The 57,421-nt window shown below is 41.5% G+C and carries 58 protein-coding genes, 1 tRNA gene, 1 other RNA gene and 2 pseudogenes (2 of these 62 only partly in view); 25 read left to right on the forward strand and 37 right to left on the reverse strand.

Features of this window, described 5'->3' with window-relative positions:
• Positions 1–1,518, forward strand: the 3' portion of a protein-coding gene (locus PGR74_RS00680; RefSeq protein WP_235375085.1) for an IS1182 family transposase. 102 nt of this gene lie to the left of the window's left edge; 1,518 of the gene's 1,620 nt are visible here — the last part of the coding sequence; its start codon lies off the left edge, out of view; its stop codon occupies positions 1,516–1,518.
• Between the two features lie 95 nt (positions 1,519–1,613).
• On the opposite strand, the gene PGR74_RS00685 is transcribed toward PGR74_RS00680, so the two are convergent.
• The 3 genes from PGR74_RS00685 to PGR74_RS00695 all read right to left on the reverse strand — a co-directional run bounded on the left by PGR74_RS00685 (position 1,614) and on the right by PGR74_RS00695 (position 3,931).
• The gene (locus PGR74_RS00685; protein ID WP_041503900.1) at positions 1,614–2,102 is read right to left on the reverse strand and encodes a D-glycero-alpha-D-manno-heptose-1,7-bisphosphate 7-phosphatase; all 489 of its coding nucleotides are present in this window, start codon (positions 2,100–2,102) and stop codon (positions 1,614–1,616) included.
• A gap of 19 nt (positions 2,103–2,121) precedes the next feature.
• Entirely contained in the window at positions 2,122–3,132 is a 1,011-nt protein-coding gene (holA, locus tag PGR74_RS00690) for a DNA polymerase III subunit delta (RefSeq protein ID WP_041503899.1), read from the reverse strand.
• Between the two features lie 217 nt (positions 3,133–3,349).
• The gene (locus PGR74_RS00695) at positions 3,350–3,931 is read right to left on the reverse strand and encodes a DUF4294 domain-containing protein (RefSeq protein ID WP_041503898.1); all 582 of its coding nucleotides are present in this window, start codon (positions 3,929–3,931) and stop codon (positions 3,350–3,352) included.
• Positions 3,932–4,002: 71 nt separating this feature from the next.
• On the opposite strand from PGR74_RS00695, the gene PGR74_RS00700 reads away from it, so the two are divergent.
• From PGR74_RS00700 to PGR74_RS00720, 5 genes are all read left to right on the forward strand, one after another.
• Positions 4,003–4,593 carry a YqgE/AlgH family protein gene (locus tag PGR74_RS00700; protein WP_041503897.1) on the forward strand — a complete coding sequence of 197 codons (591 nt, stop codon included), beginning with the start codon at positions 4,003–4,005 and terminating at the stop codon, positions 4,591–4,593.
• A 48-nt stretch (positions 4,594–4,641) separates the two neighbouring features.
• Positions 4,642–4,988: RNase P RNA component class A (gene rnpB, locus PGR74_RS00705), an RNA gene on the forward strand.
• A gap of 103 nt (positions 4,989–5,091) precedes the next feature.
• Entirely contained in the window at positions 5,092–6,300 is a 1,209-nt protein-coding gene (locus tag PGR74_RS00710; RefSeq protein ID WP_041503896.1) for an L-serine ammonia-lyase, read from the forward strand.
• An 86-nt stretch (positions 6,301–6,386) separates the two neighbouring features.
• Positions 6,387–6,974 (forward strand): bifunctional nuclease family protein, encoded by a 588-nt coding sequence (locus tag PGR74_RS00715; RefSeq protein WP_041503895.1) that lies wholly within the window; start codon positions 6,387–6,389, stop codon positions 6,972–6,974.
• Between the two features lie 15 nt (positions 6,975–6,989).
• Positions 6,990–8,276, forward strand: a complete 1,287-nt coding sequence (locus PGR74_RS00720; protein WP_041503894.1) for a glucose-6-phosphate isomerase — start codon at positions 6,990–6,992, stop codon at positions 8,274–8,276.
• A 141-nt stretch (positions 8,277–8,417) separates the two neighbouring features.
• Here PGR74_RS00720 and hcp read toward each other — a convergent pair whose 3' ends face one another.
• The gene (gene hcp / locus PGR74_RS00725; RefSeq protein ID WP_041503893.1) at positions 8,418–10,070 is read right to left on the reverse strand and encodes a hydroxylamine reductase; all 1,653 of its coding nucleotides are present in this window, start codon (positions 10,068–10,070) and stop codon (positions 8,418–8,420) included.
• Between the two features lie 30 nt (positions 10,071–10,100).
• Positions 10,101–10,937, reverse strand: a complete 837-nt coding sequence (locus tag PGR74_RS00730) for an ATP-binding protein (protein WP_041503892.1) — start codon at positions 10,935–10,937, stop codon at positions 10,101–10,103.
• Between the two features lie 135 nt (positions 10,938–11,072).
• Here PGR74_RS00730 and PGR74_RS00735 point away from each other — a divergent pair, with 135 nt between their 5' ends.
• Positions 11,073–11,714 carry a Crp/Fnr family transcriptional regulator gene (locus tag PGR74_RS00735; RefSeq protein WP_041503891.1) on the forward strand — a complete coding sequence of 214 codons (642 nt, stop codon included), beginning with the start codon at positions 11,073–11,075 and terminating at the stop codon, positions 11,712–11,714.
• A gap of 15 nt (positions 11,715–11,729) precedes the next feature.
• Here the strand turns inward: PGR74_RS00735 and PGR74_RS00740 are convergent, their stop codons facing one another.
• Both PGR74_RS00740 and PGR74_RS00745 read right to left on the reverse strand, forming a co-directional pair.
• Positions 11,730–12,437, reverse strand: a complete 708-nt coding sequence (locus PGR74_RS00740; protein ID WP_041503890.1) for a HesA/MoeB/ThiF family protein — start codon at positions 12,435–12,437, stop codon at positions 11,730–11,732.
• A 90-nt stretch (positions 12,438–12,527) separates the two neighbouring features.
• Entirely contained in the window at positions 12,528–13,133 is a 606-nt protein-coding gene (locus PGR74_RS00745; RefSeq protein ID WP_041503889.1) for a recombinase family protein, read from the reverse strand.
• Between the two features lie 242 nt (positions 13,134–13,375).
• On the opposite strand from PGR74_RS00745, the gene PGR74_RS00750 reads away from it, so the two are divergent.
• The 6 genes from PGR74_RS00750 to PGR74_RS00775 all read left to right on the forward strand — a co-directional run bounded on the left by PGR74_RS00750 (position 13,376) and on the right by PGR74_RS00775 (position 16,906).
• Complete coding sequence (locus PGR74_RS00750; protein WP_438829496.1) at positions 13,376–14,233, forward strand: bifunctional methionine sulfoxide reductase B/A protein; 858 nt, start codon at positions 13,376–13,378, stop codon at positions 14,231–14,233.
• A gap of 151 nt (positions 14,234–14,384) precedes the next feature.
• Complete coding sequence (locus PGR74_RS00755; RefSeq protein WP_041503888.1) at positions 14,385–14,690, forward strand: GNAT family N-acetyltransferase; 306 nt, start codon at positions 14,385–14,387, stop codon at positions 14,688–14,690.
• A gap of 121 nt (positions 14,691–14,811) precedes the next feature.
• The gene (locus PGR74_RS00760; RefSeq protein ID WP_070807456.1) at positions 14,812–15,426 is read left to right on the forward strand and encodes a DUF134 domain-containing protein; all 615 of its coding nucleotides are present in this window, start codon (positions 14,812–14,814) and stop codon (positions 15,424–15,426) included.
• The gene (locus PGR74_RS00765) at positions 15,386–15,754 is read left to right on the forward strand and encodes a NifB/NifX family molybdenum-iron cluster-binding protein (RefSeq protein ID WP_041503887.1); all 369 of its coding nucleotides are present in this window, start codon (positions 15,386–15,388) and stop codon (positions 15,752–15,754) included. Before PGR74_RS00760 ends, PGR74_RS00765 begins: the two co-directional genes overlap by 41 nt.
• Positions 15,755–15,922: 168 nt before the next feature.
• On the forward strand, positions 15,923–16,285 hold the full coding sequence (locus PGR74_RS00770; protein WP_152616176.1) for a hypothetical protein: 363 nt from the start codon (positions 15,923–15,925) through the stop codon (positions 16,283–16,285).
• Between the two features lie 90 nt (positions 16,286–16,375).
• A complete protein-coding gene (locus tag PGR74_RS00775; protein WP_041503885.1) occupies positions 16,376–16,906 on the forward strand; it encodes a hypothetical protein in 531 nt (176 codons plus the stop codon).
• A 54-nt stretch (positions 16,907–16,960) separates the two neighbouring features.
• Here the strand turns inward: PGR74_RS00775 and PGR74_RS00780 are convergent, their stop codons facing one another.
• The 4 genes from PGR74_RS00780 to PGR74_RS00795 all read right to left on the reverse strand — a co-directional run bounded on the left by PGR74_RS00780 (position 16,961) and on the right by PGR74_RS00795 (position 22,368).
• Entirely contained in the window at positions 16,961–18,244 is a 1,284-nt protein-coding gene (locus PGR74_RS00780) for a hemolysin family protein (RefSeq protein ID WP_110688370.1), read from the reverse strand.
• Positions 18,245–18,339: 95 nt separating this feature from the next.
• Positions 18,340–21,282, reverse strand: a complete 2,943-nt coding sequence (locus tag PGR74_RS00785; protein ID WP_041503883.1) for a calcium-translocating P-type ATPase, PMCA-type — start codon at positions 21,280–21,282, stop codon at positions 18,340–18,342.
• A 5-nt stretch (positions 21,283–21,287) separates the two neighbouring features.
• The gene (locus PGR74_RS00790) at positions 21,288–21,911 is read right to left on the reverse strand and encodes a DedA family protein (protein WP_270516585.1); all 624 of its coding nucleotides are present in this window, start codon (positions 21,909–21,911) and stop codon (positions 21,288–21,290) included.
• A gap of 61 nt (positions 21,912–21,972) precedes the next feature.
• Positions 21,973–22,368, reverse strand: coding sequence for a hypothetical protein (locus PGR74_RS00795; RefSeq protein ID WP_041503881.1), 396 nt, complete (start codon positions 22,366–22,368; stop codon positions 21,973–21,975).
• A 254-nt stretch (positions 22,369–22,622) separates the two neighbouring features.
• On the opposite strand from PGR74_RS00795, the gene PGR74_RS00800 reads away from it, so the two are divergent.
• The 4 genes and pseudogenes from PGR74_RS00800 to PGR74_RS00815 form a co-directional block, all read left to right on the forward strand.
• On the forward strand, positions 22,623–23,231 hold the full coding sequence (locus PGR74_RS00800; RefSeq protein WP_041503880.1) for a MarC family protein: 609 nt from the start codon (positions 22,623–22,625) through the stop codon (positions 23,229–23,231).
• A gap of 589 nt (positions 23,232–23,820) precedes the next feature.
• Entirely contained in the window at positions 23,821–24,723 is a 903-nt protein-coding gene (locus tag PGR74_RS00805; protein WP_041504088.1) for a hypothetical protein, read from the forward strand.
• Between the two features lie 506 nt (positions 24,724–25,229).
• Positions 25,230–26,081 carry a class I SAM-dependent methyltransferase gene (locus tag PGR74_RS00810; protein WP_082027487.1) on the forward strand — a complete coding sequence of 284 codons (852 nt, stop codon included), beginning with the start codon at positions 25,230–25,232 and terminating at the stop codon, positions 26,079–26,081.
• Positions 26,078–26,243 (forward strand): annotated as a pseudogene (locus tag PGR74_RS00815) (ribosome small subunit-dependent GTPase A); the annotation flags it as partial. The gene PGR74_RS00810 and the pseudogene PGR74_RS00815, both read left to right, overlap by 4 nt.
• Positions 26,244–26,518: 275 nt before the next feature.
• Here PGR74_RS00815 and PGR74_RS00820 read toward each other — a convergent pair.
• Positions 26,519–26,592: transfer RNA gene (locus PGR74_RS00820), tRNA-Asp, on the reverse strand.
• A 138-nt stretch (positions 26,593–26,730) separates the two neighbouring features.
• Positions 26,731–27,003 (reverse strand): zinc ribbon domain-containing protein, encoded by a 273-nt coding sequence (locus PGR74_RS00825; protein ID WP_270516586.1) that lies wholly within the window; start codon positions 27,001–27,003, stop codon positions 26,731–26,733.
• A gap of 108 nt (positions 27,004–27,111) precedes the next feature.
• Here PGR74_RS00825 and PGR74_RS00830 point away from each other — a divergent pair, with 108 nt between their 5' ends.
• Entirely contained in the window at positions 27,112–27,891 is a 780-nt protein-coding gene (locus tag PGR74_RS00830; protein ID WP_270516587.1) for an alpha/beta fold hydrolase, read from the forward strand.
• 127 nt (positions 27,892–28,018) lie between these two features.
• Here PGR74_RS00830 and ung read toward each other — a convergent pair whose 3' ends face one another.
• Entirely contained in the window at positions 28,019–28,681 is a 663-nt protein-coding gene (gene ung / locus PGR74_RS00835; RefSeq protein WP_041503875.1) for a uracil-DNA glycosylase, read from the reverse strand.
• Positions 28,682–28,967: 286 nt separating this feature from the next.
• On the opposite strand from ung, the gene PGR74_RS00840 reads away from it, so the two are divergent.
• The gene (locus tag PGR74_RS00840) at positions 28,968–29,228 is read left to right on the forward strand and encodes a hypothetical protein (protein ID WP_146216405.1); all 261 of its coding nucleotides are present in this window, start codon (positions 28,968–28,970) and stop codon (positions 29,226–29,228) included.
• A gap of 127 nt (positions 29,229–29,355) precedes the next feature.
• Here PGR74_RS00840 and PGR74_RS00845 read toward each other — a convergent pair whose 3' ends face one another.
• Positions 29,356–29,883 (reverse strand): DJ-1/PfpI family protein, encoded by a 528-nt coding sequence (locus tag PGR74_RS00845; RefSeq protein WP_041503873.1) that lies wholly within the window; start codon positions 29,881–29,883, stop codon positions 29,356–29,358.
• Positions 29,884–30,034: 151 nt separating this feature from the next.
• Between PGR74_RS00845 and PGR74_RS00850 the strand changes: the two genes are divergently transcribed.
• Complete coding sequence (locus PGR74_RS00850) at positions 30,035–30,391, forward strand: winged helix-turn-helix transcriptional regulator (protein ID WP_041503872.1); 357 nt, start codon at positions 30,035–30,037, stop codon at positions 30,389–30,391.
• 111 nt (positions 30,392–30,502) lie between these two features.
• Here PGR74_RS00850 and PGR74_RS00855 read toward each other — a convergent pair whose 3' ends face one another.
• Entirely contained in the window at positions 30,503–31,360 is an 858-nt protein-coding gene (locus PGR74_RS00855; protein ID WP_041504086.1) for an AraC family transcriptional regulator, read from the reverse strand.
• A 156-nt stretch (positions 31,361–31,516) separates the two neighbouring features.
• Between PGR74_RS00855 and PGR74_RS00860 the strand changes: the two genes are divergently transcribed.
• Positions 31,517–32,305, forward strand: a complete 789-nt coding sequence (locus tag PGR74_RS00860) for an NYN domain-containing protein (RefSeq protein ID WP_041504085.1) — start codon at positions 31,517–31,519, stop codon at positions 32,303–32,305.
• A 97-nt stretch (positions 32,306–32,402) separates the two neighbouring features.
• Here the strand turns inward: PGR74_RS00860 and PGR74_RS00865 are convergent, their stop codons facing one another.
• A complete protein-coding gene (locus PGR74_RS00865; protein WP_041504969.1) occupies positions 32,403–33,491 on the reverse strand; it encodes a zinc ribbon domain-containing protein in 1,089 nt (362 codons plus the stop codon).
• Between the two features lie 75 nt (positions 33,492–33,566).
• On the opposite strand from PGR74_RS00865, the gene PGR74_RS00870 reads away from it, so the two are divergent.
• A complete protein-coding gene (locus tag PGR74_RS00870) occupies positions 33,567–33,878 on the forward strand; it encodes a hypothetical protein (protein ID WP_235375094.1) in 312 nt (103 codons plus the stop codon).
• A gap of 14 nt (positions 33,879–33,892) precedes the next feature.
• On the opposite strand, the pseudogene PGR74_RS00875 reads toward PGR74_RS00870, so the two are convergent.
• From PGR74_RS00875 to PGR74_RS00935, 13 genes and pseudogenes are all read right to left on the reverse strand, one after another.
• Positions 33,893–33,958, reverse strand: a pseudogene (locus tag PGR74_RS00875) (zinc-ribbon domain-containing protein); the annotation flags it as partial.
• Between the two features lie 33 nt (positions 33,959–33,991).
• Positions 33,992–34,468, reverse strand: a complete 477-nt coding sequence (locus PGR74_RS00880; protein WP_200889853.1) for a zinc ribbon domain-containing protein — start codon at positions 34,466–34,468, stop codon at positions 33,992–33,994.
• Positions 34,469–34,712: 244 nt separating this feature from the next.
• Positions 34,713–35,474, reverse strand: a complete 762-nt coding sequence (locus PGR74_RS00885) for a hypothetical protein (protein WP_041503869.1) — start codon at positions 35,472–35,474, stop codon at positions 34,713–34,715.
• 39 nt (positions 35,475–35,513) lie between these two features.
• Positions 35,514–36,149, reverse strand: a complete 636-nt coding sequence (locus PGR74_RS00890) for a zinc-ribbon domain-containing protein (RefSeq protein ID WP_237143266.1) — start codon at positions 36,147–36,149, stop codon at positions 35,514–35,516.
• 160 nt (positions 36,150–36,309) lie between these two features.
• Positions 36,310–37,587 (reverse strand): OmpA family protein, encoded by a 1,278-nt coding sequence (locus tag PGR74_RS00895; protein WP_110688372.1) that lies wholly within the window; start codon positions 37,585–37,587, stop codon positions 36,310–36,312.
• A gap of 6 nt (positions 37,588–37,593) precedes the next feature.
• Complete coding sequence (locus tag PGR74_RS00900) at positions 37,594–38,076, reverse strand: hypothetical protein (protein WP_041504968.1); 483 nt, start codon at positions 38,074–38,076, stop codon at positions 37,594–37,596.
• Between the two features lie 12 nt (positions 38,077–38,088).
• Entirely contained in the window at positions 38,089–39,372 is a 1,284-nt protein-coding gene (locus PGR74_RS00905; protein WP_041503866.1) for a hypothetical protein, read from the reverse strand.
• A gap of 148 nt (positions 39,373–39,520) precedes the next feature.
• Positions 39,521–39,739, reverse strand: a complete 219-nt coding sequence (locus tag PGR74_RS00910) for a hypothetical protein (RefSeq protein ID WP_110688373.1) — start codon at positions 39,737–39,739, stop codon at positions 39,521–39,523.
• A gap of 242 nt (positions 39,740–39,981) precedes the next feature.
• Positions 39,982–42,903 (reverse strand): hybrid sensor histidine kinase/response regulator transcription factor, encoded by a 2,922-nt coding sequence (locus PGR74_RS00915; protein ID WP_181416476.1) that lies wholly within the window; start codon positions 42,901–42,903, stop codon positions 39,982–39,984.
• Between the two features lie 213 nt (positions 42,904–43,116).
• Positions 43,117–44,124, reverse strand: a complete 1,008-nt coding sequence (locus tag PGR74_RS00920) for a HipA domain-containing protein (protein ID WP_270516588.1) — start codon at positions 44,122–44,124, stop codon at positions 43,117–43,119.
• A 2-nt stretch (positions 44,125–44,126) separates the two neighbouring features.
• Positions 44,127–44,456, reverse strand: a complete 330-nt coding sequence (locus PGR74_RS00925; RefSeq protein WP_041503862.1) for a HipA N-terminal domain-containing protein — start codon at positions 44,454–44,456, stop codon at positions 44,127–44,129.
• A gap of 2 nt (positions 44,457–44,458) precedes the next feature.
• The gene (locus tag PGR74_RS00930) at positions 44,459–44,659 is read right to left on the reverse strand and encodes a helix-turn-helix domain-containing protein (RefSeq protein WP_041503861.1); all 201 of its coding nucleotides are present in this window, start codon (positions 44,657–44,659) and stop codon (positions 44,459–44,461) included.
• 116 nt (positions 44,660–44,775) lie between these two features.
• Positions 44,776–46,851, reverse strand: coding sequence for a HelD family protein (locus PGR74_RS00935; protein WP_270516589.1), 2,076 nt, complete (start codon positions 46,849–46,851; stop codon positions 44,776–44,778).
• Positions 46,852–46,986: 135 nt separating this feature from the next.
• Here PGR74_RS00935 and PGR74_RS00940 point away from each other — a divergent pair, with 135 nt between their 5' ends.
• Complete coding sequence (locus tag PGR74_RS00940; RefSeq protein ID WP_270516590.1) at positions 46,987–47,571, forward strand: phosphoglycerate mutase family protein; 585 nt, start codon at positions 46,987–46,989, stop codon at positions 47,569–47,571.
• A gap of 30 nt (positions 47,572–47,601) precedes the next feature.
• On the opposite strand, the gene PGR74_RS00945 is transcribed toward PGR74_RS00940, so the two are convergent.
• On the reverse strand, positions 47,602–48,399 hold the full coding sequence (locus tag PGR74_RS00945; protein WP_110688375.1) for a LuxR C-terminal-related transcriptional regulator: 798 nt from the start codon (positions 48,397–48,399) through the stop codon (positions 47,602–47,604).
• Between the two features lie 283 nt (positions 48,400–48,682).
• On the opposite strand from PGR74_RS00945, the gene PGR74_RS00950 reads away from it, so the two are divergent.
• Positions 48,683–49,090: a pyridoxamine 5'-phosphate oxidase family protein gene (locus tag PGR74_RS00950; RefSeq protein WP_041503858.1), complete on the forward strand. Its 408-nt coding sequence runs from the start codon at positions 48,683–48,685 to the stop codon at positions 49,088–49,090.
• Positions 49,091–49,108: 18 nt separating this feature from the next.
• Positions 49,109–49,459, forward strand: a complete 351-nt coding sequence (locus PGR74_RS00955) for a DUF3795 domain-containing protein (protein ID WP_041504080.1) — start codon at positions 49,109–49,111, stop codon at positions 49,457–49,459.
• Between the two features lie 440 nt (positions 49,460–49,899).
• On the opposite strand, the gene PGR74_RS00960 is transcribed toward PGR74_RS00955, so the two are convergent.
• The 6 genes from PGR74_RS00960 to PGR74_RS00985 all read right to left on the reverse strand — a co-directional run.
• Positions 49,900–51,108, reverse strand: coding sequence for an ATP-binding protein (locus PGR74_RS00960; RefSeq protein ID WP_270516591.1), 1,209 nt, complete (start codon positions 51,106–51,108; stop codon positions 49,900–49,902).
• Positions 51,109–51,209: 101 nt separating this feature from the next.
• Entirely contained in the window at positions 51,210–51,827 is a 618-nt protein-coding gene (locus tag PGR74_RS00965; RefSeq protein ID WP_270516592.1) for a type IV toxin-antitoxin system AbiEi family antitoxin domain-containing protein, read from the reverse strand.
• Between the two features lie 236 nt (positions 51,828–52,063).
• Positions 52,064–54,172, reverse strand: a complete 2,109-nt coding sequence (locus tag PGR74_RS00970) for an ATP-binding protein (protein WP_270516593.1) — start codon at positions 54,170–54,172, stop codon at positions 52,064–52,066.
• An 11-nt stretch (positions 54,173–54,183) separates the two neighbouring features.
• Complete coding sequence (locus PGR74_RS00975; protein ID WP_270516594.1) at positions 54,184–55,461, reverse strand: SIR2 family protein; 1,278 nt, start codon at positions 55,459–55,461, stop codon at positions 54,184–54,186.
• A gap of 108 nt (positions 55,462–55,569) precedes the next feature.
• Positions 55,570–56,511 (reverse strand): hypothetical protein, encoded by a 942-nt coding sequence (locus tag PGR74_RS00980; RefSeq protein WP_270516595.1) that lies wholly within the window; start codon positions 56,509–56,511, stop codon positions 55,570–55,572.
• Positions 56,508–57,421, reverse strand: partial view of a hypothetical protein gene (locus PGR74_RS00985; RefSeq protein ID WP_270516596.1) — the end only. 2,344 nt of this gene lie beyond the right edge of the window; 914 of the gene's 3,258 nt are visible here — the last part of the coding sequence; its start codon lies beyond the right edge, outside the window; its stop codon occupies positions 56,508–56,510. Before PGR74_RS00985 ends, PGR74_RS00980 begins: the two co-directional genes overlap by 4 nt.

Genomic DNA, 57,421 nt, shown 5'->3' on the forward strand with positions numbered 1-57,421 from the left:
AACGACGTGATCGACCGTCTGGACCTGGTCGGCATCAAGGAAAGCTATAAGGGTGGAGGAAATAGTTGTTATAGTCCCAAGATGATGCTCAAGATACTGGTCTATGCCTATCTGAACAATGTTTACTCCTCCCGCAAGATAGAGCAACAAATATGTGAAAACATCAACTATATGTGGCTCTGCGGGATGTCCAGACCTGATTTCAGGACCATAAACTATTTTAGGGGAAAGCGGTTGAAAGACAAATTCGAATCTATTTTCATCCAGGTGGTCGAGTTGCTTCACGGTGAGGGCTTCTTAACGCTTGATGTCCAATACATCGATGGAACCAAGATCGAGTCTGCTGCCAACAAATATACTTTTGTATGGAGAAAATCAATAGAGAAATATGACGCGCGTCTCAAGGCCAAGACAACCGCGATATTGGATCAGATCGAACAATCCAACGGCTTGGAAAACGAAGAAGATCCGGTCAAGGCATCCGTCACCGAGGAGCAGTTCAGGGAAAGAGTCGATAACATTCGCCAGAGGATAGACCGTGACAAGCTTTCCAAAGCGGATGAAAAAGCATTGAAGGAGATAGAGGAGGAGAAAATACCAAAGATGGATAAATATGCGGCAGCTCTGTTGATAATGGAAGATCGCAATTCGTATTCAAAGACCGATCATGAGGCCACCTTCATGTGCATGAAAGAGGACGCGATGCTCAACGGCCAACTCAAGCCGGGCTATAACGTGCAAATATCAACAGAGAATCAATTCATAACAAACTATGCCATTTATCAACGTCCAGCCGACACGCTAACCTTTATACCCTACCTGGATACTTTCAAAAGTAAGTATGGAAAACAAAGTGCGGTCATCGTGGCGGACTCGGGCTATGGGAGTGAACAAAATTACGAGTACCTGTTCGGTCAGGGCATCACGCCCTATGTGAAATACAATATGTTCCACAAAGAGCAGAAACGTAAATACAAGACCGATCCATTTTTACCGGTAAATATGTATTATAATCCTGTTCAGGATTACTATGTGTGTCCGATGGGGCAACATCTGAAGTTCATCAGAAAAGAAAAGAGAATTTCATATTCCGGGTATGAGTCGCGGATAAGCGTCTATCGGGCCAACCGGTGCTCGGGATGCCCCTTGAGGGGAGGATGCCATAAATCGAAGGGAAGCCGTCAGATCGAGGTAAACCATAACCTCAACTCTCTCAAGCAAGCCGCTCGTGAGCTTTTGATGAGTGAAGAGGGATTGGGACATAGAAGTAAAAGGCCGATAGAACCTGAGGCTGTCTTCGGACATATAAAGGAGTGTGGCGGGTTCCGCAGGTTCAGGCTCAGGGGGATGGCAGGAGTCAGCTTGGAGTTTGGATTGAAAGCTCTTGCCCATAATCTGAGAAAACTTGCACTCTTAGCTTTGGCAAAGCTGTTTTTTCGCCTGTTTTTTGCACCAAAAGGGCAGTTTACAGTCAAAATGGACATCGTATACCCACTGGTTCCAACAAAAGTGGCTTAATCGTATTTTTACAGGCCATGCGGGAATGAGTTTATAAAAAAAGAGACCATCTAACTTTTCGTTGTTAGACAGCCTCATTTTGAAGTTATGTTATTTTAGTTTAAAATGGCATCTATAACGGGAGTGATATCGCTATTCTTAGGTATTTTAATACCCCGGATTCCGGCAGCCTCGGCTGCTTCAATATCCCTTGTTCCGTCCCCGATCAAAAGCGAGATCGATTTATCGATATCAAATTCTTCTATGGCCTTTTCAATCATATAAGGCGAGGGTTTCCGGCATTTGCATTTCGAAACGCTGTCGTGATGCGGGCAATAGTAAATTTTGTCTATGCGGGCTCCTGCTTTTGCCAATTCCGAGCACATGTATTCGTGCAAAAGCTCGACCTCTTTTTCGGTGTATTCTCCTTTGGCTACTCCTCCCTGATTGGTCACTACAATCACCAGGTAACCGGCCTCGTTCAGGCGTTTGATTCCTTCAATAACTCCCGGGTTAAAGATGAAATCTTCTTTTTTGTATATGTAGTAGTGCCCTTCATCCGAATTGATGGTTCCATCCCGATCTAAAAAGACTGCCTTATTCATGTTATCCGAAATTTTATGATCAATGCATGATTTTGAAAATCAGCTCTTTTAGTAATTCTCCGTCTGAAATATTACTGTTTCCTACTCCTTTGGATTTCATATCGTATTTTCGTAGCCATGAAATGATGTTAGCGCATTTTATGGCGTTATATTTTTTACTCCCCTCCGTGTAATCCTTTATAAAGTAAGGGTTAATGCCGAGCAGTCGAGCCATTTCCTGCTGGTTCGGGGTCGTTTTTTTCTGGTAATGAAAGGTCAATAGATCCCTGAAGTATTTAAATAATGTCGCTATGGTCAATACCAACGGGTTGTTTTTGGGATTTGCCTCAAAATAATTGACAATACGATTCGCTTTTAAATGATCCTGCCGAATGATGGCGTTGATTAACTCGAAGGTATTATATTCTTTACTGATTCCGGTATGTTCTTCTATCAGATTTTCTTTAATTTCTCCTCCTCCGGGTAGTAACAGCATGAGTTTATCCAGTTCGTTGGCGACTTTACTCAAGTCGTTTCCCAAACTTTCGGCTAAAATTCCTGCTGCCTTCATGGTGATCATACATTTTTTTTCTTTACAATAGTCGATGATCCAATCCGGAATCTTATTTTCATACAGTCTGGCAGATTCAAAATAGACGCAGTTTTTAGAACTTCCTAATTTTTTAAAAACGCCTTTTCGTTTATCCGGTTTTTTGTTCTTATATAAGAATACAAGTATGGTCGTTGTCTGGAAATGATCGATATAAGGGAGTAGATTATCGAAATCCCGTATATTCTGGGCTTCTTTTACGATGACAACCTGACGTGACGACATCATGGGAAAACGACGGGCCGTATCGGTGACCGTGGTCATGGAGACGTCATTTCCGTAAAAGACGACCTGATTAAATGCTTTTTCGTCTTCCGAAAGAACGTGTTCTTCCATCCATTCACTGATTTTATCCAAAAAATAGGGCTCCTCACCCGTTAGAAAATAGATGGGAGCGTAATTTTCCTTTTTTAAATCCGCTATGATGTCTTCGTATTTCATGTCACAAAAGTAATAAATTTATATTACCGATAGGAACCTGGCTAAAGTAAATAGGCAAACTCTTTTTCTGTTTTTCTCAAACCATTATGAGATTTACGATTTAAAGATGGCAAGATTAGAATAACCCACGGGGACGGGTACAATGTGCTATTTTAATTGATAGAGGTTATAGATCAAAAATTAGTTGATGTTTTACAATGTGTTAGTTGTCGGCTATTTATAGTTTTCCTTTTTCAATTTGGGTGACAATCTCTTCGATCTCCCGGTCTCTGCCGTTGGGCTCGTAATCCGCCTTCAGATTATGGCCGAACAGTAAAGCGATGGATTGCCAGAAATAAGCGTTTACACTACCTCTGTACTCTTTTATATGGTGGAATGAGGTATTTTGAGTTTCCCGGTAAATTAGGCGTATCAGGATTCTACCTTGTGTGACGGTAAGTTTCATCAAGGGTTGTTTAAAGGTTTTCATTAACTGTTTGTACTCTTCTTTTACTACTCTTTTTTTCTCTTTTTCGGAGTGGATGGTTTTTAGCTTTTGTTCTATTTCATTGATTTTCAGAGCAGCTATCTTGGCGTACGGGAGCGCTTTCTGAACATTGTAGACCGTCCGATTGTGTTTTTGATGTTGCCTTTCGTAGTAATTGTGATTTCTTTTTCTGACGATTACCGATACTTCGGGCAGTTGTATATGAGGCAGTGTGTCGTTTTGGATGATGATAACCGGTAATACCTTGCTTTGTCCGGAAGTAAGGCTGTTCATAAATAAAGATAGCAGCAATATGAAGAATATTTTGTACATTGTATTATCTTTGCATAGATACATAGGTATACAAATTTAATGGTTATATTTGATTAATTAAAGCGAATATCGTGGAAGAACAATTTCAAGATCTGTTTAGGATACGACACAATAGTGATCGGGTGGAGATCGGAAAGGTTTTAATTGCAGAGCCTTTTTTGCAGGGAAACTATTTTAATCGTTCCGTGGTCTATATCGTTGAACACGATGAAACGGGAAGCGTTGGCTTTGTGTTGAACAAACCGTTACCGTATACCACTTCCCAATTGGTAAAAGGTTTGGAAGGGATTGAGTTACCGGTGTACTTAGGTGGACCCGTGGAGCGAAATCAATTGTATTATATTCACCGGAAAAGCGGTTTGTCCGGAGCTTTGATGATAAGAGAGGGAGTCTATTGGGGAGGAAATTTTCGACTGCTCACCGAGTGGTTGAAATCGGGGAAAATGACGTCGGGTGACGTGCGTTTTTTTGCCGGTTATAGCGGCTGGAACGGAAAACAACTGCAAGGGGAGTTGGAAGAAAACTCCTGGATGGTCGGGGACATAGAAACGGAGATTTTGTTTCAGTTGCCGAACCCTCAATTGTGGGAACAATCCATGGGAAGTTTGGGAGGGAGGTATAAGATTTGGGCTAATTTTCCGGAAGATCCTATTATGAACTGAACGTCGGGTGATAAAGCGAAATCGTCCGATGAATAAATAGAAATGATAAAAGCAGGCCGTTCTATCGCTGTCCTGAAAAGGAGAGAGGAAAGTCCGGGCAACATAGGGCATCGTGCTTCCTAACGGGAAGATATCCGAAAGGATATAGTAATGTAACAGAAAAAAACCGTTCCCTCCGTGGAATAAGGGTGAAAAGGCGGGGTAAGAGCCCACCGGTATTCCGGGTAACCGGAGTAGCCGTACATCTCACGAGTTGCAAGACCATGTACACTAACGCTTAGGCCGGCCCGGCTGATGTTAGGGGGTAGGTCGCTTGAGCTGTGGAGAGATCTGCAGACTAGATAAATGATAGAAACCGCAAGGTACGGAACCCGGCTTACAGGCCTGCTTTTTTTTATTGTAGATTGAGAAAGGATTACAGGAAACATTCGGAGAATCGTATCGATAGAAAGCATTGTAATCTGAAATTTAGAATCATAAATCTAAAATGGGTATAAGGTGAAATCAATTCGAGAAATATTCAGGATAGGGTATGGTCCCTCTTCCAGTCACACGATGGGGCCGGGACGTGCTGCCTTGTATTTTAAAGAGAAAAATCCGGAAGCGGATTTATACAGGGTAACTTTATATGGTAGCTTGGCTCTTACCGGACGCGGACATGGAACGGACAGTGCCATTCAACGAATGATCGATGATCCGGAAAAAACCGAGATTATTTGGGAGCCGGAGAAAACGCTTCCCCATCATCCGAACGGAATGCTGTTCGAGGCTTTCGTGTGTGGAGGGCTTACTGATTCATGGGAAGTGTATAGTGTGGGAGGGGGAGCCTTGTGGGATGAAAAGGGGACTTTTAAAGAAGAAGAGGTTTATCCGGATACTAAAATGACGGATATTTTGAACTGGTGTAAAGCGGAAGGTCGTTCTTTCGTGGAGTACGTGGAACTGCATGAGGGACCTGAAATATTCGATTATTTAGCGGAAGTGTGGGAGGTGATGATTGGGGCGATTCACAATGGGTTGGAGAATGAAGGTGTGTTGCCGGGAAATCTGCGGTTGGCGCGGAAAGCTTGTTCTTATCATATTCGGGCACAGCAATCGGCGGGAACTTTACGGCACATGGGGATGGTTTTTGCCTCTGCATTGGCTGTTGCGGAGGAGAATGCCGGCGGCGGGCGTATCGTGACGGCACCCACTTGCGGATCTGCCGGAGTCGTTCCTGCGGTTCTTTACTTTTTAAAGCATGATCAGAATATTAGTGACCGTCGGATCATTAAAGGGTTGGCGACGGCCGGATTAATCGGTAATATCGTAAAAACAAACGGTTCGATCTCGGGAGCGGAAGTCGGCTGCCAGGGCGAGTTGGGTACGGCTTGTGCCATGGCTGCGGGGGCGGCCGCACAAATATTGGGCGGAACACCCATGCAAGTAGAGTATGCTGCAGAGATGGGATTTGAACATAACTTGGGATTGACTTGTGATCCGGTAGGGGGATACGTGCAGATTCCTTGTATAGAGCGGAATGCTTTTATTTCTCAAAAAGCCAGGGAGTGTGCTATTTACGCTTTGTTTTCCGACGGCCGTCATAAGGTCTCCTTCGACGATGTCGTGGAAACCATGATGCAAACCGGATGTGATATGCAAGCTAAATACCGGGAAACGAGTTTGGGAGGATTGGCTCGTATCTATCGGGCTCCCATACGGAAGTAAGTTTATTCGTTAAATTTGAAACTAAATCGGGTAATAGACGTTAGTTTGTCAGATACTATTGCGAAGTTTGAAATAATTTAGGCGATATGGATAGAGTAAGATTAAAAATATTAGGATTATCATATAGCATGTCTCAGTCAGGGGCTTACGCGTTAGTCCTTTCCGATCTAAATGATACGTATCGGATTCCGATCATCATTGGGATTTCCGAAGCTCAATCTATAGCGATACAATTGGAACATCTCCAGACGCAACGCCCGCTTACTCATGATTTGGTTAAACGGTTAACGGATGGGTTGAACGTAAGTTTGGAAGAGGTTTTTATTTATCGTTGGGAAGCCGGAATATTCTATTCGGAGTTACTTTTCAGACAAGAGGAAAAAGAGCTGCGTATTGACGCGCGTACTTCGGATGCCGTGGCCTTGGCTTTAAGATACGGTTGTCCGATATACACGACTCCCGAAGTGGTGGAAAAGACCTCTATCTCTGTTCCGGAGAAGGAGATGCAGGAGCAGGAGGTTAAAGCAAACGACCTGGAACCTGCGATCACAGAATCTAACCAGGAGCTGTCGGTTGAGGAGTTGACCCGTTTGATGGAAGAGGCTGTAAAAAATGAAGATTACGAAAATGCCTCCCGTTTCAGGGATATGCTAAAAGCGAAAAATTCAGATTAATTTAATATGCTTACTATGAATCGCATCGAATTTGATTACGCTAAAGTTTTGAATTTTGTAACGGAAAAGGAGATTGATGTTCAACGCCAGAAAGCAGTTTTATCCTTGGAAGGAGTGATGAAAGGTACTTGTAAAGGAAACGATTTTTTAGGCTGGCTTACTCTTCCGTCACAAATTTCAGATGACGAACTGAGAAAGATAAACGATTGTGTCCGAAATCTGAAATCACGTGCAGAAGTCATAGTCGTAATCGGAATAGGAGGATCTTATCTTGGTGCAAAGGCCGTTATCGAGGCTATGTCCGGGAGTTTTGACTGTTGCAAGCAGGTGGTTTTTGCCGGTCATAACTTGAGTGAAGATTATCTGTATGAACTTCAACGGTATTTGGCTGATAAGAGTTTTGGACTTTGTGTAATATCGAAGTCGGGAACGACGACGGAACCTGCTATTGCATTCCGTTTATTGAAAGAAATGTTGGAAAAACAGGTAGGACAGGAGGAAGCCCGTAAACGGGTCGTGGCGATTACGGATGAGAAAAAAGGTGCATTGAGAGCATTGGCAGATCGGGAAGGGTATGCTACTTTTGTTATTCCGGACAACGTGGGAGGCCGTTTTTCGGTACTTACACCGGTAGGTTTGTTGCCGATCGCTATGGCTGGATTTGATATCGAGGCTTTGGTTAAAGGAGCTGGCGATATGCAAAACTTCGCCTTGGGCGAGGGGCGTAAGATCGCGATGGATTACGCTTCCGTGAGGAATGCTCTCTACGAGAAGGGGTATACGACGGAGATAACGGTAAATTATAATCCTAAACTGCATTTCGTGGGAGAGTGGTGGAAGCAATTGTTCGGCGAGAGCGAGGGGAAGGAGCATAAAGGTATTTTTCCAACCAGCGTGGATTTTTCTACGGATCTTCACTCTATGGGACAATATATACAGGACGGAAGGCGTAATTTGTTTGAAACCGTACTTTCCATTGAGAAAACGAAATACGAGGTACCAATACCCCGTGATGCGTCGGATTTGGATAAATTGAATTATTTGGCCGGTAAACGGGTGGATGAAGTGAATAAGATGGCCGAATTGGGAACCCGTTTGGCCCATGTCGACGGGGGGGTTCCTAATATGCAGATCAGGATTCCCGAGTTGACGGAATACTATTTGGGACAACTGTTTTATTTTTATGAACTGGCATGCGGTATATCTGGCGGGATTCTGGGAGTAAACACCTTCGATCAACCGGGGGTGGAAGCCTATAAGAATAATATGTTTGCTCTTTTGGGAAAACCGGGATACAAGTAGAATCTGTTTTTAAAAGATAGGAAACGAGATTCGTTTACGAATCTCGTTTTTATGTAATAGGATGATCCTGTCGGAAGGACTTGTTTCACCCGAATCTTGTGTTCGATTGGGGCTCGGAATAACCTTATGACCGGATCTGAATCAACTATATATCATATTCTCGATATCCTTATCTACCGTGGTAATCGAACCGATACCGAACGTATCGGTTAATGCCCGGGTAATCCGGGGGGATAGAAAGGCGGGCAGGGTGGGGCCTATATGGATCTTTTTTACCCCTAAACTAAGCAGGGCGAGTAAGACGATAACCGCTTTTTGTTCATACCAGGCGATGTTATAGACGATGGGTAATTCATTGATATCTTGAAGTTTGAAAATTTCTTTTAATTTTAAGGCGATAATCGCCAAAGAATAGCTGTCGTTACATTGTCCGGCATCGAGAACACGGGGAATACCGTTGATCTCTCCTAACTGTAATTTATTATAGCGGTATTTGGCGCATCCTGCCGTGAGGATGATCGTGTCTTTCGGTAAGGCTTGTGCAAATTCGGCGTAATAATTACGGTTCGACATCCTGCCGTCACAACCGGCCATAACGACAAATTTGCGGATGGAACCGTTTTTTACCGCTTCCACGATCTTGTCGGCTACCTGTAATACCTGATGATGCGCGAATCCTCCGGTGATAGTACCCTTTTCGATTTCCAGTGGTGCGGAACATGCCCGGGCTTTCCGTATAATTTCGGAAAACTCTTTATGACCGTTCTCGTCGGTTTCGATGTGATTGCAGCCCGGATATCCTGATGCGTTCGTGGTAAACATCCTCTCTTTGTAGGAGGCGGAAGCCAAAGGTGGCACGATGCAGTTGGTCGTGAAAAGGATAGGGCCGCGAAACGATTCAAACTCTTCTCGTTGACGCCACCAAGCGTTACCGTAATTTCCCGCGAAATGTTTGTATTTTTTAAATGCCGGATAATAATGTGCCGGTAGCATCTCTCCGTGGGTATAAATGTCTATTCCGCTTCCTTCTGTTTGTTCCAATAACTCTTCCATGTCTTTCAGGTCGTGTCCGCTGATTAAAATACCGGGATTTTTACGGACACCGAGATTCACTTCTGTTATTTCGGGATGGCCGAAACGTTCGGTGTTTGCCTTATCCAAAAGAGCCATTCCTTTTACCCCGAATTCTCCTGTTTGAATGACGAGAGCGGTTAGCATTTCTACGGATAGTTTCCGGACAGTTATATCCGCGAGGGTTTCTTGAATGAAACGATGGATGGATTCATCATCGAATCCCAAACGTATGGTATGTGCTAAATAGGCGGCCATTCCTTTTATGCCGTAAATGATAAGTTCTTTCAAAGAACGGATATCCTCGTTTTTTTCATTCAGTATGCCGGCCTCTTTTTCCTTTGGGAAAAAAGTATCGGTAGTTCCTTCCCAGTAAACCTCTTCTATTTCGGGAAGATCGACTCTTTTTTCTATGGATAGCGATATTAACCGTCTTTTTATTTGTAGTCCCTTTTCGATTCGGTTGATGAGGCTTTGTCGATCGAAGTTGGCGTTGGTAATGGTAGAGAAAAGGGCGTCGATGACAAATTTATTTACCTGTTGATCTCCTTTTGTTAGGTGTTTTCGTAGTTCGTTATGTACGATCGATATGCCTTTTACGACAAACAGCAGTAAATCCATCGTATTGGCGGTTTCACTATCTTTACCGCAAATTCCGCGAAGGGTACAACCCGTTCCGTGAGCCGTTTCCTGACATTGAAAACAAAACATTGAATTTTCCATAGTTTTAAGGTTTTATCATGTAATTATAAATTATAACCATCGGGTTTCTCGTATCTCTCCGTGAATACCGACCCTGATAAGTTTTGAAGGAATTTTCCTTTCGGCTTTCTCTCTTGCTGCTTCGCATACGCGTAGTAATCCGCTACAGCAAGGAACCTCCATGATCATGACGGTTAAGGTGCTGATACCTCCCTGGTCTATGATGGCTTTGATTTTATCTGTGTAAATTCCGTTTTTTTCGTCTAATTTGGGACAGGCGATGGCTAACCGTTTTTCTTTTAGGAATAGGTTGTGGAAGTTGCCTAAGGCGTAAGCGGTACAATCTGCGGCGACCAATAGGTCCGCATCCTGGAAAAAGGGTGCGGCCGGCGGTAATAGATGCAACTGTATCGGCCATTGTCGCAGTTCTCCCTTCTCGACCTCCTTCTCTGCGACAATCGAGGAGGTTCCGGGTACAAAACTTCGAGTTTTTGACCCGGGACAGGAAAAGGTGGGAGAGGAAGAGACGGGACGAATAGGAATATCGTGAATACCTTGTTGGCGGAGTTCCTCGTGAGCTTCCCGTAAAAATTCGACTTGTTTGTGATCGGAAAGATGCTGCAAGTGAGCTTTGATTACCTCTTCCCCTTTGGGAATCAGTCTTTTTATAACAACTTTCTCGTCGTATTTTTCAGCTTCCCGTTCTTCTTGGGTAATGGCTCCTCGAGGACAATCTCCGATGCAAGCACCCAATCCGTCACAATACAGTTCGCTGATAAGGGTGGCTTTCCCGTCGATCAGCCGCAGGGCTCCTTCGTGACAACCTTTTACACATAGACCGCATCCGTTGCAGAGAGCTTCATTGATTTTGATAATAGTACGTTTCATCCTTTTTGTTTTTATGTTACAAAGATCGTTTCTTGCAAGAAGGATAATTGTCACATTTGTTACAAAAGAGAATTTTCAGGTCGATTTTTCTTTTTTATCTGTCGGAAATTCTAAATTTGCATAAATGAAGAGTTAATGGAGATAGAGAAATTACTGACCAGTCCTGTTTTCCGGAATTTTCCAGAAGAACGTTTGACGGAGTTCTTGCGTTCTGCTCCTGCTGTTTTACGCGTTTATTCCCCGAATGATTTTGTTGCTTTGCAAAACTCTTTGTGTCATTCGCTTTATTTATTGTACGAGGGAAAGGTACGTACTCATATGGTAAACGGGGAAGGCAAACAGGTGACGATAGAGGATATAGAGGCTCCCCGTCTGTTGGCCCCGGCTTTTATTTTCGCCACGGATAACAGGTTTCCCGTGAATATTTTAACCGTTACTCCTTGTGAAGTATTGATTATTAATAAGGAGGAGTTTGTCGGCTTAATGCAGAAAGAACCTGTTGTTATGCAAAATTTTTTACGGATTATCTCCGATCGTAGTATATTTCTGAGTCGGAAGTTGAATTCATTTGCCTTGCGGAATTTGAAGGGACGTTTGGCTGCTTATTTATTAGAACGGGAGGGACAACACAGTCAACAGGAGATTGCAGACGTGTTAGGGGTGGCTCGCCCTTCTTTGGCTCGTGTGCTTGCCGAATTGATCGAAGAGGGTGGGATTAAAATGGATAAGCGAACCATCAGGATCGTCGATCGCGAATTGTTGACCCGATACAGGTAAAAAACGAATTTGGCTCTAAAGATTCAGTTTTGTAAAGTTCATGTTCAGTAAATCAATCAAAAGAAGCTTGCCGGATAGGACCTCCGGTTTGCCCAGGATGATTTTTATGACCTCATTGGCTTGGAGGGTTCCGATGACTCCCGGAAGAGTTCCCAATACCCCAAGAGGTTGGGTGAAGTGTTGAATGTTGTTGTGGTAAGGGTATAGTTTCCGGTAAGAGGGACCGTCTTGATAGTGAAAAACAGAGAGCTGTCCGGAAAATTCGCATATGCTTCCGTAAACCATGGGCTTCTTTTGTATATTGCATACCTCGTCGATAAGATAACGGGTCGCCAGGTTATCTGTTGCGTCTACGACTATATCGTAATGGGAAATGATCTCGGAAGCATTTTCAGCAACAAGACGTGCTTCGTAAAGCGTGAAACGACAGAAAGGATTCAATTTCTCCAATTTTTGTTCGGCAATAGCTGCTTTAGGCATGTCGACGCATGTCGAATCGTAAAGAATCTGTCGCTGCAGGTTCGACTCGGATACCAGATCGTTATCGATGATTCCGATATGTCCTATACCGGCAGCGGTGAGATAAAGAAGAACGGGGGAGCCCAGTCCTCCGGCTCCCACGACCAGGACGTTGGCTTGCTTCATCTTTTCTTGTCCTTCCACCCCTATTTCAGATAGGATAACTTGGCGATTGTACCGCTCTTTTTCTTGCTCTGTTAACATAATAGCTCTAAATATATGATGCGAAAATAGAAAAATTAGGAAATATAATCAAAAGATCGTCCGGTTCGTTTTTTGAAGTGAATACCACGTCTATTTATCCGCGTTGACGTGGTATTTCACAAATCGATTGACAGTACACACGGATACTTTGTATTGTTTGGCTATCTTCTTATAAGATATGCTATTGTCCATCATTTCAATGATTTTAGCTTTGTTTTCGATCAATAATTTTAATTGCGGGCTACTTCCTATCGGACGTCCTAATTTTTTGCCTTCCGCTTTGCGAACGGCGAGAGCTTCTTTGGTTCGAATGGAAATTAGGTTACGCTCAATTTCAGCCACTAAACCGAATGCAAACCCTAATATTTTACTGTTCAGGTTATTTTCGAATGTATACCCTTCTTTCGTACTGTGTAAGATGATTTTACGTTGTATGCACGTGTTGATGATATTCATAATATCGATTAGCGTCCTGCTTAGTCTGGAGACTTCGGTGACGATCAGGCAATCTCCTTCCTGCAGAGAGCTGAGAATATCTCCTAATTTCCGATCACTGCTGTTTACTTTACCGCTAATGATGTCATTGTACCATTTGTTTATGGTCAATCCTCGGTTATGCGCAAATCGCTTGATTTCCTCTTGTTGATTCTCAAGATGTTGTCTGTTTGTACTTACTCGTAAATATGCAACTACCATAATTGAATTGATAAAATTTGGATTATTAAAAGAGCAAACGTACGAAAAAGGAAAGGAATATGAGCATATTGTGTGGGCATAAGCAAGAAAAGAACTGTTTATTTTGCTGAAATAAATTGAAATGGTAAACTGGTTTATTTTATTTGAGGGTAAATTGAACTAAATTTGTAATATAACGTAATGAAGAAATAGCAATGATGAAGAGAAGAATTGTGATTCTTGTATTGATATTGGCAAACTATATGGTTATGGCACAAAAAAGAGAATTGACCGAAGCGGAAAAACAGGTAATAATTCATAAAGGAACGGAATTACCTTTCACGGGCAAATATTATGATTTTAAAGGAAAAGGAACCTATGTGTGCAAACAATGCGGGGCTTCATTGTATCGTTCGGAAGATAAATTTGATTCCCGGTGCGGATGGCCCAGTTTCGATGACGAAATTAAAGGAGCGGTAAAAAGGGTTACGGATGCGGACGGAAGACGGACAGAGATTCTGTGTGCCGGATGTGGTGCGCATTTGGGACATGTATTTGTGGGGGAAGGTTTCACTTCTAAGAATACCCGGCACTGTGTAAATTCGATCTCTATGGAGTTTATTCCTGATCGGGAGCTGAAAACCGATACGGCCATTTTTGCAGGAGGATGTTTCTGGGGGGTGGAATATTTTATGCAGAAGGCACCCGGAGTTTTGACCGTAGAATCAGGGTATATAGGAGGTGAAACGGATCATCCTACTTATGAAGATGTTTGCCGGAAAAACACGGGACATGCAGAGGCTGTCAGAGTGGTTTTCGATGCTTCCCAAACGACCTATGAGGCGTTAGCGAAACTTTTTTTCGAAATCCATGATCCTACCCAGTTGAATCGTCAAGGGCCCGATAGGGGAGAACAATATCGTTCCGAAATATTTTATGCGAATCCTCAACAAAAAGAGGTTGCCGATAAATTGATCGAACGGTTGAAAACGAAAGGTTATCCGGTCGTAACACTGGTTTCGCCCGCCACGACTTTTTGGCCAGCCGAGGATTATCATCAAAATTACTATAACCGGAAAGGTTCTCTTCCTTATTGTCATGGGTATACCAAGCGATTTTAGATAGGAGAAGCTCTTTCAATGCTTGCAAAATCCGCGGGAGGGAAGCTTAACCGTTTAATTGTGGAATCGTTTTAATTCCAAATTCTACGATTTGTGATCATTGATTGTCAGTCGTCGTTATATTTGCCATGTAATTTTAATCGTTTATGTTATGGAAATAATACATGATACGGAGAATCGTACGGTTAAGACGGTTGTAAACGGCCGTGTGGCTTATGTCACCTATGTGATAGAAAACGGGGAGTTGGATGTCAGACATACGATGGTTCCTTCGGAAATCGGGGGAAGGGGTATAGCCGCGGCTTTGGTTAAATATATTTATGATTATGCCGCGGAGCATGATTTGCGGCCGGTTGCGACCTGTTCTTACGCGGTAGTCTGGTTGCGAAGACATCCGGAATATAACGGTAAAATAGGAAGAGACTACGCCGGAGCCGGTAGTTGCCCCGTCAATTGACAAAAGAAGCGAAATCCTTTTCTATTCGCACGACTTAAAAATGGAAAAATAATCTGTATTAATTGGCGTTTTTATGAACATATGTTCATAAAAAGAATTATCTTTGTTCCAAAATAGAGTTATGTCAAGACCGAAACGTAGCCGAGTGATAAAGAATCCTCCTTTGATGGAAGGTTTCAAGCCTTTTGGATTGCCCATGACGGACCTGGATCCGGAAGTTTTGCTGTTTGAGGAATATGAGGCTCTCCGGTTGAGTGATTATGAACTTTTACCTCAGGAAAAGGCGGCATTGCAAATGGGTGTATCCCGGCCTACTTATACACGTATATACGAGAAAGCCCGGCGTACAATAGCAACTGCCCTGGTGGAGGGAAAAGTTATTTTTATAGAGGGTGGGGATTATCACATCGATTATTATTGGTATCGATGTGATACTTGTCGGAAGATTATGGTAGAAAAAGAGCCTGTAACCTGTTGTCGTTTTTGCCAGTCGAGTAAGTTGCGGGCATTAAATAAGCCGGAGGCTTCTTTATGTAGCGATGCCTATTGTATTTGTGTGCACTGCGGAACAAGGCTCCCTCATGTTAAGGGACAGCCTTGTCGGGAGACAAAGTGCCCTTCTTGTAGCGGTAAAATGATACGGGAAAACGGGCCTCATCATAAACTTATTTTAAAAACAGAAGAAGAAAAAAATCATGAAAATTGCAATTCCGACGAGAGCCAATGTGGTGGATGACCATTTTGGACATTGTGAGTATTACACCATTTTTACGGTGAATGAAGAAAAGAATATTATGAAAACGGAGACGCTTGCAGCTCCGCAAGGATGCGGTTGTAAATCGAATATTGCCTCCGTGTTAAGAGAGAAAGGAGTAACCGTGATGTTGGCAGGCAACATGGGGGACGGAGCTTTAAATGTACTGAATAATCAAGGTATTAAAGTTTTCCGCGGTTGTAAGGGAGATGTCCGTGTTTTAGCCGACTCTTATTTGAAAGGTTTTGTTCTCGATTCTGGAATAGGGTGTCATCACCACGAGGGAGGGGAACATAAATGCGGTCTGTGATTGGATGTTTCTGCGATTGGGTGATTCGATCTTTTCTCCTAATCGCAGCATCTCTTGTTTTTTCGTTTTTTTTGATCGATGACTTATGGTATATGCTTATTTTATAGATTATATTTAGGAAAACAATGGAATTTTTTTTAATTTTGAATGCCTAATCTCGGTCCGATTGTGTGCATGAAACAAGGTTGGATTTATAGTTTGTTCTCTCTCTTTTTTTGCTTACTTCTTTTAGAAGAAGGTGTAAGCGGGTACGATTATGACCTAAAGATCGGAACGGAAAAAACAGTATGCTATGAAGAGACGGGGGCGATGGGGATTCATACGATTTCGGGCATATTGCAGGGAATGCATATAAATGGTGCAGAGTCAGGGGAACAGTATGATTCAAATCCTTCTTTTTTTAGAAACGGGGTAGTTGCCAATACGGGAAGACAGACAAAAAAATCCTTCGCTACCAAATTTCTTCTTTATCTTTCGATACGCGGTCGACAACGCGGTTATCTGCTTTTTTTACAGAAATTGATTATTTAGTTAATGCTGATGGCGTGATTATTTTGGATAAAACAAAAATAATGTGCGGTGATGTTTGTTGTGATACTAAATAATTAAAATGTAAAAAGAATGGAAGAATATAAATTCATAAAAGATCAAATTATATCTCTTACGCAAGGAAAGGTCGTAAAGAAAAATGAGGGCTATATGATACCTCTCTTATTAATCGTAATCGGGATTATAGCGCTGGTTGCCATTCATTATTTGTCTCAAAGAATGCAGCGTTCTCCTTTTTTGATGTTTGCTTCCGTACTCTCTTTTAGTGTGGTATGCGGAGGAGTATTTATTTTCGTACAAAACAAGGCAAAATATGTTTATACCGTATCTAAGGGAGTGTTTTTAATAAAGAAAGTAGTACTTGTTCGGGAAGGGATGGAACAGTATTTCCAATGGTTGAAGGAGAGAAGTTTTCATAAATTTTTGAAGTATGAGGCAAAGGAAAATAGTGATGTTTTTTTAGAGGTTTGGGTAGATCAGGCTTTGAACATTGCTTTTGTGCAATTGATGGTTGAACGTAACCGCATACCCTTTCCGGTATCTGAAGTATACCAACTTTCTAAAACGGAGGTGGCTGAGAATTGTGAGTTGTTTTACAAATGACGGGTTCAACAAGTAAATCAAGGCAAGTTTCGATTTACTCGTTGAACGATAGGGTTATTCGGATAAAAGAGGAGTGTTCAATTTCACTAATATTTTATCTATCCTGGCCCCGTCCATATCCACGATTTCCAAATCGAAACATAGCCAGGATAACTGTTCCCCTGTTTTAGGTACATGTTCCAAAATTTTTAAAATCAGCCCGCTTACCGTGTTGTAATAATGGTTGGGATATAAATCTTCCATGTCGAAATAAGCCAGGAAATCGTAGAAAGAACATTGGCCGTCTATCAGGTATGAGCCGTCGTTCCTACGGATGATATCCGGCTCTTCTCCTATTTCGGGTACGTCCCCGATAAGAGCCGTCAGAATGTCTTTCAAGGTGAAAATCCCCTCTATGCTTCCGAATTCATCCGTGACCAGTCCGTATTTCAGGTGTTCGGTTTTCAGATGTTCCAAAGCATTGTAAACACTTTGATTTTTAGGGAAATACTGAGCCGGCCGGATGATTTTTTCTAAATTGAAATCCGGTAAATCAATCTTTCCGAACAGGTCTTTCAAATAGACGACACCGATGATGTTGTCTAATTTTGAATCGGCTACGGGGTAAATATTATAAAGATGCTTATTTACGATTTTCCGGATCTGATCGTTGGATTCGGTAATATCTAACCAGACCAAATCACTGCGGTGGGTCATGATGGAACCGATGTTCCGGTCTCCGAGGTTGAAAACCCGTTCCACGATGTCTTGCTCTACTTCCTGAACCTCCCCGTCGTCCTTTCCTTCTTTAATAATAGCCTTTATCTCTTCTTCCGTTACTTTCCCGTCCTTGGATTCTTTTAGTCCCAGGATTTTCGTTACCAGTATTGTGCTGGCGGATAGTAACCACACGAAAGGAGAGGCTATTTTAGAGAGAAAAGTCATGACGGGAGCCACGATCTTGGCTACTTTTTCTGCAGCATTCATACCGATGCGTTTAGGAACCAGCTCTCCTAAAATTAAGGTAAGATAAGTCACTATGACCACGATGATTCCTTTGGAAACAGCCAGGGCGTGGGCATCGAGGGGTGTTATCCGGGAGAGGAGTAAAGCAAAATCGTTGGCTAACGTCTCCCCGGAGTAAAGACCGGTAAGGATTCCTATTAAGGTGATACCTATTTGGATCGTGGATAGGAAACGATCCGGTTCCTGAGCTAATTTTAAGGCTGTTTTTGCCGATTTATTTCCTCGTTTCGCTTCTGTCTCCAAACGGGTTTTACGTGCGGATACCATCGCAATTTCGGACATTGACAGTATACCGTTCAATAATATCAAGGCTAATATGATGATGATTTCCATTTTAATTGTAATATTAAAAAATAGATTTTAATCTTGTTGCAGAGATGTTATTCCGTATTTGATATAACAACTGTTTATGTATTATGAGATTCATTTTAATGTAATGTTTTTTCTTTTATTCGTTTTAAAGCTCTGAATAGTTCGCCGGTCCATAGAACGAAAGAGGTTGAGAGAGTAATCCATATCCATTCGTTCCAGCTTAGGGGAACGGTTCTAAACACGCTTCCACCCCAGTTGACAACTAATATTTGTCCGATAACGATAGCCAATCCCACAATAAGAAAACCCTCGCTTTTAAGTAATCCTTTAAAGGCGGAGTTGTTTGTTCCAAAGGTTTTGGCGTTAAACATGTTCCAGAACTGAAGCATTACGAATACCGTAAAGAATAGGGTTAGATTTCGTAGACCTTCCGGAGTATCGGCGTCTATGCCTCCGGCGTAGTTTGACAGGTAGTACAAAAGTCCCAATAGGATGATAACAAATATAAAGCCTGTTCCTAAAATCAACGTTCTCATTTGAGGAACGATGATGAAGGCGTTCGAATCTCTCGGTTTTCTTTTCATTACTTCCGGATTGGGAGGAAGTGAGGCCAAAGCTCCTGCGGCAAAAGTGTCCATGATCAAGTTTACCCATAACATTTGAGTGACGGTAAGTGGTAATTCGGAACCCAATAGAGATCCGAGCAACACGATGATTAAAGCTGCCACGTTAATGGTTAACTGAAAAAGGATGAAACGTTGTATGTTTTGATACACGGAACGTCCCCACATAACGGCTGTCGCGATACTGCTGAACGAGTCATCCAACAGCGTAATGTCGCTGGCCTCTTTAGCAACGGAAGTACCGCTACCCATGGAGAGGCCCACGTGAGCGTGGTTCAAGGCGGGAGCATCATTCGTTCCGTCTCCGGTGACGGCCACGACGGCCCCTTTTTGCTGTAACAACTGTACCAAACGTTGCTTATCTGTCGGACGGGCGCGGGACATGATTTTTAAGTCCAGAATGCGTTCCAATGCCTCTTTATCGGATAATTGAGCAAATTCGCTGCCGGTAATGTGATTCCGTTCGGTATCTTGCTTTGTCCATAGACCGATTTGTGAACCGATCTCTTTTGCTGTACCGGGAGTGTCACCCGTAACCATTTTGACTTTGATGCCGGCCTCGGAACATCGTTTTACAGCCTCGGGAACCTCTTTCCGTATGGGATCCGATATGGCGACGATGCCTAAAAAAGTTAATTCCGTATGGTACAGACGTCCTTCATGGAAATGAGAGTCGTTATCGTCAATAATCTGGTAAGCGAAACCTAAAGTACGCATCGCCTGTTTTTGATATTCGGATAATTGCGTATTTACCGTCGTTTGGAAATCTGCCGTTGATTTCAGACCACCGGCTGTTTGTACGTTTTTGCAATGAGAGTAAACAATTTCCGGAGCTCCTTTTACATACAATACACGTTTCCCGATCAGGGAGGATTCCACGAGTGTTGCCATGTATTTACGTTCTGTCGAAAAGGTCAATTGATCGATAATGCGGACGTTTTCTCTTAGTGCGGAATAGTCGGTGTGTTGTCGGTTTAGCCAAAGTAAAAGAGCCGCTTCGGTAGGATTTCCCAGTGTTTTTATTTTTCCCGGTTCGGATAAATCGAGAAAAGCCGTTGTGTTGGCGGCAATACCCTCGAATATAAGCCGGGTTATTTCGTTATCGCCGGTCTTCTGTTCTTCCAAACCGTAAAAATTAGTTTGGTAAACAGTCATTTGATTTTGGGTCAAAGTACCTGTTTTATCCGTGCAAATAACCGTGGTAGCACCCATGGTTTCGCAGGCATGCATTTTTCTTACCAAATTGTTTGATTTTAACATTTTACGCATACTTAATGCCAAGCTGAGGGTAACGCTCATCGGCAGGCCTTCGGGAACAGTTACGACAATCAGCGTGACGGAAGCCATAAAGGCCGAGAGTATCTTTTTACCTACGCTCAGAGATACCCATGCATGTGGATCCCAAGGTTTTACCCCGAATAATAATCCGACACCCAACAGGATAACCAAAGCGGTCAAAGCATACAGTATCCATCGTCCCCAGCTTCCTTTTTCAACGGATGCGGGCATCTCTTTTTTTATTCCCCGTAATTCGTACACATCGTATATGACAGGTATCCATACTTTAGCCAACATGATGACAGCCGTAATAATGACAGCTCCGATCAGTCCCAGTTGTCCTAAAGAAGGGGTAGGAAACGCCGGGTTGAAAAAAAGCCCTTTTATGAAAAGAATCGTAAAGGTCACGATTGCACCGCAGAAACCGACGATACCGATAAATTTTGCCAGTACCTCTAATTGTTTGTCCAAAGGAGTCTGTTCTTCGCTTTTTTCTGTAGATTTTTCGGCGACTTTACCGAACTCTGTCTGGTCTCCCACGGCAGTCACTTCCATGACGCCATGTCCGTCGGCTACCGTTGTGCCGCGCATAACATGATCGGTAGGGTAGGTAGCTTCCCGGTCGAATTCTTCTTCTATTACACTTTTGGCAGTCATGGGCTCACCCGTAAGACTGGATTCATTTACTTGTAAGGAAACAGCCTCCAGTAAGATTCCGTCCGCGGGGATTTCTTCTCCTTGTTCCAGAATAACGATATCTCCCACTACGATCTCTTTTTTAGGAACCTCCCGAACATTTTTATTCCGGAAGACTTTGACTAACGTATCGTCGTTTATCTGATTCAAAACATCGAATTTTTTGTTGGCATCCCAAACAAACCAGGTCGCAACTCCCGTTGCCAGTAATACGGCTGCTGCAATACCGATAGTTTCTGCGATTTCGATGACATCTTCCGATAGGTACATGGCGATGGCAATGCCTCCGGACAGAAAAACGGCTATCAATAAAATACGGATGACAGGGTCTTTAAAATTATCGATGAATATTTGCCACAGGGATTCCCTTTTGGGAGGTGTCAATATGTTTGCCCCGTGTTTTCGGCGACTTTCTATCACCTGTGCGTCGGTTAAACCTGTATAATGTTTTTTTGATTCCATGCTGCTTATTTATTTTTTTTGTTACGAATACTGCGTATGATTAAAAATCCCCAAAAGACTATTCCTATGATTAAGGTTATTATACTTAATTCGATAAAATAGTGTTGCAATAACTCCTGTTGTGAATATAAAAAATAACCCGCCAAAGCGAGGAGAGTGTTCCAGACACAGCTTCCGAGGAAGGTGTAGATAATGAAACTTTTTAAAGGCATTCTTACAAGACCTGCCGGAATGGAAATAAAACTTCTGACTCCGGGAGTCAACCGCCCTATAAATGTAGAACTGTTGCCATATTTGAGAAAGTATTGTTCTGATTGTTCTATTTTTTCTTTTGAAATCATGCACCATTTACCGAATTTGGTAGAGGCAAAGGTATAAATAAAATTTCGACCTAATGTGTAGGCAAGAAGGTAATTCAACAGAGCTCCTAAAACGGCCCCTACGCTTCCTGTCAAAATGATGCCGATCAGGTTCAATTCTCCGTTTGCGGCTTTCCATGCTGCAGGAGGGATGATCAATTCGGCTGGAAACGGGAGTATGGAACTTTCAATAGTCATACACATAATGATGCTCCAATAGTTTATATTTTGAAGATACCAATCGAGAATGGTCTGAAGTCCATCTGTCATAAATCATTTATTTCGCTTATTACTTATGTTCAACATCGCTCGTAAAAAGAGGGAACCCTTGTCATACGATGAGTTTTTTCAGCGAATAAATATAAAATCCGTTTATATGACGAGATGCGAGCACATGGATATAATTTTCTCTTTTGAAAGACAGACGTTCGAGAAAAGAGAAAACTTTGGATTGAATGATAGTTTCCCGGTTTATTGATTTAAATTGAGAAGTTTTATACCAACCGATTCTTCGGTTGGTGGAACTCTTTAGACCTGCTTTTGACGTGATCCCGTGTTGTTCTGAATAGGGATGTATGGAAATGGATTCGGAGTCTAACGAGGAGAGTTGTTCTAAGTCGAACAATTCGTCCATTTTATTTTTTGAACCCTCAAAAGAGTCCGAAAAAATATCGGTCACTGAAAAAGATAGAATAATAATCAGGTATAAAAATACAAACTTTCCCATTGCTTTCGTAAAATTCCGATCTCAAAAGTAATATATTATTTCGGATTGCTGCATAGCTTTTTATTTTATCAAATGAACTTTATGTTAATTTTAATTTTATTTGTTTATTAATAGGGGTTGGGAAGGAGGAGAACTGCAAGTGTAAAACAGGGTGGGCTTAAATGATTTTTGAACATAAGTATAGGGAATGGGTAATTTATCCCTACCTTTGCAAAAGGCAAACGTAATTGTCATTCGCGTAAATAAGGATTATTATGACAGTAAAATTGATATTGAGTTGTATTGTCGCTCTTTTGGCTTTGGTCAATCCCGTCCAAAAAGTTTTGATCGTTACGACCTTGCAAGAGCGGTTTTCTCCTAAAGAATTACGATATATCTCCATCAAGTCAACGATTACGGCAGCCATGATCTTGATTTTTTTCCTGTTTTTGGGAGAGATAACGTTTAGTTATGTATTTCGGGTAGAGCTGTACTCTTTTCAGATTACCTGCGGTGCCGTGTTGATGTATAACGGTTTATCCGGTCTGCTGAAGGGATTTTTCCTGAAAGTCGATGAAAATATAAAAATTGCCGACCTGACAACGGTCCCGATCGCGATTCCCATGATTGCTGGTCCGGCTACGATTACGGCTGCTGTAACCTTTCCCGTACAATACGGTAGGGAGATTACCATTATTGCCATCCTTCTTGCTTTGGGAGTAAATCTGTTTTTTATGCTGGAAGCTCGACGGATCGGGAATTTTTTGATAAAATATAATTTTATGAATCCCTTGATCCGGATTATCGGCTTAATTGTGGCAACCATCGGTCTACAGATGATTTTTGATGGTATTACTCTTTTTATCAAAGGATTGTCCTCTTGATATACTTTTTAAGAACAGAGATAAGTAGCGTCATCGTTCCGCGTAACTCATTCACCGTTCTCGGAATGACTTTTTTACATACATCTTCGAACGATTCAATGTGGTGGAATACCAATGAACTGATTACAACATCAATGCTATCGTGGGAAAAATCTACACCTGAAGCATACGTAGCTCTATAACTATTTTCGAGAGGAAAAAGAATGAAGTCATATAAGGCATATTTCTTTTTTAAAAGAAATATGCCTTGTTTTTATATCAAAATAGATACATGCTGATTGTTATTATTCCAAAATAATATAAATATTGGCTTAATTATTTGCAATCAAATTATTGATTACGTATTTTTACATTCATTGATGTGATAAGTTTATCTTGTTTGTCATTTATTCTATATTTGGAAATTTAGTTTTTATGATATTGATAATAAATTTGTTATGTTGTTTTGAGATGAATTGTTTTCTGTTTCGACTGATGTGTCTTTCCTATCGAGGCGGAAGGAATATAGGTCCGAGTGGATCGGGATTGCTTTTCTCGAAAAGAAAAAGTTATGAATAGAAGTAAATGTATAATTAAAAATAAAGCTGTTATGAGCAAGCAAATCGTTATGGTGTTGGTGAATAAAAATTGGGAAATAGAACCGGTATTGAGTGCATTGACAAACCCTAAGTTACGTCCTATTACTCTTCCTTTTCCGGAGTATATCGATACCCCCAAGGATGGCGATAATAAGATGGATACGCCTCGGGCTATTTTTCGTTTATCACCCGATAAGCGGAATTGCACTGAAATTTCCATTTGGTGTATCGAGGATCTGATGTCTCCGGAAGTAAATAGTTCCAGTTCCGAGGAAAAATATCGGATTTTACCGTCCGTTATTGCCAAATGCAATCCCCAACTGGTTATTAGCGTGAGTACAGCCAATTATCCGGTAGAGGAAGGATCGAGGTTTTCGGCAAACGGATCGGTATATTTGGGAACGAACTTTTTTATTCATAACGGTCATCCGGATAATCCCGAAAGTAACTTGCAGACCCCTTACGATGGACAATTACTTACCGGGCACATAAGCTCCGCTTTACTCGATACCATTAATCGGGAATGCGGACCTGCTGCCGTAAAAAAGTTCATCACGCCTTCCAATGCTCCGGCAACCTGGGGATTTACCTGTGAAATATTACCCGGCTTCTCTGCTGTAAGTTCTATTAATATTACGGATTACCGGGAATACGATAATCAAGATAAGATAGCTAAGCAACATTTCGAGTCGATCGCTCCATTGGGTTACGAGTTGAAGTCTATCGAGACTACCCATGGTATAGTCAGGGTTTCTACGGAGTGTCCGGTCATTTTTCTTTCACCGATAACCGATCGCTTGGGACATTTCGATGAAGATGTGAGCGATATCCAGAACTATGCGGTTGCTTTTAATGGCGGTTTGGCTTTGGGTGAAATTTTTTGCGTATTGAATCGTTTCAATGGATTGTTGTGATATGTTGATAGAAGCGGAAACTCAATAGTCTCGGTAGAGAGGGTCTAATCTCGTTTTTGTATAAGGCCGCAAAGCATACTAACCCAAGTATGGGTTTATACCTCAGGCTGCTCGCTCGGGTTATTCGGCTACATGTTTATAATGTCGTTGGTAGCCAGGGGTCTTCCGGCTTTTGCCACCACTATGTCATTCGGCCTTCCATGCTTGTTAGAGCACGATTTTGAGGTATAATCCATAATCAGGGTAATATTTAGCCGTGATTTTTTGTTTGTGATATATTTTTAGTCAAACAAAATATTTCTTACCTTTACGACATGGTAAAAATTTTACATAAATCGGATTTGGTGTCGTAAACAATCTGCACTTACCGTACAGATTGTCCTTTCGTTGCTCTCGGATAACCTTTTCGAGGGTCATTTCCATTATATATAATTTCAGTTTTTAATTTGCGTACAATGATGAAAGCATAGTTATGTTTTTGCTGGTATGCTACATACATACAGATAATGAGTAATGAAAATAAAACAATTGGAAACAACTCCGGCGACCTCATGTCCGGCCAGACGAACGCACTTGCTTCCTCCTCGTTTAATGAGTCTATTTACGAATTCGACTATAATTTGATCTGTGATTATTTTTCAAATACAGAACGTCAAGGACCCGGAAGTCCTGAAATAACTCTTAAAGCATTGAGTTTTATAGATAACCTTACCGATAAATCCCTTATTGCGGACATCGGTTGCGGTACGGGAGGGCAGACAATGACACTTGCCGGGTCAGTTCAGGGGCAAATTACCGGGTTGGATTTGTGTCCAGATTTCATCCGTATCTTCAATCGGAATGCCGAGAGATTGGGGTTGCAAAATCGAGTGAGAGGGAGGGTCGGCTCCATGGATAATCTTCCTTTCGGAAAGGAAGAATTGGACCTGATCTGGTCGGAAGGAGCGATTTATCATATCGGCTTTGAGCGTGGATTGAACGAATGGCGAGAGTTTCTTAAACCGGGAGGATATGTTGCCGTTTCGGAAGTATCATGGTTCACCGAGAAACGTCCGGCAGAAATCAGTGATTTTTGGATGGAGGCTTATCCGGAGGTAGATACGATACCCCGTAAAATAGCCCAGATTCAGAAAGCCGGTTATATTCCTGTTGCCAGCTTTGTCCTGCCGGAAAATTGCTGGACGGAACATTATTACATTCCGCAGATTTCTGTTCGGGAATTATTCTTAAAAAAATATGCCGGCAATAAGGCCGCCGAAGGATTTGTTGCTTTTGAACGTTATGAGGAGGGGTTGTACTACCGGTATAAGGAGTTTTACGGTTATGTATTTTACATTGCAAAAAAGATCGGATTATGACTGATTTAAATACGTGTGGTTGGAACGATGAGTTAAACCGGCTGAAACAAGAATCCACGCGTAGAGCTCTTACTCTTGCTCGTGTGACCGTCGTGCACCGCACTTGTTACGAGATTATTTCCGAAAAATGGGCTGTTTCGATGCGAACTGACGGGAAGCATGGCGCTTCTCTGTTTCGAAGCATGAAAAGCGTAAAAAGGATAAATCATTTTTAAAACTCGTGGATGAAGTGAAGAAACGGAAAGGGAATTTCTGATTTCGATTTTATGGCGGAGGTATTCTTCTCGAATACCTCCGCCATTATATTTGCGTGAACGATCAAATGATTATCTATTATACGGAAAAAACACGATGACAAGTAAACGGATGATTTCGCAAGCGTATCTTATTATAAAAAAACTCTAAGTCGTTACTTTAACTAACTTAGAGTTTTTTTGCGGTGCGGACGGGACTCGAACCCGCGACCCCATGCGTGACAGGCATGTATTCTAACCAGCTGAACTACCACACCAAAATTTTAAAGAGCAATTTTGTATTGTGGGTGCAAATATAATGCTTGTTTTTGATTCTACCAAAATGGAGTCTCTTTTTTCTTGTTTGTATAGAGAAACTCACGAACGGTATGACTTGAAAATAATTATTCCGCTAATTATTTTTGCCAGCGCTTAAGATTCGGAAAGTATTTTTTCATCTCCTGAATAGCTTCTTCCCGGGTATAATTTAGTCTGCTTCCGGCATTGAATTCATCCACGTAGTCGGCACACTCTTCGATCATTTGTTCCATCGTGACATTTTTGGTAAAACGACCTTCTTGAAAACAGTAGCAGCAATATTCTCTGTTTTTACTCTCGTCCTGATTGGTTCCGTAATCACTATCCGCGTTCATGGGCATCCCGCAGCTTTGGCATATTTGCATTGTCATTGTTCCTTCATTTTTAATCGGTTCTCTCTACAAATATAGAATTATTTTTAAAATAGTGGGATGCTGTTTTGTGAAAGTTTATATTTGTTGGGAATAATACAGAAACTGATGGTTAGGAAATACGGTCGAGAGCCTTATCGGGTAGTCGTTGTCCACGGGGGACCTGGAGCATTGGGAGATGTCGCCGCGATAGCCCGTAATTTATCGTCGAGTGTGGGCGTGCTTGAACCTATTCAATCTAAATATACCGTTGACGGGTTGATAAAAGAATTAAAAGAACAGGTCGAGACCTATACCAACGAACCTCTTTTTTTTGTGGGGCATTCATGGGGAGCATGGCTTGCTTTGTTATTTGCCGTTCGCTATCCGGGAAAGGTTAAACAATTGATACTGGTCGGGTGTGCCCCTTTCGAGGAGGAGTATGTCTCATTGATATCCGAACGACGGAAAAAAAAACTTTCAGAAGAGGAGGGTGCTTATTGGGATTTGCTTGTCGGTAAGTTGGAACGAGGATACAACCGGGACGACGTTCTGATGGAGTTGGAGAGATTGGTTGTAAAAAGCGATCATTACCGGTTTCGGGAAACTGAAGAGGACAAACGTGATATTCTGCCGGTCGATGGTAAGATGTATTCTTCCGTTTGGAGGGAGGCGGAGAAAATACGAAAAGACGGAAGGTGGAAGAATTTATTGTCTCGTGTTCGATGTCCGGTATATGTGATTCATGGGGAGATGGATCCGCATCCGTTGGAAGGCGTAATCGAACCTTTGTTCCGGGCAAATATAAAATTTCGGAAAATCGTATTACCTCGATGCGGTCATTCGCCTTTTAAGGAAGAAGAGGTATGCGAATCTTTTTATGACTTATTGAAGTCTATTGTATTATAATACTGAATGTTACGTTGCAATATCAACTAAAAAGGCAAATGCAAAGAGTAGACGTTTTAAAGGTGTATCGTTGCGGAATGAAAACATGGTTTGGGGATAAGGAATGGATTATCGGTCTCCGGGCGGGTTACCATTCGATCTCCGGTAAATGGTGACTTTTGAAGTAACGGTTGGCCTTACTGAAATGCTTGCACCCGAAAAAGCCCCTGTCTGCGGATAGCGGCGAGGGATGTGGGGCCGTGAGTACACAATGCCGGTTCCTGTCGATAAAGGCTCCTTTTTTTTGAGCATAGGCCCCCCATAGCATAAAAACGACATGTTCCTTTTCGTCGTTGATATGCCTGATTACGGCATCGGTAAATTCTTCCCATCCTCTTCCCCGATGTGAACCTGCCTGATGGGCCCTGACCGTGAGTATGGCATTGATCAGTAATACTCCTTGTTCGGTCCATCTTTCCAATCTTCCGGAAGTGGGCATCGGTTTACCCAGATCGTTTTCAATCTCTTTGAAAATATTAATCAGAGAGGGAGGGTAGGGGACACCATCGAGGACAGAGAAACATAATCCGTAGTACTGTCCCGGTTCATGGTAAGGATCTTGCCCGATGATGACGACCTTCACTTTGTCGAACGGACAGGTATTGAAGGCGTGGAAAATATATTTTCCCGGCGGGAAGATCGTGTATTTGGCATACTCCTCTTTTACGAAGCGGGTTAACTTCTCGAAATAGGGCTTCTCGAATTCTGTCTGTAGGCGTTGACGCCAGCTCTCTTCTATCTTTACGTTCATAACGGATCGTTTGTCATGTTCTCTCCTGAAGCTTCGGGAGAATTAACTGTTAGCAAAGATAAATAACAAATCATAATAAAGAAAAGATTATGGAAAAGAACAGATGCCAGATTTGTTTTCAATAGAATTGGAGCCGATTTTCTGAAAACAGAGTGAAAAAGTTATGATTATCCTTTTTTTTTGTTTACTTTGTAAAAGTGCGGTTAGGTAAATGAAAGGTCGCTTGGACAGGTTCAAGTTATTGTTTTATAAAGTCAGTTGGTTGTAATTTTTAATGGAGACAGTTATGGATACCTATAAAGAAAAAATGGCACATCTGATTTCATTGATCGTACGGATCAAACGTTATTCGTTTGAGGAATTGGAAATAATGCTTGAGATCAGTCAGGTACAGAAAATATTGAACATGCCGGAAGTAAAAAATCGGGATTGGGAAAATGAATCTTTCGAGAATCGGGAAGTATTTATAACTTTTTTGGATACCTATATTGATATTTACCAAAGGGCCCTTGAAACTCTAAAAAAGAAAAGCGGCATGGATATTTGAGCTTTGTATGCTCTTTCGTTTAAATGCTCTCGGTGGGTAGGGTTTGTAATAGAGTGTTACTACTGAAACGACAGAAGAATTTGCCGTATTGAAATTATGCAGGGAAGTAGGGGTTCCCCTTACTTCTCTATTTTAAGACGGAAACCAACAACGCTATCAGGCTGCTTAATGTGTTCTCCGTTTGGGCCGTGTATAATTTACCATCTATGGCATAAGGCTCATTCGTGGCTTTGCCTCCTTTTATCGCTGATTGAACGAAAGGATGTGCTGCAACCGTGCGTCCCTTTGTTATTCCGGCGATATCAAACAGTAAACCGCCTACGCAATGACCTGCGATTAATTTTCCGGCTTCGCCGAACTCTTTGATAACGGCAAGCATATCCTGATTGTAGTTTTTAGAAATATTCTCAGCGAATGTGGGCATGGCATCACCACAGGAAAAAACCAATGCTTCATAATCTCCGGAATGTCCTTTCAGATCGGCAATTACGCCGTCTGTTACCAAGGTAAGGCCTGAATTTGTTTTGATTGTTTTCGATTCTGCCACGGCATAAACCGTGAAGGGGATTTTGTTTTCAAAAAATGCTTCCAGGTATTGAAATAATCCGTAACCGTTTACCGGATTTACTGCCATGACGGCGACTCTCTTTTCCATGATTTTAATTTTTTAAACGAGATAATAGTTATTATTCGTAAGTTTATTACTTTTGTAAAGCAAAAGTAGGTATGTAATTTGAAATAAACAAGAACGAACGTTTTTGTAATGTACTTACCTGTAAGTAACTAATATTCATTATTACGTTTTTATGGACGAAAAAAAATTAAAAAATTTTCATTCTACGGGGAATTGTCCGGTCAGGGATATCCTTTGTCGTTTTGGGGATAAATGGTCCGTATTGGTGTTGATAACTTTGCAGGCTAACGGTACGATGCGCTTCAACGAGATTCAAAAGACGATAGACGATATCTCTCAACGAATGTTGTCCGTTACCTTGCGGACCCTTGAACAAGACGGGCTGATTCGAAGAAAGGTTTACGCGGAGGTACCTCCGCGCGTCGAATATAGTCTGACCCCGATGGGAGTCAGCCTTATACCTCATATCAATGCTTTGGTGGATTGGGCCATGCAAAATATGTCCCGGATATTGGAAAAAAGAAAATAAAAAGAGACTTATTGATTCAATAATTAAAAGATTCTGTGATTATTTTCTGAATCACAGAATTTCATCATTATCTAATCTTCTAATTTACAATCTATAGTTTAGAATTGTCAATCATTCCACGGGAATATAGATTTCCGTTAATAGGTCTTCCGGTGCGGTGCGGGAAGGATCGTTCAAGTAACGTTCGGCACTCGCTTCCTCTCGGAGTGTACATTCCATTTCCGGCAAATATTTTCCGTAAATCGTATCGTACACGGCTTGCAGATTACTATATGGGCCTTTGTAAAGAAAGGTCGCGTATCGTCCCGCGGGAAGCTGTTTAGAACCGATATCTCCTTTTGGGATAGCGGCAACGGGTAATACCATACAAACATCCGTCCGTAATTTTTCTACCGGGGTAACTTTCGGGTCGTCGTGATAAATACAGAGTGGGGAGGGATCGTTTGCCCGTAAGTTGTGTTCTTCGGCGAATTGGAACAAACGGAGCCAGGTACCGCAATAATCGTTTAGTTTATAGTCTCCGAACAGGCGAATATAGATTACATTTCGAGCGGGAAGCTCTCTGATCTCTTTTTGCAGTTCCAAGTCCGGTCTGATCATGGCTGGTTTCATAATGACAAAATTTTTATTGTTTCGATATTCAATAGGTGAAATACCGTAAAATTGTTTGAATACTTTAGATAAAGAAGAGGGCGTGGAATACCCGATGCGATAGGCTATATCGGCTACCGGTAAATCGGAGTACCGTAATAAGCGAGCGGCTGCTTCGGTTCGTGTCCGGACGATGAACGTTCCGATGGGTTCGCCCAAAAAAGCTGTCATGATGCGGTGAAAATAGAAAGAGGAGAAATGTGAAATTTTGGCCAATGATTTCACATCGATCTCTTCGCCGAGATGCAAATTGATATAATCTATAACGGTATTCACGCATTTTTGATACTCTTCCCGTGTCGTTTTCTTTTGTTTCATCATTTAATCGTATTTCACGTTACAAATATATGTTACTCCCCTTCATCCCACTTGTCCGTTCTTGCTAAAATGTTTTTTCTCGGAAAGAAAATAGGTGAATGGTTAGGGTTATTAACATAAATATTGTAAGTTTGAAAGTATAAAATGTTCATGAATATGAAGAATCAAAGATTTAATATTGCCGTTCTAATCGATGGAGATAACGCACAGGCAAAGTTGATTAAGGAGGTGTTGCAGGAGGTATCTAAGTATGGCAAGGCTACCATACGGAGGATATACGGGGATTGGACTCAACCTCAGATGAATAGTTGGAAAGATATTGTCAATGAATATTCGATTAATCCTGTTCAGAAATTTTCGTATACAACGGGTAAAAATTCAACGGACAGTTCGTTGATCATCGATGCTATGGATATCCTTCATGCCAAAAATTGCGATGGGTTTTGTATCGTATCGAGTGATAGCGATTATACCGGTTTAGCTAAAAGAATCCGGGAGGAAGGGCTTTTTGTTATGGGTATCGGAGAAAGGAAAACTCCCGTGGCCTTTGTTCAATCTTGTGAAATATTTACTTTCTCTGAAAACTTGATTAAGCAAGAGGTAAAAATGGCGGAGGCGGAACAAAAACCCAAAGCGACTAAAAGAAATACTCCTAAAAGTTCGGTACAGGAGGAGCCGCCCGCTAAGGAAAAGAATACGAGGGAGAGCTTGCCCAGGGATATTATTGATAAGGCTTTTGAAATTTCGACCAATGAGGACGAGGAGGCCTATATCGCGAATGTCGGAATGAATTTACGAAAAATTGATCCGAGTTTTGACCCCAGGACATACGGTTTTTCAAATCTGACGAAACTGATGGAAAGTATTAAAAAATACAAGGTGATAAAGAATATCGTCAACGGACTGAATCATCCGTTGGTAAGATTAAAGGATAATTCGAAATAAGCTTTTGCGGCAATAATGTCCGCGAAAAGGCATGTTCTGCCGCATGGTATAAAAGTGATATACAGTTAACAGAACAAACATACTGAATCGACCCGCTTTATCCCGGCGATATGCCGATCCGTGTCCCGCAATTCCCGCAAAATGTTTTGCCTTCGGTCAGCGGATTGCCGCATGAAGGGCAGAAACGGCGAGCGTCCTTCGGGGGAATGGGAGTGTCGGCAGCCGGAACAACCTGCGTTGTTTCTGTTGTTGTAGCGGGTTGTCCGGTGTCGCTCTTCGGTTGAGGGTAACTTTCGCTGCTTCTGCGGAACAACTCCTTGAATTTGCCGGAGAATCCGCTCAGTTTTCCGTACAAATCGAATGTGATGACCGTTGTGGGGGCGACCTGCATATAACTACTCATCATCTTCACTAAAATCCAGCTGTCTATGAAGGCGTACTTTACCGACCAGGCAAATAAGATCGATAGAACGAACGCCACGAAACCGCTCCAGCCGAACAGATGGAATAGGCCCCCAAAAATGATGAACGCTGCGAGAGTCACTACCGTGAGAGAAAGAATGACTACTCCGGTTGTTTTAGTCGAATCCTTTAGTAGCGTTTTCCAGTTTTGGGCATAAATGACTACGCCGTCGGCAGCACTTTTATACGGGTTTTGTTTATCCTGATAGAAGGTATAGCCTAAGCAACATTCGTCGATATACCCTAAAGAGATGTCCAGAAAAAGATTGGTTAAACTCTTTACGCTGTCCATGCCGGGAATAGCACCGAAGAGGCTGTCTGTCAATCGCCCTAAAGTACGTTGCAATTGCTTTACCGATCCTGCCACTAACTTATCCAGGGCAAAGTATACGTTACTGGTCCCGAAACGTTTTTTTACCATCTCTTTGCCCACGGTCACGGGATTGTTCGGTATTGTCCCCTGTTTGAAAGCATTGGAGATGACGGCTACGTGGCCCGCTTTCACTAAATAACCTATATAATGGTTCAATACGAAATTGATCATGCCGACGAGGGCAAGCCAGATAAAAAACAGGATAGCTACACTCCCCTTGCTCTCGAAGAGTACGGAGATACCCATCAACAGGGCAAACAGCAGGAGGGCGATCCCGATATTCAGTATCCCCAATCCCAATTTTATCCAGCCGAAGACGAGGGTTTTCAGGTAAATTTCTTTAATTGTCATCGTATTTTTTCGTTATTTGTTTATCGCGTGGAGATTCCTTCCAATTGAGTGCTTAATTCTTTTAATTCGTTGAACATGTCGCCGAACAGTAAACTGCCTGCCAGCACGAGCAGAACGGTCAGGGCGGTGACGATCAGTATCAATACTAACATGGCGCGGGCGAGGTTGCGCTTGTTCACCTTTTTGCATCCGCCGCATGCCCAGATGAGGAGGCAAATCAGGTTGACTATCGGTACGATCATCAACAGGAAAATGCCGATATATTCGCCCGTCGAGATGGGTTCTTCCTGCCGGCCCGTTACCGGAACAGCGTACACGGGTTGTTGTGGTACGGGTGCCGCTTGCGGGGGAGCCGTCTGTGCCGGTGGTGGTGTCGGTGGTATGTAGGATGCCATGGGAGTCCCGCACGAGGTGCAGAATTTCACTCCGTCCGCTACTTGTTTTCCGCAATTTGTACAAAATGCCATAATTCGTTTCCTCCATGATTAATACGTTGATACTTATTCCGAGACTTTTACTCCGCACGCTCCGCAAAAACGATTGCCTTCCGCTATTTCCGTACCGCAATCGGTACAGAAGCGTTTGGTTGCCGTTACAGGCTGTCTGATGCCGCATTCCTGACAAAACTTGGTTCCTTTCGGGTTTGCCGCTCCGCAGGCGGGACAGATGAGTATTGTCTCTTCTTTCTCTTTTTTCTCTGCTCGCTCGCGAGCGGTTTTTTCATCACGGGCTTCCTGCAAACGGCGTTCGGCTTTCTGGCGGTTGACGGTTAACAGTTCCAGTTCGGTCTTCGTCTCGGGGAAGGTTTCGCTTCCGTCCGATTCATACACCTGTCGTCCCAACCGGGCATACGCTTTTTCCATTTTTTCAGTCAGTTCTCTGATTTCGGTTTGCGCATTGAAGATCTTCACGTCGGGGGCGTTCTGTGGTACGAAACCGGACGACCCTTTTGCTATACCTGTTAATTTATCTCCCATAATTTTTCTTGGTTTCGATGGTGTTTTTCGATGGTTTGATAGCCCTTAGTCTGTTTCTCTTTTTTACTTTTGCCGTATATTCGGGGAATCGCCTCCTTTCGTTATCCGATCGATGTTATTCGTTTTCATTCGTTGTACGGGGCATTTCCGGGCGAAGGAAACGCCCCTTTCGTCCGCGGCATTGACGCTACCGTTTTTGGCTTTTGACTTTCAATGGGCATGACGGGCTTTCACCGGATTTTTGTTACTCTTTTATCGGGCGGACAAATAGGTAATCTTTATACAGAGAATTCGGTTCCCTGGCCATATAACCATGTTCGTGACAATTGAAGTTTAACCCCATAAAAATGCACATGGCTTTTAGCATGGGCCTTGAATTGGAGTTAATAATACTCGATGTCATATAGAAACCGTAATCTTGGAGCGTATTACTCCATCCGTAAGGTTCGGAATAGAAATTGGTAGCCGGCAGGAACACGCATCCGTTAAAATTATTTTTGTCGGCTTTTTTACAGGTCTCTTCATCCATACCGATCCAAAGTCCGTTCTTGCCTCCCGGATTCTTTCCAAGATCCTGTTTAATGTGGATGGTGTATTCGCTCAATAATTTCTTTATTTCCTCGAAAGTCGGCAGGCGATATCCTGCTCTGCAGGGAACCGTTGCATACCGCCACGTGGGATAATATTTTCCCGCCGGATTGCTGTTATCCCCTTCTAAGTTGTATTTTGCCCAACGATTCAGAAAGTTTTGTCTTTTTGTCTTTTCGTCCGTCGACTTCTCGAAAGGAACGATAATGATGCTACCTCCGGCTGTAGCAATAATCCTTGGTGCTCTTAGGAGTACGGATTTTTTCTTGAGGAAGTCACTTTTGTCTAATTGTTTAATTTGTTTGATTTCTTTTTTCACTTGCGTCTTTTGTGCTTTTTTCACTTGTGCCATACCTGCTGACGACACGATAAGTAATCCCACGAGGATTAGCATACCTTTAAAAATGTTTGTTTTCATAGTTTTGTAATTTAATAAGGGTTAAACATCGTAAGGCTATTATTTCAATAACCTGTATTTTCCGATCAGGGGCAATTCTTTTGCCCGCCCGTTTACCGCGTTGATGATGCCGATAATAGCCAGTACTAAAAATACGATTCCTACCAAGCCGATAAGGCTCACCACGAGGTAGAGCCGCCACGATATGGCGAGGATGATCGTGGTCAGAATACTGTATGCCACGCCGTACACGATGGCAGCGATGCATAGTACCAACCCCTGATTGGCGTGGAAGCGGGCGAAAGGCGAGTCTTTCGCTCCGAAAATGGGAATCAGTACCAGGATACCGAGGTAGGCCAACACGCCCATTCCCTTGTTTTGCTCGATGTCTTTCGGATCGAACTCTGCCGTGTTATCCGCCGCGTTGTTCATGGCGGCGGCAAATTTGTTTTCGGAATGCCCCTGCTGTCCTGCTTGTCGTGACTGCTGTTCGGACTGTTGTTGTCGGTTTTCTTGGGCTGCGGTCGCTCCTGCCGGATTTCCGCACGAGGGGCAGAATTTTGCCCCTTCGGCGAGTTGTGTTCCGCAATTGTTGCAATAAGCCATATTTTTAGGTTTAAGATTGTTATTTATCTGAGTTTTTTCGGTTGTTCTCATGTATTCCTTGCCGTCGCTCTTCTTTTGGGTTATCGTCATACTACTTGTCTATTACTTTTTCAATGCCCTTTCGTTTCGATTTTTTTTAATTCTGTATTTGTGCAGCGGCGGGTGCCACTATTCAGCATACCGCCCCACAAAGCATGATAATCCGTCTTTTTCCGTAAGCCTGCTATTTGTTTATGCAAGTTAGTATACCTTATATATCTTCTTTTTTGATGAACTCTACCCTTCGGTTTCGGGCTCGTCCTTCATCGGTGGCGTTATCGGCAATAGGGGAAGTCTGCCCTTTGCCGATCGGGGTAAGACGGTCGGCGGCGATACCCATTTCCACTAATTTGTCGACAATGGCTTTCGAACGGGCCTCGCTGAGCGTCTGGTTCGAGGTGGCATTACCCGTGTTATCGGTATGTCCCTCGACGGAGAATTTCAGGTCGGGATTCTCGGTCATCAACTGCACGATGCGGCTGATCTCGCCCATGGATTCGGGTTTGATGGTCGCTTTGCCCACGTCGAAGGTGATGCCGTAGGTGATGAATTTCCCGTCGCTCATCATCCGGTCGTAGAGGGGAACCGCTCCCTCGGCGATGCGGACATTGGTGATCGCGCTGGCCCAACTGATAGAGTTGATATTTGGGTCTTCTATCGCAAAACTCGAGGCTTGTGTCATATTGGGAATGTTGGCCAGGCGAATACCGTCGAGATAGACTTTGAAAGCCCGTTTGTTGAACGAAATGGCCAGGTGGTGCCAGCCGTCGGCAGCTACGGACAACGTGGCATCACCGGAAGTATAAGCACCGGAAGTGGAAGTATAGTGCCACTCTATGGTGGGATCGTTGAAATTATTAATCTTCAATGTAGCCACGGTGCCATTACCGTCTTCTCCGTAAAAAAACAACTCGTAGGAATACTGATTAGAGTAATCTCTTTCCCCACTCTTGTCTGCCACGCTCATCCACAAATCCATCTCGATGGTGTATTTCTCCGGTAGGTAATTATTCGCATCCTTCATCAGAGGAGCTATGGTATAACTTCCGTTTTCTTTGTCGCTACGGAAAATCGCTTTTTTCCCGTTGATCGAGGCCACTTCGGCACTCCCTTCCTTCAGGTCCCACATCGAGGGGAATTCTCCCAATTGCTCATCGTCCATCAGATCTTCGAAGATGATGACATCTCCTCTTACGAAATCCGATTTGGCATAAGCCATCTCGGCGTTTTTGGGGAGAGGCGTCTTGCCGGTCTCTTTTTTTTGTATCGAGTCTTTTTGTTGCTTCTCTTTTTTCTTCATCGCCTCTTCGGCCGATTCGAGAGCTTTGTCAACGGTGTCGTCTACTTTTTTATTGATTTTTTCTTCCACTTTTTCCTTGGCTCTCTTTTTGGCTTTTTTACCTAATTCCTCTAACCAGCCTTGCGAGTAGGCATCCGTTGTTCCTATGGCAAGGAGCAAGACGGTCATTATACATAGTATCTTTTTCATGACTTTTTATTTAAAAAATTCTTCGGACTGTTTGATCTCTTTTTTGATTTGCTCCAATACCTGGGCCCGGGTCATCCCTTCATACATCCCGTCGATTGTCTCCTGCGAGTATTCGTAACTCAAAATCTTGCCGTTGACGGAGAGATTTTTCATGGTGTGCGACAGATCGTTGACCTCTTTGAGGCCGTCGTGTGTTTTTTTCGCTGTTTCCGCGTCTGTAAAAGCGATCGTCTCTTTGTAGCCGATGCACTTATCGCCGTCAAACGTGTACACGGTAGAATTATCCCCGTAGGGAGTATTTATCGTTTTGATAATCCGATTCTTTTTTTCTTCCAGTTTGACTTTGATTTTTTTGGCGAGTTGACGGAGCTCTTTTTTCTGTTTGCTGCTCAAATCGCCGGATGCCGGTTTCTTTTTGTTGCTGTTACCGCAGGATATTGTTCCGACGATCATGATCGAGCAGAGTAGGGTATATAAAATCTGTTTCATGTCGGTATGGATTTAGGGGTTAGTAATTTCATTTTTGACACCTTGCGCTCGCGTTTCTGCCTCGAGGAAAGTCTTTAGGGCCTGGACTTCGGGAGTTTCCATAAACGGTTGCACGTGTTGTTGCAGTTTTTTTCCGGCTGCTTCGACTACGACATTAATTTCCGCCTGATATTCCGCCCGGGGACGATAGTTTTTCGGGGGTAAGAAAATGCCGTCGGGTACGCTTTCGCTGAAGTTTTCTACCTGGGTCCATGCCAGCCCCCGTATTCCTCCCCCGAAATGAATATTATTCCAACAATAATATAACATGCTTATTCCGCTTTCCGGCTCTGCAAACTCCAGGGTAAAACAGGATTTTCCGGCAATCGTGGTATTGGGTAGTTTGCGGGCGTTCATTAGCGAAAGGAATGCGGGCGGCATTTTTTCGTAATTGCTGATCAAGGGACATTCCAGTTTATCCTCTAAATGGGGAATTTCATATATGTCGTAGACGAACTCCACCTCTTTCAGTCCGTTTTTCATCGCGTTTTCCAGCTCCTTCATGGTCGGTTCCTTGAGCTCGATGGTTTGAAGGTTCGCTACTCTTTCGACATCTCGTTTGACCTTTTCGACCGTGGGGACAGCAGAGAGCAGGGTGATTCTTCCTTTATCGTAATCGTAGATTGCCCCTGTACCCATTGTGGTCATCATGGCGAACAGCTTCCCGTAATGATCAAAATAGTAGGTACATTTCATTTCCGGAAAACCTTGGATCGTATTACGCATTTGCAGGGTACCCTGCTTTACCCCGGTACGAAGGTCCTTTTTTTCCATTCCCCGGATGTTGAGCGTAAGTTCGTAAACGCGTTTACGCCCCTCTTTATCCCTTACCGTAATATAACCGCCTTTTCTGAAATTAAGAGTCTGACCTGATTTCGGGGATATCGAAGCACCTTCGGTGGCCGTCATATAGGGCACAATCTGATTGAAATCTATGTCCCGTTCTACCGTTATTTCGATCGTTCCCTTTTCATGATCGAATTTACCTTTTTCTTTACCGATGGTGAATGAAAGGAGTTTAGGGGCATCCGGCGAATTGGGCCCCAGGACGGGTTCTTCTTCGTTTTCGAATTCGTCAACATAGAACAGACTTTCGTCGGTCGTGTCCGTCTGTTGTTTTTTCTGTTTCTCTTCCTGCTGCTTAAGTACTTTCTCTGCTTTCTGCTTGATTTTCTTAAGAAGTCCTTGTCCGTGGGCTAATGTTCCGGGATAGGAGAGAAGAGTCAGTATGACGACAATAGGTATTGTTTTTTTCATGACTTCTATAATTTAAAAGTGATACAATGGTAAACCGAGAGTGTCTCCGATCATTTCCCGCTCGCTTTTTGGAGGAGATAAGATTTTTTACATTGTCGGCAAGTTGATTCATAGGAGTTTATTTTAATAGGTTAGTAATTGAAGTGTTTCACGATTTGCGCTTAAACAGTTTTCGGAGGTAAGTCCTGAATCTGTTTTTCGGTTTTTTTCTCGACAGGGATCTTTTAACCGAACTCGCTGACAAACATTTGGTTTCTTGTATTTTTTTTATTTTCTCTGCCGTTTCGATACTGCTGAGCTGGTCGTCAATGATTTGTTGTACCTCCTCGTAAGTCAGTTTGGGTTTATCGGATTTTTCTTCGTTCATGCTTGACGTTTTTGAATAGGTAACTTAACTGTAAACAAAATAAGGAGATAAAAGAATTGCCTGTTTGGATATTTTAGTCAACTTTTTGACCATATGTATCATTGCCAAATGTACGATTTGACGATATGTGTCATAGTGAAACGATAAATGGCTGATAATAAATAGTATATTCAGTCAAATGTTAATAGAAATCTAATTACCTAATCACTGAATCTTTGAATCTCTAAATCCGGAATTGTTTTTTATTTTCCTCTTTTCCGGTATTGTGACGGTGTCATTTGGCACATTTGTTTAAACAAACGCGAAAAATGTGCCACGTCTGCAAAGCCGCATTTAACGGCAATCTCCCCGATAGGCGTGTCTTCATCCGAGGCTAACAGACGTTTGGCTTTTCCCATTCGAATTTGAAGAATATAGGCTGCCGTACTGCAGCCTGTGATGGAAAGAATTTTGCGGTTCAGTTGGGAACGACTCATAAACATCTTACCTGAAATGGTCTCTCCATCGAGTTCGCCTGTATTCATTTGTACATAGATGATATTGATTAGTTTATTCAAAAACTCTTGCTCGGCCGGTACCAGTTTGATTGTTTGTTCGGTTCCTTGAATTAGGGCGAGAGAGTATTTTTCACGTATCAGGCGACGTTGTTCGAGTAACTTTTCAACTCTTACGTTCAATTCGGACGAATTGAAAGGTTTATATAAGTAAGCATCGGCTCCGGCTTGAAATCCTTCTATACGATTACGCTCTTCGCACTTGGCTGAAATAATGATGATGGGGATATGGTTCGATATTTCCGATGTTCGTATTTGTCGGCATAGCTTATAACCGTCCATGCCCGGCATCATTAAATCGGTAATGATCAGGTCGGGCATTAGCTCCATGACTTTTTCCAGGCCTTCGTCTCCGTTACGGGCATATTGTATACGATAACGGGCTTTTAGTTGAGAGCCGATATAATAGGATACGTCGGTATTATCTTCCACGATCAATATAACAGGACGAGTATCATTCATTTGTTCCTTATCGGGTAAGCTCATCTCTTCCGGCAGCACCTCCGCGGTTATGGATTCTATCCGGAAATCCGGCGTCCATTCTTCCAATGGCTCTTCACTATCGTGTTGTATCGGTAGCGTTACGGTAAATACGGAACCTTTGCCCGGTGCGCTTTGGACTTTTATCTCTCCCCCGATACTCTCGATGATCTGGTAAACCAGCGATAGCCCTATGCCTGTTCCGACACCCGTTTGACTGTTTTCGCCCTGATAAAAAGCTTCAAAGATATGAGGTAGGTCCTCTTTGGCTATACCCCTTCCCGTATCCATGATACGGATCAGGAGATGTTTTTCTTTTTGTTTGGAGGTAATGAATATTTTCCCGTTTTCGGGAGTGAACTTCAATGCGTTGGAGATGAGATTGCGTACGATCTTTCGCAGGTAATCGGGAGCGAAGTCCATGATAACGCTTGTTTCGGCAGGCACGAAACAGAGTTCGATGCGTTTTTGACGGGCAAGAGCTTGATAACTCTCTACCATCATACGCAGGTAAACAATCACGTCTCCCGTGCACCAATCCGGTTTACCTACTGCAGACTTTATTTTTGAAATGTCTAACAGTTGATTGATTAATCCCAATAGATTATCCCCTTGTCTTACAATCATCGCTCCTAAAGATTCGAGACTTTCTCCTTTTTCCAATTTACCCGATTGTATTTGTTTGCCCAAACCAAGAATAACGGTAAGTGGAGTTCGGAATTCATGGGTGATATGGGTAAAAAAATGGGTACGTACCTTTTCCATCTGTTGCATCATCCGTTGATTGCGGGAACGCATTTTCAGGGCATACCATAAAAATACCATTACGGCAATAGCTAATAATAAGACGGATAAGCAGGCAATGATAACGATATTTTTAAGTCGCTGTTGGGTTTCGTAGTTTTGTCGTACCAGATCCATCTCCCGTTGGCTTTTCTCCCGTTCGTACTTCACTCGAACGTTCTGCATATGGTTGATGTTTTTGGTATTACTTACACTATCTGCGTATACGATACTTTGTAAATGGTAATCTAACGCTTTTCGACAATCACCTTGTTTTTCGTACCAGAGGTAGTATAAATTATATACCGATGCCAAATGCTCCAACGAGTGAATCTCTTCTGCCGTGTGTTTTGCTTGTTTAAGGTATTGCCGTGCTGCCGGAAGATCACCTTTGGATATATTGACCCTTCCCAATGCAAGACAGGATTCCAACCAATGCCAACGATCGCTGCTTTTCTCCATCAGGTCGTAGGCTACTCGGTATTCTTCTAGCGCTTTGTCCCATTTCTTTGCTTGTTCGTAAAGTCTTCCGAAATGAGTATGACATAATGAAATGCCTAAGTTGGATTTTGCCTGACGGTTAAATTCCAATGAATGACGGTAATACATCCATGCCGAATCGATCAGGTTGCGGGATTCGAATATAGCGCCCAAATTGGCGTAGTTGATAGCTTGTCCCAAAGGACTGTTTAATTCCCGCTCCCCGGCAAGAGCTGCTCTAAAGACCGTATCTGCCTCATCTTTGTTATTTAATGTCAAATGCACGTTTCCTATACCGTTCAGGGAGACCACCCGATTTTTTCTAGCCGTGTAGCTTTTTTTATCGCTGTATTGCTCACAATAGGCTAAAGCCTGATAATGGTAAGAGGATGCTTCGTCGAGAATCCCGAGACGGCGGAAATTGGTACCTATATTATTCAGTGCCTGTATGGTTTCCAATGTATCGTGAAGTTCGACGGCGGTGTTTAACCCTTTCCGGTGTTGTTCTATGGCTTCCGTGAAACGGCTTGTTTCCCGGTAGCGTTTGCCGAGTTCTTTGCAGGTATAAATAATACCTATTTTATCGTTGGCTGCGGAAAAATGTTGCAACAGGCTTTCCAACGAATCCAAGGAGCGGTTTGCCCGTACGGTACTATCGACAGCCCGCCGCTCTTTTGTCGTGTAGACATGGTCTCTTGAGGGGTTACATGCTACTAACGTTAATGAAAGGAGAAGCAGGCCGTATGATCTTATTTTATTGAATAGTTTAAAAAAGTTTACGGTCGGATAGCCGGCAATGTATACTCTTTTATTATCCGTGTTTATCGTTGAAGTAAAGACTTGTTCCAGTAGTAAATGATTATGCATATCCTTTCACATCTTCTTGCAAAGATAACTTTTTCTGTGAATAATAGAGTAAAAACAGGTAAAAGTTGTAATAAAAGATCTTATATTATAAACATAAAAGGAGATGTTGTTTTTTGTTTATTCATGATATTTATTCGGGTGATAAGAAATATTGGATGTGAGTTACGGTACTCTTTTCATATCGGGAAAAAGGGTGGTGCCTATTAATATTTTTTATTCTCGGAGGAATCGGGTTAGGCGTTCTTCGTAGCTGCGCAGGTACATCCGTTTAAGCCGGTCGTCAAGAAACGAGCGTTCAGTCAATTGTATTACTTCGTCTTTATGATTGGTGAAAAGGGTAATAATCTTATCGATTTGTTTTTCGGTCAGTCCGATTTTTGTGCCGAAAAAGCGGAAATCCTTTATGCAAGGATGTCCGGTTCGAGTATAGATAGCGCTCCACTCGGTTCGCGGGAGTAACCCATCGCTTAAGGCGAAATCGGTGTCGTCGATATGCAGTCGTGTATTTAGTAAATCGTAAGCGGGGGTGAGTATGTAATCCCCGTCCACGGTCTGTTGCACGGAGAAATTTTTTAAATGCGCATCGCCGTTGGAAAAGAGATAGTTGAATACGATTAACTGAAAAAAAAAGCCCATCTCTATTTGCCAAGCCGGAAGTAGCTCGCGAATCTTTATAGCAATATCATCATAAGAGCCCTGATACTTAAATGCTTTACCGGAATTTTCTTCCGTGCGGTCGAGAATGGAGGAGAAATCTTCTTGTTTGATTTTTAATCCGTCGGGAGTGATGTCGAAACGTTTGGTAATATAAGCGGGATCTCCGTCTGCAAAAAAGATCAACCCGTTTTCGGCCGTGGGGATCTTGTATACTTGCCGGGCTATTTGCATGGTCAAATGTTCGTTAGCCGGCATCATGGTACGATACCGGAGACTTTTATCCGATGGAACCGGTTTGAGGATGTAAGTACCCAGATCGCCTTCCGGCGTAAGTATGACATGTCCGTTTTTTACTATAGCACTCAGCTTTTCTTGGGCTCCGGAAAGCGAAGAGTGACCGATGTTACGAGCAATAAGCGGGGCGGTTGTATCGTTATCGTATTCAAAGTCCATGAAATGACTGACCCGCTTTCCGTTGAAAAGCCGATTGATTGCAGTAGTGCTGTAAGTTGAGTAACCTTCAGCAAGCGTTCCCGGGCAATTATTTATTACAACCTTTTTCATGGTTATAGCTCCTTTATCTCCCTGATGGTTACGGCTCCGATCGTGTCGGTGTAGGCTGTCTTTATCAGGCGTGTAAAATAGTCTTTTTCATCTATTTTCAACAGGCGATTCTGAATGGCCTTGTTTGCACCTTCTGCTAATAAGTTGAAAAAAAATGAAAACAGGTACCGGCTATGGTATGTTTCCTCTGTTTTAGGCAAGGTCAAACTAATTGCCGTGGATAAAGGATTGAGTAGATAATCGTGATCGTACTTAAAAAGATAGGTATAGTCGTCTTGTTCTGTCAAGATACCGGCTAAAATGTTATTGACGAATATTTGTGCTCTTCTCATGATTAAATGATTTTTTTAACGACAGCAGTTATCTCTAATCCTAATGCGGCAGCTATTTTTTGTAATGTTGCAAATGACGGGTTACCCTTACCTTGTTCGATGTTAACAATGGTACGGGGACTAATACCCGTGATATCTGCCAAATCTTGTTGAGTAACTTTCAACAGGGTCCTTCTGTTTCGTAAAATTTTGAATATCTCCATAGTGCAATATATTGCGTATTTTATGCGAAGATACAAAGATTTTATTTTAAAACAAGCAAAATACGTAATATATTGCGTATTTTGCTTGTCATTGGGATTATGGTTATATGCAGGTATTATAGCTTCGGGGATAAGGGAATGAGTTTGCTCTGTTTACCACAATAAGTCAGTGATAATTTGTGCATCGCTCTCGTTACGGCCACGTAAAGCATATTTCTTTCTATTTCCGAGTGATAATTCACACGGTCCGCCTGAGGAACGATGACCTCGTCGAATTCCAGTCCTTTCGCCATATGAGCCGAAGTAACGATTATACCTTTCAAGAAAGCTGAACTTTGATTGGATAGAAAGTAAATATCACCGGTATGGGTCTGGAGGTTTTCCATCATCTCTTTTGCCTGTAATTCCGTTTTACAGATAATACCGAGTGATTTATACTCGGATATTCTAAAAGAGGAGATCAAATTGATTATGCCGGAAATTTGATCTTCCATGTTTTGAAATTGAAGGACATCAGGTTGTTTTCCGTGTCGTTCGACTGGCTGTAATTCTCCATTCGTTTGAATTTTCTGGGCAAAATTCGTGATTTCAAAAGTCGATCGGTAGCTTTTGCAGAGTTTCATGACTTCTCCTTTCGCAAATGCCTTCATGATCGTGTCGGCAGTGGACGAACCGTAAGGATTGACGGATTGATTCGCATCTCCCAGAATAGTTTTCCGGCAGGGGTAGAGCTTTTGGATGACCCTGTATTGTATCGGGGTATAATCTTGCATTTCATCGATTAAAAGATGTTTGACCCTGTACCGAGGGGTATTTCCGGACAAGGCGATGTGCAAGTAGGCCAAAGGAGCTAAATCCGTATATTCTAATTGGCGGTTTTTACCTGCCTTAAACATTTCCGGCTTCCCGATCCATTTGAAAAAATCCTTATAAACTTGGAGGTCGTTGTTTCCGGCAAACATCTTCCTTATCTCCTTTTTTAATCGGTTTTTCTCGGCGGCGGCAATTTTGAAGTTATATTGGATGTACATTCTATCTATTATATAATCGGTCATGGCTTCGAAACGTTGGCGTATGGGGGAACGGTCGAAGCGTTTGAATTGTTCTTCGATAAATTCGGCAGGAACCGTGATCTGTTCGGTTAGCATGACCTCTTTTGCTTGAAAATAGCGATTTTCCAGGTAAAGAATAAACCGATCGAGTTGCGCGATAAAATCGAACGAGGCTTTGTAGCGTATCCGTTCGATAAAATCCTGATCTGCCCCCTCGAGTAGTTCTGTTATCTGTTCAAAGTAATTTTGGTATTTGTATTTGTTATCCAGCACGCCGGAAAGGATCTGTTCCATGCCGATTTCAGGTACGTTCTCTTCGCCGAGTTCGGGTAGTACGTTGGAGATGTAATCGGTAAAAACCTTGTTTGGCGAGATGATCAGTATCTCTTTGGACGAGATGTTTCCTTTCAGGGTGTAAAGCAAATAAGCGATACGATGCAATGCAATAGATGTTTTACCCGATCCGGCGACTCCCTGAATGATAAGTACATCCGCCTCGTTGTTGCGGATAATCCGGTTTTGCTCCCGCTGGATGGTCGTAACGATATGCTTCATTTTGTCGTCGGCATTGGCACTTAGTTCTCGTTGTAGAATATCATCATGAACAGTCAGGGAACTTTCGATCATATATTCCATCCTGCCGTTGCGTACACGGTATTGACGTTTTAGTGAGATATCTCCGCTTACTTTACCGGTAGGAGAGGAATAAACGGCTTCTCCTAACTCGTGATCGTAAAATAGGCTTGCAATAGGAGCTCTCCAGTCGTAGATTAAGTTCATTTTTTTATCGGGATCGTAGAATGTGTGTATTCCGATGTAAATGGGGGTAATTCTATTACCGTCCTTTTTTTCTGTAAAGTCTATTCGTCCGAAATAAGGGATATCCAGCATTTTAGCCAATCGTTTGCGTTTGTCAATAATGCTTTCTCCCAAAGCAAAATGATTTAAGATACTTTCTCTCATGGAACGAATCTCGTGTGGATCGATATCTTTATTGGACCACAGGTACTCCTTGTATTCCTGTAACGTATCAACCTGTTCTTTAACCGATCTGTCCGTATTATTTATCATGGCCGCTATAAGGCCTATGATCTGTTGTAAATACTTTTTTTCCTGTTCTTCTGTTTTATTGAATACCATAAAGTTTTTACTATTGTATTGAAATGTTTTGAAAGGGAGACAAAGTTAGTTCGGTCCGATCGGGTATTAAATAGTTATTTATAGCTATATTTTGGCTCTTTTTTCTATTTTTGTCACTTGTTCGAATAAAGAAAGATGGATCTCCTCGATATTGCAAAACAAAATCAGCAGAAGGCTTGGGAAATCGTAGAAGCCACTCGTGTTATTCCGATATGGGAGAGTATCGGTGCGCGAGTCGATTTGGTAGGTTCTTTGAGAATGGGATTGCTGATGAAGCACCGGGATATCGATTTTCACATCTATTCTTCGCCTTTGGTTTTGTCCGACAGTTTTAAAGCCATGTCACAATTGGCAGAAAATATCTCTATTCAAAGAATAGAGTGTGTCAACCTGTTGCATACCGTAGAATCTTGCGTGGAGTGGCATGCCTGGTATCGGGATGCCGAGGGTGAACTTTGGCAGATCGATATGATCCATATCCAGAAAGGCTCCCGGTATGACGGTTATTTCGAACGAGTTGCCGAACGTGTTTCCGCCGTGTTGACCGATCGGGCCAGGCGGACGATCTTGCAATTAAAATACGAAACGCCTGAAACGGAAAAGATTATGGGAGTGGAGTATTATCAGGCTGTTCTACAATATGGGGTGGAAAATTATGCCGAATTTGAGCGATGGAGAAAGTCACATCCTGTCACGGGCGTCGTGGAATGGCTGCCATAAATAAGTAATCCGGTATCGTGTATTCCATTATTAATGAAGTAAGCCTAATTCGATACCCGCGTTAATAGCCTCAATAGAGTGTTGTACTCCCAGTTTCCGGAGTAAGTTTTGGCGGTGGATATGCACCGTGTGGATGCTGATATGGAGTTTATTTGCGATCTCTTTGCTTTGCGATCCTTTTTGGATCAGTCGTAATATTTCCGTTTCCCTTTGGGTCAAATGTACAGAGGGTGTCGATAAAGCGGAGGGAGAAAACATCTCTCCGTTTTTAAGATCGAATACGGTGCAGTCTACCTGATCGAATTTTTTCTGATCGGGATCGATGTCCATACAACCTACGATAAGCCAGGCTTTTCCGTTACGGTCTTGTTCCAAAACCTGATGTTTGCTGACCACCCGTATGTATTTTTGTTTCGCGTTACGTACCCGAAACCCGTATATGTTACAATAGTTGTTTCTTTGTTCGATGGGCAAACTGTAAATAAATTTCCCCAATAGGACCTGTAACGTTTTTAACCGTGTCAAATCGTCGGGATGGATACGTGATTCCAGGTAGTCCCCTTGTCTCTCAATGGTTGTGATCTTATGACTGTCGTACCCTAACATATCGACAAAATTAGAGGACGCAAAAGCATATCTGCATTTGAATACATCGACGACAAAGGTACAGTTTCGGTTAAATTTTGACATTTGGCGGAGAATATTTTTATCCTTTTCCCAAATGCTGTAATCGATATCCGAGGCTGATAAATGTTGTTTTGCCCATAACTCTTCTCTGGTCGTATCGATTGATCTCGTATGGCTGAAATCATATTTTTTTGTACTCATTTCCGACGGCTGCTTTTATAAAAACAAAAGTATAAGAATAAGTTTAGTATTGATAATCGAATAACGTTTTTGCAGGTTTGCGCCATTCAATGCAAATTTGTATCTTGTAAACGATTTCTAAAGGCGAAGATAATTGTATTCGGCATAAGTTTCTTACATACGAAGATTATATTTTGTCCCGAGGATGTTACTTTAAGCTGCGTTTCTTCATAAAGTCGTTTTTATACAATGGAATGATAGAGTATGTGGTTAATTTATTTTTCAAACGAATAAGACAATTGAAATGAAAACATTGAAAGAACAGGCGGCAGAAATGTTGAAGCGATGTGAAACGGTTGTTGTTGCATCCGTAAATAATGGGGGATTCCCTCGTCCCGTTCCCATGAGCAAAATCCATTCGGAAGGATACGCGGAGGTGTGGATGGCTACCGGGAAAGATTCATTGAAGACACGAGATTTTGCTGGAAATCCGAAAGCCGGTTTATGTTTTTCCGAAAACGGGAACAGTGTAGTCCTGACAGGGATCGTCGAAATTATTACCGATAAGGTCTCTTTGGAGAAATTTTGGCAAGATTGGTTTATAGAGCATTTCACGGGAGGAGTAACGGACCCGAATTATGTTCTGTTGAAATTTACCGGGCATCACGCTACGTTTTGGATAGATGGCAAGTTTGTACATCGGAAGATTTGAATGTGTTGTATTTTGATGATGACGAAACAATTGATAGCCTGTTGCGGGTTGGATTGCGAAAGTTGCGAGGCCCGCATCGCCACGGTCAGGAATGACAATGAGTTGAGAGAAAGGACGGCTCGGAAATGGAGCGTAATGAATAATGCCCCGGAGATTACGGCTGCGACGATCAACTGTACGGGATGCCGATCCGTCGGGGTGAAATTTGCCTATTGCAGCGATTATTGTGAAATCCGCAAATGTGTATCTGAAAAAGGATTCGGAACTTGCGGCGACTGTAAGGAATTGGAACATTGCCGTATAGTCGGGGCTGTTTTCCAGCATAACCCCGCTGCAAAAGAAAATCTCCTGTCTTCGACGACTGCCTGAAACCTGAGAACTCGTTGAAATTATCCAATGGGTTACTTCTTTATCTGGTTTCAGATGACACAACATATTGTAAAAGAATAGGATAATTATCTTTTTATGGCATATTTTTGAAAAGTGGTGTCACTATTAAGATATTGAGATTCTTTTATTCGTTATATGTTGGTATTTTAATTCGCCTTTCCTTTGTTCCGAAATGTATGTTTCGAATCGAATTATTCTGTAAACGAACCTACAAATTCCCCAAATCGCAAAATCTTCTCGCTATTTGTTTTATTGAAAAGTAAGTGTTCGAAGTCTTTTTGCTTCTTCTTCAAATCGACTGTTTTCTGTAATCCTTTCTTAGCATAATGAAGGCTATTCCAGTCAAAATAGAGTTGCCATGTGCGCAATTGCTTTTGCAAATTTGCGACAAATATATTTTAATTGTATCTGACTAACCCTCATTCTTGAAAAAACATATGAGCAGGTATCATTCTGATTGTCATGCCGTACTTCTCAAATGTATCACTTTGGTTGAGGGTTACGATACTTCCTTCTTTTATGCCGAGATTCTGCATGGCTACAAGCAAACCGTTGTATTCTCTTTCAAAATTCTCATCGTCTATGGTCAGGCATACCTGTATGGCTTCTTTTACCGTACCCTTTTCCATTGTGATGAAATCACATTCGCCACGGTCTTTGTAATAAAAGATATGCTTGTATTTCCGGCGTAAATGCAAAAATACGAGATTCTCTAAACGTCTTCCCATATTGTCGCTTATCGATACAGCGTTTTCCGTATAGATTCCCAAGTCCATAACATATATCTTTTTGGGATTACGTGCCTGTACTTTCAATGAATGACTGAATATGGGGATAAATTCAAATAGATAAGCATCTTTCAGGAATGAAAAATATTCCAGAAAAGTAGCCGGTGATTTGATATCAAACATTCCAACGAGCTTGTTTGCAGAAACGAGATTCCCTATATTCGTTATCAGGTATGCTGTTAATTGCCTCAATGAGATTACATCACGGATATTATTCCTGACAGCTATATCCCGCATTAATATATCGTCCACTAATGCATTAAGAATAATAGATGCTCCGGTTTTAAGATATTCGGGTATTCCTCCGTTTTTCAGATAATCCATTACGGTGTTCTCTCCGCTATTTAATGTTTTAAACCGGATAAATTCCGAATAAGAAAAAGGAAACAATTCCATAGGCAAATGCCTGCCTGTTAAATGTGTTCCTAATTCTACACTAAGCATAGAAGCGTTGGAACCTGTTATAAATACCTTGTATCTTTCGCGCAAAAGCTGATTGATATACGTTTCCCATCCTTTGACAGTTTGTATTTCATCAAAGAAGAGTACTTTTATTCCGCGTTTCTCTATTTCCCGGTGAAGGCGTACAAGGTCTCCGGTTTCAAAACCGGATAGACGTATATCATCGAAATTGAGGTATATGGCATCCTGATAATCCCGGCGAAGCAGTTGCAGAAGCAAGGTACTTTTTCCGCATCGGCGTATTCCGGTTATTATCGTGGCAAACGAATCTGCAACGGGTATTTCAGAGAGCGCATCACGGGTGAAACCGGAATCTCGTTTTAAAAAAGTTTCCCGCTGTGCATCCATAACTAAAGCTATTTCTTCCTGTCGTATCATGTTCTTAACTAGAATATGGATAATCTTTCACTGTAAAGATACGAAATCTTTCGATATAATGAAAGAAATCTTTTATTTAAAATGAAAGAAGTCGTATTCTCTTAAAGTTGGTAAGTTTTAAGAAGTAGTTTTACCCTGTGGGAAAGGGCTTTGCTTTGGAATTTGTCGCAATAGTCCATCAACAAATGTTTGTTCAAATCGTCATTCAGAAAATCTTCGTCTAAACGTAATTCTTCCAATTCTTGTTCGCTATCGTAGAATGGGTAAAGGTATAACAAATCGAGTAATGCCTTTTCGGGTGTGGCAAACTGTATTATTCGGTTATCTGCCATTGGCTTCAACACATATCCAAACATCAAATTTTCTTTGACACTATGATAAGAGTATTCTCCAATGCCATTGCTAAATGATGCGGTTTTCAACGATGATATACTAACAATTTGCATGATCGCTTCCGGTATCATCCCATAGAACGACAATGCCGTATGCAGGCTAATGTAGGATGGCTGATAAATACGGTTAGCAAAATACAATGGATAATCCGGTTTACGCTTATATTCGGAAAAAGTGAAATATCCCTGTCGTAGCCGGATAAGATAGCCTTTCTTAATCCAACGGGTAAGGTTGTTTCGGTTAAAATCGGGTTGCCATGTATATACCTGATAGATATTGAAGTATGCCAAATCGAATAGCTGATTCTTAAATTCCAGAAAGGTCATTTCCTTATTTTGTTTCTATTATGCTGTGAATATTGTGCATTTCAGAAATAAAACAAAATGTTAAAACAAGTTAGAGGCATTTTTGTCTTGTTAGCAAGACGGAAATATGCTGTTTTTGTTCTACCTATAAGACAAAATGATTTTGTTTTAGAACTAACATCGGACTTCTACTCTGCAACCGCTACAACTGTTACAGCGGTTACAGAGTAGGATACACCAATAACTTAGTAGTGAAACTACTGTAAATCATCCTTCGCTTCCTCCGGTTCAGGACTTTGACTACCTTGCCAGTCACCTACAATTTTATCCCAATCAATAACTCTTTTCTTTTTCCCAATCCAAATATCCCAGAATTCGGGGTCATTTGATTTTGGCCTGTGTTTTTTAGGTAAATGATTCATCTCGACTAATACCGGAATAGGAAATGCCCATCCCACAAGAATTGCTTTTCTGGAAGGCAATATTGGTAATTCTTTTAATAGTCCACTTAAACTGTCAGGAACAAGTTTCTTCACTAATTCTTGGTCTCTGTCATTTACAATCCGATGCAGCAGGAATGTATTGCACTGGGAAAGGACGGTCTGTGATAGCTCAGAAGGCCTTTGAGAAGACAAAACCATACTTAGTCCAAATTTTCGACCTTCTCTTGCGATTCTCTCAAATGTCTCTAAACAAATATTTCCATTTGTGCCAAAATCTTGTAAGAAAGTATGAGCTTCTTCAAGAACTATAGTGGTAGGAAGTTCTTGTTTATTAATTTTGCGGTAACGCTGTACGGCTTCAAAAGTCAAACGAGATAATACAGCTACCACAATATGTATTATATCAGAAGGAATTAATGATAAATCAATTAGTGTTATTTGTCCATTTTCTGCATCATTAGCTCCGATATATAAATTTAACCATTCTATAAGAGATATATCATCTGTAGGCTGAACAACTCCATTAAGTCTTTCATCAGCGAACAAGAATCTCATTCTTAAAGAAAGCATCTGGACAAATTGTAATATATTTCCTCCTTGATTTTCGGCTAATTGTTCCAAATAGGGTATCAAATCATTTAACTCAAAAAAGATGGGAGTATCTGGATTAATTTTACATATATCCGTTGTTTCTGAACTGATTAATGATATGACATTATCTAATTTATTTATTATATTGCTAACATCCTCAAATGAAAAATTATTAAAGCCGGATTTTCCACTTGAATTCCACGTACGAGAGTTCAATAAATTGTTATAATCAGTCTCAAATGTAGTATATGCTTGTAAAAGGTCGTTGGCCTCTGATGGGATATACCCATTTTTCATATAATCAATATCTGTACGAATGTTGGTTAATACAGAGGAAAATTCCATAAACCTACCATAATCTGCACCTTTGAGAGGAATATTACTAAGATAAGAATTTAAGTTGTTTCTTGTTGTTGTTAGAAACGAATGTACCTTTACTAAATTCGAATTCTGTAATTGCTTTCCTTTTTTTAAATCAAGTAAAGTTTGTAATAATAATGGCCTTTGAGCTCCCGGTGCAGCTTGTGAAAAACTAATCCATTCATGCGAATTCCACATCCATGCAGGTAATTTTAGCTGGTCAAATCCATTTTCAGAATCATCCAATTTAATAGCAAAACGCTTAACTTTTCTTTCCCCTAAATCATCGAAGGCATTGAAGTATTCTCCATTTGGGTCTAATATAATAAACCTTGAATTTAAGGGCTTATCGTTATTCACTTTATTTTTTTCAGCTTCGGTCAATGACCATCTAATCAAACCCGCAACAGAACATGACTTTCCACTCCCTGTATTCCCTAGTACCGCCAAATGGCGCCCAAATAATTTATCAGGGTTTACTTTTATAGAAGCATTGCTGGCCAGAGGTGAAACACCAATCTCTATTTTTCCATCTGGATTTTCGACAATTGCGTTTAATTGCCTATCTGTTGGCAGAATAACATTATCTCCAACAGAAGGAAAACTATACACTCCTCTTTCTATCTCGAAATTATTTTCTTTAGTTTTTTTTAGAATACCCAAGGGCGTTACTATCATTTTCCGTAGAGGAAAAGGAAGGTCTATTAATTCAAAATCTCGAAAGCCCTTTCTAATTGGATAATTCGAATATTGAATGCCAATCCAATTAATTACAGCAACAATAGCCCCTGTTTCATTTGGAATTAAGACATAACCATTTATCTTGGGGAAATGAGTGGGTACTCCAGTGTTAATTGCAATATTCTGGGGTGCATTAGTTTCAAGTAAAACCTTAATCTCAGAAGGCGATACAGATTCTATAGTACCAATCGTTAAATTCCGTATTTCATCAAAGTCAAAAAATGTACTCATAATCATTGGTATTATTTATCTTGGGAATCTCCAGAATCTACCGGATTCTTTTGGTTAGTAATGCCTCTCTTCTCCAAATTTTTCACAAATCTTTCTTGTATTCTATCAATTGCAGCTTTGGGTAAATAATTCTTCACTAAAGGTTCTATACTTCCAATATGATTACCGACAATTAAGGTAACCTGCGCTGGGTTTACTGAGTCATAAAATTTTTTAATCCGCCCTGAAGCAGTATCGTATGAAATGATTACCAAATGAGTTGATGGTAAGGTCAACATATCTCCTATAACCCTGTTTATATGCGAATCACCAAATCCATATCCGTATGTAATGATAACTGAGTTTGGTCTGCAAACAGCAGAAGAAAAATCTCTAAACAATTCAGAATAGGGGAAATATGCAGTATCTATACCTTTCGATGAATTCGGATAAATTACGGAAAAATCTTTGGGATTTTCTGGTATTAAGGGAGTATCCTCTTTTACTCCAAATTCAAGAGGAATTTTGGAAATTGTATTTGATTCAAATTTCCAATCTATAGAGCCATGTAATTTAGTGAACCTGATAACCCCTTCCACATACCTGGGTTCTCCTCTAATTCCGGGTGGATTATAATGATAATCAAGTTCTAACTTTGTTGTCCGGAATATAGGTTTTATTTTTCCAATGAATCTATCTATGGTTAATATTCCGGCAGAATCAAGGCCAATCTCAATAAAACGGTCATAATTAGTGGTAAAAATATTCGTTCTTTCTCTAGTTGCAGTTCTGCTCGAGAAACTAATCAAGAATGATTTCAATATTCCTAATACTTCACTAAACTTAGTACTATTCACAAACTCTCTCTCCGTTTTTATCACATTTCTTATGAATAGGCTCAATTTCGTATTAACCTCTTTTTCAAGAATAGCTGCATCGGCATGTTTTAGGATTTTCAATCCATGCAATAATTCTAATGCACACCTGAAATCATCCTCTATATTAGCATTCCCTCGTCCTAATTCGACCGCACTTTTCTCAGACCACTCTTTAATGTTATCCTTATTACAGTCAAAATCAATTCGGCCCATGCCTTGAGATGGTACTTCGGCTAAGAATGCTAATGCAGCTGTTAGTCCTGTACCAGTTAACAAGGAGAAATGTTCACTTTGGAAAATAGCCGTTAGCCAAGGCTCTATTTTATTTCGAAGAAAATCTATTTTAGATTCATCAATATCACTAGAGCTAAACGAATCTATGTCGTTATTTATTTTCAGAATATTCTCTGCATCCCAATCGATTTCTGTCATAATGCTATATTTTTAATATTTTCAAAGTAATGTATTTGTGAGTATTCAGGCAATACCCTCTTACAAAGATAGATAAAAAAGAGAGTTAACTGACTCTTTTGTTAAAAACTATTTAACAGACAGCATTTCCAACAAATTGTTTGACTCCTCTTCAATCCACTGATTCTTTTTTATCAGTTGGTTAATCAAGTCTATTTCCTTTGCCGTGAAATAACTTGGGTCTAACCCTGAAAAAGTAATTGAATGATTCCATTTGCTGTTATGATGTGGGGAATCAACTGGCAACCTGTTTTGAAAATTGGAAGGATAAAGTAAAATGACCTCTTTCCCTTTCGATTTTAGAATGTCTTTTATCCGACAATAAATTTTCAGACCGTCATAGTCCCAATCGCAGGAATAATATAATGGTTTACTGAGTTTCTGAGGGCTGATATGATGAATATTCGAAGTGTTATTTCCTCCAACATACCAGAGTTCTATGTTGTGTTGGCGAGCAACATTTGGAGTTTTTAGAAAATCAAGATTCTCACAAAACACAACCAATTCGGGATTTAGGCAATCAATTACAAATCTCCATTGAAGGACTTTAGGGTCTTCCGATGGAAAGTTTTCAATATTCAGTATTTTGAGAACCATTTTGTCCAATCCCGGACGATTTTCCAAATATTTAGACCCTCCATATTTGAATACTTCACCGGAAAACGTACGGCGAGTAGTTAATGATTTTCTCGCCTCTTCCCGTTGATCTGCAATAAGCATTAAAGTTTGTATATCTCTTACCGTACATGTTTTTCGTCCGTCTGCTTCCGGGTCAATTGAAAGAAGGAAGTCTTCGTATTGCTGGAAATCATGTAGAAAGTTCTTCTCATAATAATCCTTATACCCGTCAAGAGCTACAAAATAGTTACTGTTACCATGTTGGTATCCGATAAGTTTCCGGCTGAGAAGATGTTTTATTTGACTGTCGGATTTATTTCCGGCAGGAATTTTCTTTTGTATATATAATGTATTCATGGCTTTCAAAATCCGCCATGTTAAATCGCTTTTCATACCTCAATTACTTCTTTTAGGTTGTCATTAATGTCTGTTCTACTACGAATCGCCATTGGTGTATAATTAATGTTTACATCAACATCCGGGTTCCTGTGAAGAATATAGATAAACTGCTCATCATAGCGTCCTAGTGGATTAATTGCAAATGTTACAATTTGATAATCGTATTCTTGAGCAATTTCGTATAACAAGTCAAAGTTACTTCCCAACCCTTCGGCTTCATCAATGGGCATAAAACGGATACCAGTATCCTTGTTATAATCTTTACTGCCGACGATGGATAATCTTGCAATACACAGCGATGCAATGGCAGCATAAGTTTGTCCGGTGCTTCCTTTATTTGATTTTCCGCTTGAATCTTGCATTTCAAGACTCAGTTCCATGTAAGAATTGGGGTCTAACAAGTCGTCGATGGTTATATCATTATTTCGATTGTCTGCCAATTCTTTGAATGCTTCCAGAATTTTTTCGTCGATTGATACGACTGAGGATAATTTATCGGCAATTGAGATTTCAAATAAATTAAGTTGTTCTCCTGCTTTTCTTTTAAAGGCAGATAACCAATCAATAGGAAATTCTTTGACTGAATTCTTGACCAAGTTTAGTTTGTAATTTCCGCTGATTCGCTTTTCTCCTCCACCAAAGAAACGATTTATTTTACGTATAATATCCTCTTGTGTGCTGATAGCCGAATATACATCATCCAGCAAGTCTTCTATTTTCCGTATTTTTTTAGAATTTAAATCTCTATTTTTATCATTAATTTGTTTTAAGTGCGTTTCTATTTTACTAATAACTTCTTCTTCGATTACCTTTTCGTGTCCAAAAATATTAGGAAGTAAATGAGCAACTAAGTCTGTAAAATCTTTGCTTTCCCCTTCGAACCGGTACGATTCACTTGCAATAA

This window comes from Sanguibacteroides sp. AM78-02pH3A, assembly GCF_027666085.1.
In the GTDB taxonomy this organism is placed as follows: domain Bacteria; phylum Bacteroidota; class Bacteroidia; order Bacteroidales; family Marinifilaceae; genus Gabonibacter; species Gabonibacter massiliensis.

Coding starts and splice junctions, on each gene's coding strand:
- PGR74_RS00685 (WP_041503900.1), bottom strand. CDS start 2,102: ATGAATAAGGCAGTCTTTTTAGATCGGGATGGAACCATCAATTCGGAT.
- holA (WP_041503899.1), bottom strand. CDS start 3,132: ATGAAATACGAAGACATCATAGCGGATTTAAAAAAGGAAAATTACGCT.
- PGR74_RS00695 (WP_041503898.1), bottom strand. CDS start 3,931: ATGTACAAAATATTCTTCATATTGCTGCTATCTTTATTTATGAACAGC.
- PGR74_RS00715 (WP_041503895.1), top strand. CDS start 6,387: ATGGATAGAGTAAGATTAAAAATATTAGGATTATCATATAGCATGTCT.
- PGR74_RS00720 (WP_041503894.1), top strand. CDS start 6,990: ATGAATCGCATCGAATTTGATTACGCTAAAGTTTTGAATTTTGTAACG.
- hcp (WP_041503893.1), bottom strand. CDS start 10,070: ATGGAAAATTCAATGTTTTGTTTTCAATGTCAGGAAACGGCTCACGGA.
- PGR74_RS00730 (WP_041503892.1), bottom strand. CDS start 10,937: ATGAAACGTACTATTATCAAAATCAATGAAGCTCTCTGCAACGGATGC.
- PGR74_RS00735 (WP_041503891.1), top strand. CDS start 11,073: ATGGAGATAGAGAAATTACTGACCAGTCCTGTTTTCCGGAATTTTCCA.
- PGR74_RS00740 (WP_041503890.1), bottom strand. CDS start 12,437: ATGTTAACAGAGCAAGAAAAAGAGCGGTACAATCGCCAAGTTATCCTA.
- PGR74_RS00745 (WP_041503889.1), bottom strand. CDS start 13,133: ATGGTAGTTGCATATTTACGAGTAAGTACAAACAGACAACATCTTGAG.
- PGR74_RS00750 (WP_438829496.1), top strand. CDS start 13,376: ATGGTTATGGCACAAAAAAGAGAATTGACCGAAGCGGAAAAACAGGTA.
- PGR74_RS00755 (WP_041503888.1), top strand. CDS start 14,385: ATGGAAATAATACATGATACGGAGAATCGTACGGTTAAGACGGTTGTA.
- PGR74_RS00760 (WP_070807456.1), top strand. CDS start 14,812: ATGTCAAGACCGAAACGTAGCCGAGTGATAAAGAATCCTCCTTTGATG.
- PGR74_RS00765 (WP_041503887.1), top strand. CDS start 15,386: ATGAAAATTGCAATTCCGACGAGAGCCAATGTGGTGGATGACCATTTT.
- PGR74_RS00775 (WP_041503885.1), top strand. CDS start 16,376: ATGGAAGAATATAAATTCATAAAAGATCAAATTATATCTCTTACGCAA.
- PGR74_RS00780 (WP_110688370.1), bottom strand. CDS start 18,244: ATGGAAATCATCATCATATTAGCCTTGATATTATTGAACGGTATACTG.
- PGR74_RS00785 (WP_041503883.1), bottom strand. CDS start 21,282: ATGGAATCAAAAAAACATTATACAGGTTTAACCGACGCACAGGTGATA.
- PGR74_RS00790 (WP_270516585.1), bottom strand. CDS start 21,911: ATGACAGATGGACTTCAGACCATTCTCGATTGGTATCTTCAAAATATA.
- PGR74_RS00795 (WP_041503881.1), bottom strand. CDS start 22,368: ATGGGAAAGTTTGTATTTTTATACCTGATTATTATTCTATCTTTTTCA.
- PGR74_RS00800 (WP_041503880.1), top strand. CDS start 22,623: ATGACAGTAAAATTGATATTGAGTTGTATTGTCGCTCTTTTGGCTTTG.
- PGR74_RS00805 (WP_041504088.1), top strand. CDS start 23,821: ATGAGCAAGCAAATCGTTATGGTGTTGGTGAATAAAAATTGGGAAATA.
- PGR74_RS00810 (WP_082027487.1), top strand. CDS start 25,230: ATGAGTAATGAAAATAAAACAATTGGAAACAACTCCGGCGACCTCATG.
- PGR74_RS00825 (WP_270516586.1), bottom strand. CDS start 27,003: ATGACAATGCAAATATGCCAAAGCTGCGGGATGCCCATGAACGCGGAT.
- PGR74_RS00830 (WP_270516587.1), top strand. CDS start 27,112: ATGGTTAGGAAATACGGTCGAGAGCCTTATCGGGTAGTCGTTGTCCAC.
- ung (WP_041503875.1), bottom strand. CDS start 28,681: ATGAACGTAAAGATAGAAGAGAGCTGGCGTCAACGCCTACAGACAGAA.
- PGR74_RS00840 (WP_146216405.1), top strand. CDS start 28,968: ATGGATACCTATAAAGAAAAAATGGCACATCTGATTTCATTGATCGTA.
- PGR74_RS00845 (WP_041503873.1), bottom strand. CDS start 29,883: ATGGAAAAGAGAGTCGCCGTCATGGCAGTAAATCCGGTAAACGGTTAC.
- PGR74_RS00850 (WP_041503872.1), top strand. CDS start 30,035: ATGGACGAAAAAAAATTAAAAAATTTTCATTCTACGGGGAATTGTCCG.
- PGR74_RS00855 (WP_041504086.1), bottom strand. CDS start 31,360: ATGAAACAAAAGAAAACGACACGGGAAGAGTATCAAAAATGCGTGAAT.
- PGR74_RS00860 (WP_041504085.1), top strand. CDS start 31,517: ATGAAGAATCAAAGATTTAATATTGCCGTTCTAATCGATGGAGATAAC.
- PGR74_RS00865 (WP_041504969.1), bottom strand. CDS start 33,491: ATGACAATTAAAGAAATTTACCTGAAAACCCTCGTCTTCGGCTGGATA.
- PGR74_RS00870 (WP_235375094.1), top strand. CDS start 33,567: ATGTCGCCGAACAGTAAACTGCCTGCCAGCACGAGCAGAACGGTCAGG.
- PGR74_RS00880 (WP_200889853.1), bottom strand. CDS start 34,468: ATGGGAGATAAATTAACAGGTATAGCAAAAGGGTCGTCCGGTTTCGTA.
- PGR74_RS00885 (WP_041503869.1), bottom strand. CDS start 35,474: ATGAAAACAAACATTTTTAAAGGTATGCTAATCCTCGTGGGATTACTT.
- PGR74_RS00890 (WP_237143266.1), bottom strand. CDS start 36,149: ATGACGATAACCCAAAAGAAGAGCGACGGCAAGGAATACATGAGAACA.
- PGR74_RS00895 (WP_110688372.1), bottom strand. CDS start 37,587: ATGAAAAAGATACTATGTATAATGACCGTCTTGCTCCTTGCCATAGGA.
- PGR74_RS00900 (WP_041504968.1), bottom strand. CDS start 38,076: ATGAAACAGATTTTATATACCCTACTCTGCTCGATCATGATCGTCGGA.
- PGR74_RS00905 (WP_041503866.1), bottom strand. CDS start 39,372: ATGAAAAAAACAATACCTATTGTCGTCATACTGACTCTTCTCTCCTAT.
- PGR74_RS00910 (WP_110688373.1), bottom strand. CDS start 39,739: ATGAACGAAGAAAAATCCGATAAACCCAAACTGACTTACGAGGAGGTA.
- PGR74_RS00915 (WP_181416476.1), bottom strand. CDS start 42,903: ATGCATAATCATTTACTACTGGAACAAGTCTTTACTTCAACGATAAAC.
- PGR74_RS00920 (WP_270516588.1), bottom strand. CDS start 44,124: ATGAAAAAGGTTGTAATAAATAATTGCCCGGGAACGCTTGCTGAAGGT.
- PGR74_RS00925 (WP_041503862.1), bottom strand. CDS start 44,456: ATGAGAAGAGCACAAATATTCGTCAATAACATTTTAGCCGGTATCTTG.
- PGR74_RS00930 (WP_041503861.1), bottom strand. CDS start 44,659: ATGGAGATATTCAAAATTTTACGAAACAGAAGGACCCTGTTGAAAGTT.
- PGR74_RS00935 (WP_270516589.1), bottom strand. CDS start 46,851: ATGGTATTCAATAAAACAGAAGAACAGGAAAAAAAGTATTTACAACAG.
- PGR74_RS00940 (WP_270516590.1), top strand. CDS start 46,987: ATGGATCTCCTCGATATTGCAAAACAAAATCAGCAGAAGGCTTGGGAA.
- PGR74_RS00945 (WP_110688375.1), bottom strand. CDS start 48,399: ATGAGTACAAAAAAATATGATTTCAGCCATACGAGATCAATCGATACG.
- PGR74_RS00950 (WP_041503858.1), top strand. CDS start 48,683: ATGAAAACATTGAAAGAACAGGCGGCAGAAATGTTGAAGCGATGTGAA.
- PGR74_RS00955 (WP_041504080.1), top strand. CDS start 49,109: ATGACGAAACAATTGATAGCCTGTTGCGGGTTGGATTGCGAAAGTTGC.
- PGR74_RS00960 (WP_270516591.1), bottom strand. CDS start 51,108: ATGATACGACAGGAAGAAATAGCTTTAGTTATGGATGCACAGCGGGAA.
- PGR74_RS00965 (WP_270516592.1), bottom strand. CDS start 51,827: ATGACCTTTCTGGAATTTAAGAATCAGCTATTCGATTTGGCATACTTC.
- PGR74_RS00970 (WP_270516593.1), bottom strand. CDS start 54,172: ATGAGTACATTTTTTGACTTTGATGAAATACGGAATTTAACGATTGGT.
- PGR74_RS00975 (WP_270516594.1), bottom strand. CDS start 55,461: ATGACAGAAATCGATTGGGATGCAGAGAATATTCTGAAAATAAATAAC.
- PGR74_RS00980 (WP_270516595.1), bottom strand. CDS start 56,511: ATGAAAAGCGATTTAACATGGCGGATTTTGAAAGCCATGAATACATTA.